Source organism: Calothrix sp. NIES-3974, assembly GCF_002368395.1.
In the GTDB taxonomy this organism is placed as follows: Bacteria; Cyanobacteriota; Cyanobacteriia; order Cyanobacteriales; family Nostocaceae; genus NIES-3974.
This window is the reverse complement of record NZ_AP018254.1, coordinates 5,363,446-5,421,116: the sequence shown is the minus strand read 5'-3', so window position 1 is coordinate 5,421,116 and position 57,671 is coordinate 5,363,446. Positions and strand designations below refer to the sequence as shown.

At 41.1% G+C, this 57,671-nt stretch carries 44 protein-coding genes and 5 pseudogenes (1 of these 49 running past the window's edge); 25 read left to right on the top strand and 24 right to left on the bottom strand.

The genetic code is table 11. The annotated features are described in order from the left end of the window. From CDC37_RS21570 to CDC37_RS21560, 3 genes are all read left to right on the top strand, one after another. A protein-coding gene (locus tag CDC37_RS21570; RefSeq protein WP_096624991.1) for an RNA polymerase sigma factor, RpoD/SigA family crosses the window boundary here: on the top strand, positions 1 to 303 show its 3' end. It extends 681 nt beyond the left edge of the window; 303 of the gene's 984 nt are visible here — the last part of the coding sequence; its start codon lies beyond the left edge, outside the window; its stop codon occupies positions 301 to 303. A gap of 933 nt (positions 304 to 1,236) precedes the next feature. Further along, entirely contained in the window at positions 1,237 to 1,518 is a 282-nt protein-coding gene (locus CDC37_RS21565) for a DUF433 domain-containing protein (RefSeq protein ID WP_096624989.1), read from the top strand. Next, positions 1,515 to 1,862: a DUF5615 family PIN-like protein gene (locus CDC37_RS21560; protein WP_096624987.1), complete on the top strand. Its 348-nt coding sequence runs from the start codon at positions 1,515 to 1,517 to the stop codon at positions 1,860 to 1,862. Before CDC37_RS21565 ends, CDC37_RS21560 begins: the two co-directional genes overlap by 4 nt. Before the next feature lie 557 nt (positions 1,863 to 2,419). Here the strand turns inward: CDC37_RS21560 and CDC37_RS21555 are convergent. Then, complete coding sequence (locus tag CDC37_RS21555) at positions 2,420 to 3,493, bottom strand: metal ABC transporter solute-binding protein, Zn/Mn family (protein ID WP_096624985.1); 1,074 nt, start codon at positions 3,491 to 3,493, stop codon at positions 2,420 to 2,422. Positions 3,494 to 3,566: 73 nt separating this feature from the next. Between CDC37_RS21555 and CDC37_RS21550 the strand changes: the two genes are divergently transcribed. After that, on the top strand, positions 3,567 to 4,289 hold the full coding sequence (locus CDC37_RS21550) for a metal ABC transporter ATP-binding protein (protein ID WP_096624983.1): 723 nt from the start codon (positions 3,567 to 3,569) through the stop codon (positions 4,287 to 4,289). 153 nt (positions 4,290 to 4,442) lie between these two features. On the opposite strand, the gene CDC37_RS21545 is transcribed toward CDC37_RS21550, so the two are convergent. Then, positions 4,443 to 4,832, bottom strand: coding sequence for an SCO5389 family protein (locus tag CDC37_RS21545; protein ID WP_096624981.1), 390 nt, complete (start codon positions 4,830 to 4,832; stop codon positions 4,443 to 4,445). Between the two features lie 855 nt (positions 4,833 to 5,687). On the opposite strand from CDC37_RS21545, the gene CDC37_RS21540 reads away from it, so the two are divergent. The 4 genes from CDC37_RS21540 (at position 5,688) to surE (ending at position 9,321) form a co-directional block, all read left to right on the top strand. Next, the gene (locus tag CDC37_RS21540; protein ID WP_096624979.1) at positions 5,688 to 6,569 is read left to right on the top strand and encodes a metal ABC transporter permease; all 882 of its coding nucleotides are present in this window, start codon (positions 5,688 to 5,690) and stop codon (positions 6,567 to 6,569) included. A gap of 186 nt (positions 6,570 to 6,755) precedes the next feature. After that, the gene (locus CDC37_RS21535) at positions 6,756 to 7,904 is read left to right on the top strand and encodes an alanine--glyoxylate aminotransferase family protein (RefSeq protein WP_096624977.1); all 1,149 of its coding nucleotides are present in this window, start codon (positions 6,756 to 6,758) and stop codon (positions 7,902 to 7,904) included. 45 nt (positions 7,905 to 7,949) lie between these two features. Next, positions 7,950 to 8,561, top strand: a complete 612-nt coding sequence (locus CDC37_RS21530; protein WP_096624975.1) for a class I SAM-dependent methyltransferase — start codon at positions 7,950 to 7,952, stop codon at positions 8,559 to 8,561. Between the two features lie 67 nt (positions 8,562 to 8,628). Continuing rightward, entirely contained in the window at positions 8,629 to 9,321 is a 693-nt protein-coding gene (gene surE, locus CDC37_RS21525) for a 5'/3'-nucleotidase SurE (protein ID WP_096626518.1), read from the top strand. On the opposite strand, the gene CDC37_RS21520 is transcribed toward surE, so the two are convergent. Next, positions 9,318 to 9,614, bottom strand: coding sequence for a hypothetical protein (locus CDC37_RS21520; RefSeq protein ID WP_096624973.1), 297 nt, complete (start codon positions 9,612 to 9,614; stop codon positions 9,318 to 9,320). The genes surE and CDC37_RS21520 overlap by 4 nt on opposite strands. 788 nt (positions 9,615 to 10,402) lie before the next feature. Between CDC37_RS21520 and CDC37_RS21515 the strand changes: the two genes are divergently transcribed. Beyond that, the gene (locus CDC37_RS21515; RefSeq protein WP_096624971.1) at positions 10,403 to 11,080 is read left to right on the top strand and encodes a sugar transferase; all 678 of its coding nucleotides are present in this window, start codon (positions 10,403 to 10,405) and stop codon (positions 11,078 to 11,080) included. A gap of 47 nt (positions 11,081 to 11,127) precedes the next feature. Here the strand turns inward: CDC37_RS21515 and CDC37_RS21510 are convergent, their stop codons facing one another. After that, on the bottom strand, positions 11,128 to 12,882 hold the full coding sequence (locus CDC37_RS21510; protein WP_096624969.1) for an ABC transporter ATP-binding protein: 1,755 nt from the start codon (positions 12,880 to 12,882) through the stop codon (positions 11,128 to 11,130). Positions 12,883 to 13,502: 620 nt separating this feature from the next. Here CDC37_RS21510 and CDC37_RS21505 point away from each other — a divergent pair. Both CDC37_RS21505 and CDC37_RS21500 read left to right on the top strand, forming a co-directional pair. Further along, the gene (locus CDC37_RS21505) at positions 13,503 to 14,489 is read left to right on the top strand and encodes a glutathione S-transferase family protein (protein WP_096624967.1); all 987 of its coding nucleotides are present in this window, start codon (positions 13,503 to 13,505) and stop codon (positions 14,487 to 14,489) included. A 3-nt stretch (positions 14,490 to 14,492) separates the two neighbouring features. Then, positions 14,493 to 15,335, top strand: coding sequence for an alpha/beta fold hydrolase (locus CDC37_RS21500; RefSeq protein WP_096624965.1), 843 nt, complete (start codon positions 14,493 to 14,495; stop codon positions 15,333 to 15,335). A 262-nt stretch (positions 15,336 to 15,597) separates the two neighbouring features. Here the strand turns inward: CDC37_RS21500 and CDC37_RS21495 are convergent, their stop codons facing one another. Then, complete coding sequence (locus CDC37_RS21495; RefSeq protein WP_096624963.1) at positions 15,598 to 16,689, bottom strand: iron ABC transporter permease; 1,092 nt, start codon at positions 16,687 to 16,689, stop codon at positions 15,598 to 15,600. Between the two features lie 387 nt (positions 16,690 to 17,076). Between CDC37_RS21495 and CDC37_RS25870 the strand changes: the two are divergent. Together CDC37_RS25870 and CDC37_RS21485 are read left to right on the top strand one after the other, a co-directional pair. Next, positions 17,077 to 17,396 (top strand): annotated as a pseudogene (locus CDC37_RS25870) (transposase); the annotation flags it as partial. A gap of 734 nt (positions 17,397 to 18,130) precedes the next feature. Then, positions 18,131 to 19,801, top strand: coding sequence for a S8 family peptidase (locus tag CDC37_RS21485; protein ID WP_096624959.1), 1,671 nt, complete (start codon positions 18,131 to 18,133; stop codon positions 19,799 to 19,801). Positions 19,802 to 20,158: 357 nt separating this feature from the next. Here CDC37_RS21485 and CDC37_RS21480 read toward each other — a convergent pair whose 3' ends face one another. Beyond that, entirely contained in the window at positions 20,159 to 20,818 is a 660-nt protein-coding gene (locus CDC37_RS21480) for a DUF938 domain-containing protein (RefSeq protein ID WP_096624957.1), read from the bottom strand. Between the two features lie 266 nt (positions 20,819 to 21,084). Here CDC37_RS21480 and CDC37_RS21475 point away from each other — a divergent pair, with 266 nt between their 5' ends. Together CDC37_RS21475 and CDC37_RS21470 are read left to right on the top strand one after the other, a co-directional pair. Beyond that, positions 21,085 to 22,527 carry a TldD/PmbA family protein gene (locus tag CDC37_RS21475; protein ID WP_096626516.1) on the top strand — a complete coding sequence of 481 codons (1,443 nt, stop codon included), beginning with the start codon at positions 21,085 to 21,087 and terminating at the stop codon, positions 22,525 to 22,527. A 656-nt stretch (positions 22,528 to 23,183) separates the two neighbouring features. Beyond that, positions 23,184 to 24,530 (top strand): metallopeptidase TldD-related protein, encoded by a 1,347-nt coding sequence (locus tag CDC37_RS21470; RefSeq protein ID WP_096624955.1) that lies wholly within the window; start codon positions 23,184 to 23,186, stop codon positions 24,528 to 24,530. Between the two features lie 23 nt (positions 24,531 to 24,553). Here the strand turns inward: CDC37_RS21470 and CDC37_RS21465 are convergent, their stop codons facing one another. From CDC37_RS21465 to psbN, 4 genes and pseudogenes are all read right to left on the bottom strand, one after another. Continuing rightward, entirely contained in the window at positions 24,554 to 25,957 is a 1,404-nt protein-coding gene (locus tag CDC37_RS21465) for a PrsW family glutamic-type intramembrane protease (RefSeq protein WP_096624953.1), read from the bottom strand. Positions 25,958 to 26,009: 52 nt separating this feature from the next. Continuing rightward, positions 26,010 to 26,186: pseudogene (locus tag CDC37_RS21460) on the bottom strand (IS982 family transposase); the annotation flags it as partial. A gap of 314 nt (positions 26,187 to 26,500) precedes the next feature. Next, entirely contained in the window at positions 26,501 to 27,610 is a 1,110-nt protein-coding gene (locus CDC37_RS21455; RefSeq protein WP_157780812.1) for a hypothetical protein, read from the bottom strand. A gap of 703 nt (positions 27,611 to 28,313) precedes the next feature. Then, on the bottom strand, positions 28,314 to 28,445 hold the full coding sequence (gene psbN / locus CDC37_RS21450) for a photosystem II reaction center protein PsbN (RefSeq protein WP_096624947.1): 132 nt from the start codon (positions 28,443 to 28,445) through the stop codon (positions 28,314 to 28,316). A 207-nt stretch (positions 28,446 to 28,652) separates the two neighbouring features. Here psbN and psbH point away from each other — a divergent pair, with 207 nt between their 5' ends. Next, complete coding sequence (psbH, locus tag CDC37_RS21445) at positions 28,653 to 28,856, top strand: photosystem II reaction center phosphoprotein PsbH (RefSeq protein WP_096624945.1); 204 nt, start codon at positions 28,653 to 28,655, stop codon at positions 28,854 to 28,856. Between the two features lie 89 nt (positions 28,857 to 28,945). Here the strand turns inward: psbH and CDC37_RS21440 are convergent, their stop codons facing one another. Beyond that, entirely contained in the window at positions 28,946 to 30,076 is a 1,131-nt protein-coding gene (locus CDC37_RS21440) for an RpoD/SigA family RNA polymerase sigma factor (protein ID WP_096624943.1), read from the bottom strand. Between the two features lie 1,120 nt (positions 30,077 to 31,196). Here CDC37_RS21440 and priA point away from each other — a divergent pair. Both priA and CDC37_RS21430 read left to right on the top strand, forming a co-directional pair. After that, a complete protein-coding gene (gene priA / locus CDC37_RS21435) occupies positions 31,197 to 33,737 on the top strand; it encodes a primosomal protein N' (protein ID WP_096624941.1) in 2,541 nt (846 codons plus the stop codon). A gap of 216 nt (positions 33,738 to 33,953) precedes the next feature. Continuing rightward, complete coding sequence (locus CDC37_RS21430) at positions 33,954 to 34,466, top strand: hypothetical protein (RefSeq protein ID WP_231943144.1); 513 nt, start codon at positions 33,954 to 33,956, stop codon at positions 34,464 to 34,466. 89 nt (positions 34,467 to 34,555) lie between these two features. Here the strand turns inward: CDC37_RS21430 and CDC37_RS21425 are convergent, their stop codons facing one another. From CDC37_RS21425 to CDC37_RS21415, 3 genes are all read right to left on the bottom strand, one after another. After that, positions 34,556 to 34,888, bottom strand: coding sequence for a DUF5615 family PIN-like protein (locus CDC37_RS21425; protein WP_096624939.1), 333 nt, complete (start codon positions 34,886 to 34,888; stop codon positions 34,556 to 34,558). Next, positions 34,885 to 35,115 carry a DUF433 domain-containing protein gene (locus CDC37_RS21420; protein ID WP_096624937.1) on the bottom strand — a complete coding sequence of 77 codons (231 nt, stop codon included), beginning with the start codon at positions 35,113 to 35,115 and terminating at the stop codon, positions 34,885 to 34,887. The genes CDC37_RS21425 and CDC37_RS21420 overlap by 4 nt, the downstream gene beginning before the upstream one ends. A gap of 77 nt (positions 35,116 to 35,192) precedes the next feature. Further along, positions 35,193 to 36,401, bottom strand: a complete 1,209-nt coding sequence (locus CDC37_RS21415; RefSeq protein ID WP_096624935.1) for a NupC/NupG family nucleoside CNT transporter — start codon at positions 36,399 to 36,401, stop codon at positions 35,193 to 35,195. Between the two features lie 236 nt (positions 36,402 to 36,637). Between CDC37_RS21415 and bioU the strand changes: the two genes are divergently transcribed. Further along, positions 36,638 to 37,660 (top strand): (S)-8-amino-7-oxononanoate synthase BioU, encoded by a 1,023-nt coding sequence (gene bioU, locus CDC37_RS21410; RefSeq protein WP_096624933.1) that lies wholly within the window; start codon positions 36,638 to 36,640, stop codon positions 37,658 to 37,660. Positions 37,661 to 37,953: 293 nt separating this feature from the next. Here the strand turns inward: bioU and CDC37_RS21405 are convergent, their stop codons facing one another. Next, on the bottom strand, positions 37,954 to 39,021 hold the full coding sequence (locus CDC37_RS21405) for a serine/threonine-protein kinase (RefSeq protein ID WP_096624931.1): 1,068 nt from the start codon (positions 39,019 to 39,021) through the stop codon (positions 37,954 to 37,956). A 972-nt stretch (positions 39,022 to 39,993) separates the two neighbouring features. Here CDC37_RS21405 and CDC37_RS21400 point away from each other — a divergent pair. Further along, on the top strand, positions 39,994 to 41,760 hold the full coding sequence (locus CDC37_RS21400; RefSeq protein WP_096624929.1) for a hypothetical protein: 1,767 nt from the start codon (positions 39,994 to 39,996) through the stop codon (positions 41,758 to 41,760). Positions 41,761 to 41,855: 95 nt separating this feature from the next. Here CDC37_RS21400 and CDC37_RS25865 read toward each other — a convergent pair. Beyond that, a pseudogene (locus tag CDC37_RS25865) lies at positions 41,856 to 42,086 on the bottom strand (IS982 family transposase); the annotation flags it as partial. A 700-nt stretch (positions 42,087 to 42,786) separates the two neighbouring features. Here CDC37_RS25865 and CDC37_RS25860 point away from each other — a divergent pair. Then, positions 42,787 to 43,218 (top strand): annotated as a pseudogene (locus tag CDC37_RS25860) (transposase); the annotation flags it as partial. A gap of 279 nt (positions 43,219 to 43,497) precedes the next feature. Here the strand turns inward: CDC37_RS25860 and CDC37_RS21385 are convergent. The 3 genes from CDC37_RS21385 to mtnA form a co-directional block, all read right to left on the bottom strand. Further along, positions 43,498 to 45,732, bottom strand: a complete 2,235-nt coding sequence (locus CDC37_RS21385) for a glycoside hydrolase (protein WP_096624927.1) — start codon at positions 45,730 to 45,732, stop codon at positions 43,498 to 43,500. An 806-nt stretch (positions 45,733 to 46,538) separates the two neighbouring features. Beyond that, complete coding sequence (locus CDC37_RS21380; RefSeq protein WP_096624925.1) at positions 46,539 to 46,769, bottom strand: NifU family protein; 231 nt, start codon at positions 46,767 to 46,769, stop codon at positions 46,539 to 46,541. Positions 46,770 to 47,511: 742 nt separating this feature from the next. Further along, positions 47,512 to 48,573 (bottom strand): S-methyl-5-thioribose-1-phosphate isomerase, encoded by a 1,062-nt coding sequence (mtnA, locus tag CDC37_RS21375; protein ID WP_172892810.1) that lies wholly within the window; start codon positions 48,571 to 48,573, stop codon positions 47,512 to 47,514. Positions 48,574 to 48,801: 228 nt separating this feature from the next. Here mtnA and CDC37_RS21370 point away from each other — a divergent pair. Then, positions 48,802 to 49,527: pseudogene (locus tag CDC37_RS21370) on the top strand (RNA-guided endonuclease InsQ/TnpB family protein); the annotation flags it as partial. Position 49,528: 1 nt separating this feature from the next. Here CDC37_RS21370 and CDC37_RS21365 read toward each other — a convergent pair. From CDC37_RS21365 to CDC37_RS21345, 5 genes are all read right to left on the bottom strand, one after another. After that, positions 49,529 to 50,827 (bottom strand): hypothetical protein, encoded by a 1,299-nt coding sequence (locus CDC37_RS21365; RefSeq protein WP_231943143.1) that lies wholly within the window; start codon positions 50,825 to 50,827, stop codon positions 49,529 to 49,531. Between the two features lie 45 nt (positions 50,828 to 50,872). Continuing rightward, positions 50,873 to 51,316, bottom strand: coding sequence for an SRPBCC family protein (locus CDC37_RS21360; RefSeq protein ID WP_096624921.1), 444 nt, complete (start codon positions 51,314 to 51,316; stop codon positions 50,873 to 50,875). Between the two features lie 437 nt (positions 51,317 to 51,753). Next, complete coding sequence (locus CDC37_RS21355; RefSeq protein ID WP_096624919.1) at positions 51,754 to 51,921, bottom strand: CopG family transcriptional regulator; 168 nt, start codon at positions 51,919 to 51,921, stop codon at positions 51,754 to 51,756. Positions 51,922 to 52,184: 263 nt separating this feature from the next. Further along, the gene (locus CDC37_RS21350; RefSeq protein ID WP_231943142.1) at positions 52,185 to 53,339 is read right to left on the bottom strand and encodes a hypothetical protein; all 1,155 of its coding nucleotides are present in this window, start codon (positions 53,337 to 53,339) and stop codon (positions 52,185 to 52,187) included. An 870-nt stretch (positions 53,340 to 54,209) separates the two neighbouring features. Beyond that, positions 54,210 to 55,868: a DUF6930 domain-containing protein gene (locus tag CDC37_RS21345; protein ID WP_096624917.1), complete on the bottom strand. Its 1,659-nt coding sequence runs from the start codon at positions 55,866 to 55,868 to the stop codon at positions 54,210 to 54,212. 394 nt (positions 55,869 to 56,262) lie between these two features. Here CDC37_RS21345 and CDC37_RS21340 point away from each other — a divergent pair, with 394 nt between their 5' ends. From CDC37_RS21340 to CDC37_RS21330, 3 genes are all read left to right on the top strand, one after another. Then, positions 56,263 to 56,619 (top strand): iron-sulfur cluster assembly accessory protein, encoded by a 357-nt coding sequence (locus CDC37_RS21340; RefSeq protein ID WP_096624915.1) that lies wholly within the window; start codon positions 56,263 to 56,265, stop codon positions 56,617 to 56,619. Between the two features lie 106 nt (positions 56,620 to 56,725). Beyond that, a complete protein-coding gene (locus tag CDC37_RS21335; RefSeq protein ID WP_096624913.1) occupies positions 56,726 to 57,148 on the top strand; it encodes a hypothetical protein in 423 nt (140 codons plus the stop codon). 88 nt (positions 57,149 to 57,236) lie between these two features. Next, positions 57,237 to 57,647 (top strand): transposase, encoded by a 411-nt coding sequence (locus CDC37_RS21330; RefSeq protein WP_255408862.1) that lies wholly within the window; start codon positions 57,237 to 57,239, stop codon positions 57,645 to 57,647. Positions 57,648 to 57,671 lie beyond the last annotated feature (24 nt).

Here is a 57,671-nt window from a genome sequence, read left to right as displayed (position 1 = left end):
GTCGGAGATAATCAAGACACCGAATTACAAGAAATGCTGGAAGACCAAGGACCATCACCAGAGTATTACATGACCCAGGATTTTCTCCGTCATGATTTAAACACCTTATTAGCAGAACTAACACCCCAACAAAGGGAAGTATTAGCTTTGCGATTTGGTCTAGAAGATGGCAAAGAACTATCCCTAGCGAAAGTAGGTGAACGGTTGAATCTAAGTCGCGAACGAGTGCGACAATTAGAACATCAAGCCCTAGCCCATTTGCGTCGTCGTCGCGCCAATGTTAAGGAATATATGGCTAGTTAAGTATACAGGACTTACGCAATCACGGGTCATTGCACTTCTTCGCGTAACGGCTCCACAGTAGGGTCATCAGGTAGACGCGCAGAGGCTTCTGGTTTGCGTAGCAATTATAAATTCCTGTTCTATCTAGAATATAGGTAATTTGGCTTTTGTCGGTTATTTGAAGAGGATGGAATTGAATTTCTATCCTCTTTTTGATTACAACATGTCAACAAGCAGTTCTGAATCGGCTTCATCTTATACCATTTCACGAAAAGCCTGATACAAATAACGCCTCTAAAGTAAAATCCCATCCAGCAATAGATTTAATTTTCCGCTCCTTTATTTTGCTTGACGCTGCGTGGACGTGGTGCTTTTAATTTTGCTTTCAATTTATAGCGCACAACTTTATATGATGCTTCGACTCCAAATTCAGCTAAAAGCCATGTACGAACTTCCTCGTAGCTTTTAAATCCTGACGGGTCTTTTAGTTCTTTTTAGATTTGCGATCGCACCCAGGAAAAAAAGCAAGTTCAAGCAGCTTGGAACGGATTCACAATTTCCAACCCATCAATATTTGAGTATCCTAGACCCACAAGTGTTGAATCTTAAGATTTTAGCGGTTGATACCAAGTTGTGTATTGGTGCTGCAAAGGGTTTCAGTATACAAATCCCAACTTTTGCCTTAGCGATCGCGCAGCTATAGAACTTTACGTAGGGTCTGCGGAAAAAGTCTTTTGGCGAGGGTAGGGAATAGGGAACAGGGAGTAGTTTTAACCTAATAATTCCACTTTTCACAAGACTGCTCAAATTAACTACCGCAAATAACCTCTTGAACGCAACAAAAAGACGGAAAAGGGAAAGGCAAAAGCGGATTGTTCCCCGGCTAGCAATATGTTCAGATATCGGCAGAAGCGCTATAATTGCCCGATATAAACACAATATTAAAAATTAGCTATGGTTCAAGTCACAGAGCATCTTTATATAGTTAGAGATGAACGAATTTTAAATGGTGAGCCGATCATTAAAGGAACACGCACACCTGTGAGAGCTGTGGTTGAGAGTTGGAGAATGGGCATTGCTCCAGAAGCAATTCCCCAAGGACTACCCCATCTTACACTAGCGCAGATATTTGATGCCTTGAGTTATTACAGCGATCATCAGGATGAGATCAACACTTATATTGAGCGTAATCGAATTCCTGATGATTTGATTGACCCGTTAGTGAGTGATCTATGAGCAGTTTATTCATCCGTCTGTATTTGGATGAAGATGTTAACGTATTGGTTGCAGACTTGTTAAAAGCTAGGGGGTTTGACGCTTTAACAGTGAGAGATGCGGGACAACTTCAGGCAAGTGACGAAGAACAACTAGCCTATGCAGTTAGCCAGAAAAGAGCCTTAGTCACACATAACCGTGCAGATTTTGAAAAACTAATTCAGACTTATTTTGATACAGAACAAAAGCACTATGGTGTCATCTTGGCTGTCCGTCGTCCGCCTCAAGAAATTGCAAAACGATTGCTGGCAATTTTAAATCAAGTTACAGCAGAGGAAATGGAAAATCAGGTTCGATATATTTGATAGCTGAGTTAGAAGAGCTAGTTTTAAGATGAAGTATTCATTCCAATACTCCATCGTGTTTTGGTACTAAATCAAAACATGGCTCAGTTTCCCCACCGAAAACGAATGGATAACTTTCTGCTAAAGCCATAGATACCCACGTTCTCAATCGCGGGGAAAAAGCGATCGCCTATAGGACTCATATTTGATTTCTGAAAACCCTAATTACTCCATTTCTCAGTATACCCAAAAAGATTTAAGTACGGATTCCTATAGCTGCTTCCATTCCAATCGCTCAAATGTTTGTAACGCAGTATCTTATTACCAGGGAAGTCACTTGAGTATCCCTGTAATAGCAACTTCACCCCTACAATCAAAAAACCAAGTTTAATCCAGATATTTACCACCTCAAACGATCCAGATCAAACTTGATTTATCTCAGCTTTGAATTCAATCAAAAAATTCAGAAAAAGGGTTGATTATTCATGGGGGTTTCTGTTAGTATAGGATTAAGGCTCCAAGGGATTATTATACCATAATATGTGAGAATGATAATCACCTATAGGGTTGCAAATCGCTCACTGTAAGTCTTTGAGACGAAAAGGACTATAGCTTCCACCCAGTCCTTGGACGATATTCCGGGTATTAGCGATTAACATTTTTTGGTAAGTTTCGCCAGGGGAACCCTTAGCACCTAAACCATCAGTATACAAGGGTTGTTCCGAAAGCTTAACATTTGCCTCCTTAGCAACGGTTTCCATCAAGCGGGGATTAATAGTTTTTTCAGCAAAGATAGTGGGAACACCTTCCTTTTTAATTTCCTTCACCAGGGAACCAACCCGTGCAGCAGTAGCTTGTTCTTCGGTACTGATACCTTCCAAGGCGGCAGAAAAGGAAAGACCATAGGCTTGGACATAGTAACCGAGTGCGTCGTGGGTGGTGACTAACTTGCGTTGATTGGGGGGGATAGTGGCGATTTGGGATTTAATCCAGCTATGGATTTGGGAGATTTCCCCAGTTACTTTTGCGGCATTAGTTTTATATAAATCGGCGTGATTCGGTGCAACTTGCTTTAAACTATCCCGAATTACTTCTACCATTTTGATACCGTTTTGCGCATCATGCCAGACATGGGGGTCAGGAACCTTTTCGCTATGGCTGTGTTTTTCCCCTTTTTCATCTTTGTGGTTATGACCATGACTGTGATCATGCGGCTCACCTAATATCGGTTTTGGTACAGCTTTTTCATGGACAGCAACCTTCGGTGCAGGATTACTAGTCGCTTGAACCAACTTAATTAAACTTGGATCAAAATCATAACCAGCATACAAGATTAAATTTGCACTATCGATCGCTTTGCGGTCTTCCGGCTTTGGTTGGTAAACGTGAGGATCATCACCCGGTCCTACCAAACATTTCAAATCAACCGTATCCACCGCAACCTGTTGCGTTAAGTCGCAAATTACACTCGTTGTCGCCACCACTGAAGGTTTATTTGTATTCTCAGAAGCAGTATTATCGCTAGTAGTGACGGTCGTTTTATCCTGGTTTGATTTCGACTGGGTATTAGTTTCCTGGGGAGAATTACAACTAATTAATCCCATTGTTAAAGCGATCGCAGCCCACAACTTTATTTGTGTTTTTTGCAACATGATTTTCTCTATCTATCAGTGATACAATAATAATCATTATCATACATAATCATACAGATTCTTTGGGAGAAAGATGTTAGAAGTAAATAATTTAGAGGTAGATTATCGGGGGGTGAAAGCGTTAGAGGGGATTAGTTTTCGAGCCTATCCAGGGGAGTTATTGGCGGTAATTGGTCCCAATGGAGCGGGGAAGAGTACTTTAATTAAGGCCATATTAGGATTGATTGAGAGCGAGAAAGGGGTAGTGAAATTTCGCGATCGCACTTTGAAAAAGCAATTAAATTCTGTAGCTTACGTACCCCAGCGAACCCAGATAGACTGGGATTATCCCATAACCGTGTGGAATGTGGTGATGATGGCTAGAACCGTGCATACAGGTTGGTTTCATTCTCCCAGTCGCCAATCAAAAGAAATCGTCAAATCCGCCTTAGAAAGGGTGGGAATGGGGGAATTGCGATCGCGACAGATAGGTGAGTTATCGGGGGGACAGCAGCAACGGGTTTTTTTGGCTAGGGCATTAGCACAACAAGCGGACTTATTTTTTTTTGATGAACCGTTTGTCGGGGTGGATAAAAAGACGGAAGCAATTATGTTTGAAGTATTTGAGGAGTTAAAATCGGCGGGGAAAATATTGGTAGTTGTCACCCATGATTTAGGAGTGACGTTGAGAAAATGTGATTCTTTATTATTGATTAATAAGAAATTAATTGCCCAGGGTTCGTTACATGAAGTCATTACCAGTGAAAATTTGAAATTAGCCTATGGTGATAGTGTGTTGTTGTTTAATCCCAAATAGGGTTGGGGAGAGACGACCCGGTGGGTCGTCTGTGCTAGAAAGTAGTTTTGAAGAATCAAGATGCGGCAGTTTTGAGCTTTTTTGGAGGTAGATTGGGGAAATTTTTCCGGCTTACTCAAAACCGGTTTTACACCTATCTCCTACTTCTTCCACCTAACAATCAACCAATTCCGGTGATTGATTGAGAATTTGACTACGAATGGAAATAAAATCCAAATATTCCGGAGAATCTAACTTATCTAAACGAAAAGCACCAACATTATGGCAATTTTGAAACGCCAACCTGATACCAAAATGTCTTTCCACAGCAGTACGAATCGCATCTCCACCCATCATTCTTAACAATTGAGCGCGTGCTTGTTCGCTTGGAGGTGGAACAGCATGATTAGCCCATTCTTCCCCTCTAATAATGCGTTCTGCTAAACCTTCAACCACACCCCAAGCATAGGGTAAGGATTGTCGAATGGTTTCCACAAATTCCTGTTCATCTATATGACCTGATTGAGCTTGTTCTAGCAGTTTATCGCTGACATTTAAGGACATAAGTTTTCCCTGGTTAATTCAGTTTTTATTCGGGTGCTGCACACACCAGTGACAATAGTAATCATTCTAGAAATGAGATCAAGTTGGTTGTAAATAAAAGTAATATAGATACGAAATGTCTGGTTGTATGTACTTTCTTGAACAAATGGTGCAAATTATGAATTGAATAAATCCAACATACGGTAAATAATCAAGTTTGTCTGGTAGATATACTTGATGCACAACAAAGTATTTTGTAGATAGGAGGATTTTGTTTTCACGCGATCGCTGAGAATAAAACTCGTTTTTCGCCTTTGATCAACTTAAATTTGAGTCAGCAAAATGTTTTTAAATATAATGAGTGAGTTGATTGGTGCATGAGAATGATAATCGCCTATAGGGTCTATCTGTTTCTTATCAAAGGTGTTTGAAACAAGTTTGTCCTCCATGAATATTTGTCGATAGGAGGATTTTGTTTTCACGCGATCGCTGAGAATAAAACTCGTTTTTCGCCTTTGACAAGCTTAGACTTAAGTCAGTATATACATTGGATAAGTTTGATGGGTAGGTTTTTCTGTATGAGAATGATAATCGCCTATAGGGTCTATCTGCTTCTTATCAAAGGTGTTTGAAACAAGTTTGTCCTCCATGAATGAATATTTGTAGATGGGAGGATTTTGTTTTCACGCGATCGCTGAGAATAAAACTCGTTTTTTCACCTTTGATAAACTTAAACTTGAGTCAGCGCATACACTAGATAAGTATGATCAGCAAGTTGATTGTGTATGATAATGATAATCGCCTATAGGGTCTATTAACTTCTTGTGAAAAGTGTTGGAAACAGACTAGACAAGAATACATCTTGAGAACAGAAAAATGCTGGAATTAATATTAGAACCCTTGTCATTTGAATTTATGCGCAATGCCTTATTTACAGCCATTCTCTTAGGGGTATTATGTGCAGTCGTTGGTTCCTACTTGATAGTGCAAAGGATGGGATTACTGGGAGATGTGATAGCCCATGCCGTATTACCGGGACTAGCGATCGCATTTTTTTTGGGTGTGGATATTTTTTTAGGTGCATTTATATCTGGGACATTGAGTACCTTCGTCATAGCCTGGATTCAAAGCCAGTCACGGGTGAAGGTGGATGTGGCAATGGCGTTAGTTTTTTCCGGATTTTTGGCATTAGGGATTTTATTAATCACTGTACTTAGGAGTAAATTGGATTTACATCATTTTTTATTTGGGGATATCTTGGGAGTGACAACAGGTGATGTATGGAGAACTTTAGTCATTACCCTAGTGATTTTATTCCTGGTAAAACTGTTCTACAAAGAGCTATTATTTTACACCTTTGACGCATTAGGCGCTCAAGCTTGTGGATTACCGATTAACTTAATTCAACTAGGTTTAACAGCCGCAATTACCCTGACAATAATAGCCAGTATGCAAGCAGTCGGAGTAGTTTTAGTAGTTTCCCTACTAATTGGTCCAGGAATCACAGCTTATTTACTAGTCAAAGAATTACATGAAATGATGATTTTTGGCTCCTTAATTGGGGTAATTAGTAGCGTCAGTGGCATGTATATAAGTTATTATTTCAATGTACCATCCGGAGCAGCAATAGTGTTAGTCGTCACCGGACTATTTTTACTAGCATTACTATTAAGTCCATCCCAAGGAATTTTAACCCGTCCCGGTCAAAATAACCGTGCAGTCAAAATTTGGCGGCAAACTATAAACGGGAAACATTAGATACTAATTTCGCTGGATCGAGTACTAGAGGACACAAGTCTTGGTAAAGTTAATAGAAGCAGATTAATTCGTAATTACCAATTACAAATTACATAGCTTACTTCCCGCGTAGCGGGTATTAAGCACGCGAAGCGTTGCCGCAGGCTATTACGAATTACGAATTAAAATCCAAAAGTTGGGTTCATCATGACACAAACAAATGCAATCAATAATCGGCAAAAATTAGACTTAAACCCCTTGCAAATGCCTCACCGCTTGTTATTAGGTCCAGGTCCATCAAATGCGCATCCAGCGATTTTAGAGGCAATGAATACCCCTCCCGTTGGCCATCTTGATCCTACTTTCCTGAAGTTGATGGACGAGATTCAATCTTTACTGCGTTATGTATGGCAAACCGATAATCCCATGACCATTGCGGTGAGTGGAACAGGAACAGCGGCGATGGAAGCAACGATTGCCAATGCAGTCGAACCTGATGATGTGGTCTTAGTGGGGGTGATGGGGTACTTTGGCAACCGCTTGGTGGATATGGCTGGACGTTATGGTGCTGATGTCCGCACAATTACAAAACAATGGGGTCAAGTATTTAGCTTAGATGAATTACGTGCTGCCATTGAAGAACATGCTCCCCAGATTCTGGCTTTAGTTCATGCGGAAACATCCACTGGTGCATGTCAACCCCTGGATGGGGTTGCAGAGTTATGTCAAAAATATGATACTTTGCTTTTGATTGATACGGTGACAAGTTTAGGGGGAGTACCAATTTACCTAGATGAATGGGGAGTTGATTTAGCCTACAGTTGTAGTCAAAAAGGGTTAGGGTGTCCACCAGGAGCATCTCCCTTTACCATGAGTCCCCGTGCTGTTGCGAAACTGCAAAATCGCCCCACCAAGGTGGAAAATTGGTATCTTGATATGTCCTTACTGGGTAAATATTGGGGAGCAGAGCGGGTTTATCATCACACGGCACCGATTAATATGTATTATGCATTACGGGAAGCGCTGCGATTGATTGCGGAGGAAGGGGTGGAAAATTGTTGGCAGCGTCATCAACAGAATGCTGAGTATCTGTGGGAAAGATTAGGGGAAATTGGGTTGGAGATGCATGTGGAAAAACAGTATCGTCTACCGACCCTGACAACAGTTTGTATTCCAGCAGGAATTGACGGTAAAGCGATCGCGCAGAAATTGCTGAATGAATATAATATTGAAGTTGGTGGTGGTTTGGGTGAGTTAGCCGGTAAGGTTTGGCGTATTGGTTTAATGGGTTACAACAGTCGTCCAGAAAATGTGGATAGACTAATCGCTGCACTCAAGGAAGTTTTGGCGAAGTAATGGGTTGTCTCTGCCTAACTAACGGTAATTTTTACCCTACTGATTATGACGGAAAAAATCTTGGCTCAAAAGCGATTTATCTTTGATCAATGGGCACCCAGCTATGATTTTATTTTGACAACAGTATTTTATCAAGCTGTTCACAAACGGTTGTTGGAGTACGTGGATTTATCGGCAAATGCACAGGTGCTAGATTTAGGATGTGGAACCGGACGTTTACTAGAAAGAATCGTCCAGAAATATCCCCATATTACTGGTACAGGGTTTGACCTTTCACCAAAAATGCTCCAAAAAGCACGGGAAAGAAATAAATATCCGGCTCAATTAAGTTTTGTTGAAGGAAATGTGGAAGCAATGCCATTTGGTGATAGTAGCTTCGACGCAATTGTGAATACGATTAGTTTTCTCCATTATCCCCACCCAGAAACCGTGTTTACCGAAATTAAACGGGTGTTAAAGTCAGGGGGAAAATACTATCTTGCTGATTATACTAATCGCTGGGCAGAGGAACCACAAGAAATCAAAATCTCCGCCGGAGGAATCAGGATTTATAGTCCAATTGCACGGGAAAAACTAGCCAAAACCGTTGGACTCACTTGCATCAAACATCAGTACTTGTTAGGACCAATTATGTTGTCGATATTTACCAAACCCTAGAGACGTAACAATGCTACCTCTCTATGGTAATTGTGGTTCTAATCGGAAATCCAAAATCTCCAATCCCATGACTTTGATTTTGACCAATGATGACGGGATTGATGCTCCAGGAATTCAAGCCTTAGTAGCAGCAATCAAACAAGCAGTCAGCGATCGCAATTTTATCATTGTCGCACCGCAAGACCATCAGTCGGGTTGTGGACATCAAGTTACTACCCACCAACCAATCCCGGTGACAAAACGCGATCGCAATGCCTATGCGGTGGGGGGAACCCCCGCAGATTGTACCCGGATTGCCCTATCCCATCTGTGTGAACAACCTACCTTCGTGCTGTCGGGAATTAATGCTGGTGGTAATTTGGGAGTTGATACCTATATTTCTGGTACAGTTGCCGCAGTCCGAGAAGCCGCAATGCATGGTATTCCAGGCATTGCAATTTCCCATTACCGTCGGGGCAAATTAGCGTATAATTGGGATGCAGCAGTACGATGGACGACTAGTATCTTAACCGATTTACTGAGTCGTCCACTCGAAGCTGGTTGCTTCTGGAATGTGAATTTACCCCATCTGTTACCGGAACAACCGGAACCAAAGGTGGTATTTTGTCCAGCTTGCACCAAACCCTTACCAATTGATTACCGATTAGAGGGGGAAAGTTTTTATTACGCTGGAAACTATCAACAACGCGATCGCACCCCCGGAAGTGATGTCGATATCTGTTTCTCCGGGAATATTGCGATTACTAAACTACATATTTAATCTTCGCTTTCTAAGATTGTCATCATCCGATCCAAAGTTTGGGTCAGATGGGTGAGCTTTTTGAGTGCGTCATCCTGGGATTCTGCTAAGGTTTGCACTGCATCACACAAAGCCAGGATTTGATATCCCTGTTGTTGGATTTGCTTACCTTGCTCTTCCACTTGTCCACTCAAACTATCTAAACGCTCCCCTAGCTTTTCAATGGTTTCGGTTGTGGCTAAAACCGCTTCGCCTATTTGTTCAACAATAGATTCCAAACGACCTACCTTCACTCCATTTCCAACTGCAACCATAATCCCTGCACCTCGTCCTACTTGCTGGCAAATAAATTCACTTAGCGCTCGATCTCAACCCATCATGTATGAATATAACTAAACCAGATGAGCCATTCTAGACCTGATTGATTGAATCTTCACACAAGTCAAAATTTTGACAAACCTTTCAGCACAGTGCAACCAGTTCCATTTCCCAAGTCATAACCTTGAGGAAAACTTGTTTCAGCAGAATATTTCAACTGTACAGGACTTAGACGCGAACTACTGATATTGGTGATTGTACCAATCAGATTTTGGCGTTGCGATCGCCTTCAGTTCTGCTGTAGAAGCAAATTGATTCAACAGTCAAAGGTAGTGCAAAGTTAATATATTTTCAAAATCTTGAACCCCTGCTATTTTCAGGTAATGTTCAGCGATTACAACATATATTTAATTTTGCTTCCCTACTTAAGTAACAGAACTAAGTTCTATCTTAGTACATTTACTGTGATTGATGGCTGTTTCAAATATACCTTATCTACTTACAGTAATATCCATATTCTACCAATTGCAAGCATGTTTGCAACTGTTAATTTAGTAAATATTCATACAACTCCTTCAAATATACACACAAAATCCCGATTTGCATCTTTCATAAGATATATTTAATTGACTTTACGGGATGTTTATAAAAAATCATTATTGAAGGAATCGAGTTAAAGATTCAGTGAATATACGGTTGAAGAGAACAATTTTCATGAAAAGTCCGTCTATAGTCGAAATAGGATTGCGTAGATATACGTTTTAGGGCAAAGTTTAGCTTAACGATGTATCAAATACCATATAGGAATACGGCTCAAGGTGCAACTTCTCAAACTTGGGAATTACGATTAAAACCCCACCCTGCGGTGAATTCTCAATTCAAGCGCTGCGTAGATATTATTGGAAGTCTAGTAGGATTATTAATATTAGGAATTTTGTTGATTCCGATTGCGATCGCAATTAAAATTGATAGTCCCGGGCCGATTTTTTTCTCCCAAGAACGATATGGACTCTACGGCAAAAAATTCCGGATTTGGAAATTTCGTTCAATGGTGAGTGATGCTGAACGCCTCAAATTGCTAGTCAAAAATGAAGCGAACGGATTGTTTTTTAAAAATCAGCATGATTTTCGCATTACCAGAGTTGGACGTTTTTTACGCAGCACCAGTTTAGACGAATTACCGCAGTTTTGGAATATTTTGATGGGGGATATGAGTTTAGTTGGAACCCGTCCACCCACAGGAGATGAAGTTGCTCTCTACAACCAAAGACATTGGCAACGTCTTGATGTTAAACCCGGTTTAACAGGAGAATGGCAAGTTAATGGTCGCTCGCAAATTAAGGATTTTGAGCAGGTAGTGGATTTGGATTTGCAATATCAAAGTAAATGGTATCCACTCTACGACTTATTGATTATTGCCAAGACAGTTTATGTATTACTAAATCGAGTTGGTGCTTTTTAACTAAAGAAATCGGGTTTTGCAGGTTTTTCAAAACCCGACTTCTATAACTAATGCAGCAACTCCTCCACATGATTTTGATTCCACAGACTTTGATATAGTCCAGGTTGTTGAATCAATTCGTTGTGGGTTCCAGTTTGGACAATTTTCCCATTTTCCATCACAAAAATTCGATCAGCAGTTGCAGCAGCAGAAAGTTGATGGGTAATAAATAAAACTGTTTTCCGTTGGGTTCCCTGGGAAAGATTGTTTAGGATTGCGGTTGCAGTTTGGTTATCAACACTTGACAGAGCATCATCCAAAATCAGAATCGGTGCATCAACCACCAATGCACGAGCAAGAGCGGTTCGTTGTCGTTGTCCTCCGGATAGGGTAATTCCCCTTTCTCCCACTATTGTGTCATATTTTTGGGGAAAATTGAGAATTTCTGGATGAATTTGGGCTATTTTTGCCGCATCTTCCACAGTATAGATATCACACAAAGGTTTGCCGAAGCGAATATTATTTTTGATACTGGTACTAAACAAGAAACTATCTTGGGGTACATAGGCGATCGCACTGCGTAGATCGGTAAGGGAAATTTTTGTAATATCAATTCCATCTAGGAATAACTGTCCTGGTTGAATATCAATTAAACGGGTTAAACTGTTGGCAAGGGTGGATTTACCCGAACCAATCGCTCCCACAATGGCGATGGTTTCCCCCGGTTCAATCCGGAAGTTGATATCAGCTAATGCGGGTTCCTTGCTACCAGGGTACTGGTAATTTAGGTGCTTGGCTTCCAGTTTCCCCATGACTTGATTTTGGGGAAGGGGTTGGGTGGGTGCAAAATCGTAAATTTTTGGTTGGGTGCTTAAAATCGCTTCAATGCGATCGATACTAACCTCCCCCCGTTGGAATGCGGTAATCGTAAATCCTAACAAAGCCGTGGGAAAAACTAACCGCTCCACGTACAATAATAAAGCAATAAAATCACCAACAGTCAGACTATTTTCTGCAATCCGTCCAGCACCTAACCAAATCACAATCAATGAACTAATACTTGCTAAACCCCCAATTAGGGGAAATAGGGTATTGCGACTTTTAGCAAGTTGGATATTTGCATTCAATAAGGCTTGGTTTTTGCGGGTGAAAGCTCGACGTTCATTTTCCTCCTGGGCATAGATTTTAATTAAAGCAATTCCGCTCACATCCTCTTGAATTAATTCACTTAACTCAGAAATGCGACCTTGAACTGTAGCTTGTTCATTGCGCAGGCGATCGCTAAATAGATGTACCAGCAAAAACATCACCGGATACACAGCCAAGGAAGCAACGGTAATCGTAGCATTAATTGCCAACATATAGGGTAAAGTTAGGGCATAGGCAAATATGGTATTCGCCAAACTTAAAACCGCAAAACCCAACAAACGGCGAATATTATCCACATCACTAGTCGCACGACTAATCAAATCCCCCGACGTATTCGTAGCAAAATACGCTGGTTCCATCGATAACAAATGCTGAAAGATTTTCTGCTTCAGGTCAAACTCCACCTGTCGTCCCACCCCAAACAACCAAATCCTCGAAGCCATCCGTATTAACCACATTGCTGCCGTCAAGGATATAATCGGCAACACAAACTCCCATAGTTCACCATCAGTAAAATTACTAGAGGAAAGCCGGTCTACACAGTTACGGATTAATTGGGGAATATACACACCCAATCCATTCACCGTGAATAGGGCTACAATACCCAATCCAGCTTCTCGCCAATGCGGACGTAAATAAGCACCCAGTTTACTCAGCCTTCTTGATTGCCCCATGACTACAATAATAGTAAAAATGTTGGTAAGAGAATTATAAAATACAGGATACAGGAGCAGTGGCTAGGGGAAGAAAAATGGCGCAAATATTTAGGAATTACGCATCTTACTAGGTAACTATATTGTTTCAGGTTTTTATCAATCACCTATGGTTGTGCGATCGCGATTCCAAAGGTTTAGCTATCACCCTTGAAAACACTCACCAACAAACAATGATGACGAGAGCGTCAATCATTTCAGGTCTTGGATAATTACAAATTATGAATACCCAATCCGGAACTATTTTGATCTGAATTACTATGGCAATGTAACAGGAATCTTGTATCTTGAGGGAGTTAAAAATAAATTTCACTCAGTATAATATAATCACTCTACTATACTGGCATACACTTGGGACTTTAAGTTCTGGTATTACAAGATAAATCTATGAAAATGGACTGTAAATAACAGATAAATAGTGAGATTTATTAATCACCATGTTTATCTTGATTTACGTATTTACTGGTAAGGCAGAAGATATAAACTCATCATTGAGTAATGGGTCGATTTTCCCACTACTCCCTAATCCCTGTAAGTTTTAGGTAACTGAGAGAAATCTGCAAAATCAATCTTTGATTCCCATGTCAACTAGAAATAAAAAACTGCCATCAGAGCTAGTAATAAAAGCCGGTAAATTTGTCTGGACGAAGATGTGGCAAATGATGATGCAAAATCTCGCACCAAAGGGAGAAAATGGAGCTTATATTCGTCCAGAAAGTCAATTTAGAAATTGGATTAAGCGGCAAGAAAATCATATCTATCAACCGGATGAACAAAGGTATCATTTATATGTGGGGACAGGTTGTCCTTGGGCACATCGCACTTTAGTTGTCCGTGCTATCAAAGGTTTAGAAGCAACCTTACCAATTACCATTGTCAAACCAGCTGGAGATAGGGGTATTTGGGTATTTTCCGAAATTGAAAGAGGTTGCCAAACCTTACCGGAATTATACAATTTAGCCAAACCTGGATATCAAGGACGCTGCACCGTTCCCGTACTTTGGGATAACCAAACCCAAACAATTGTGAATAATGAAAGTGCAGAAATCATCATCATGTTAAATTCGGAATTTAATCAATTTGCCAAACATCCCGAATTAGATTTATATCCAGAAGATTTACGAGCAGAAATTGAGCAATGGAATGAGAAGATATATCATACCGTCAATAATGGAGTCTACCGTTGTGGATTTGCCCAAACCCAATTAGCCTATGAGACCGCAGTGGGGGAATTATTTACAACCCTAGATGAGATAGATAAGTTTTTAAAAACCAATGCCTATACCTATTTATGTGGTGATAAAATTACCCTGGCAGATGTACGCCTATTTACAACTTTATTGAGATTTGATGTCGTTTACTATGGATTATTTAAATGTAATTTACGTCGGATTCAAGACTATGAAAATTTAAGTTTGTATTTGCAAAACATATATGAACTACCGGGTGTAGCGGAAACATGCGACATTGAACAAATCAAACAAGATTATTATGGTAACTTATTTCCATTAAATCCAGGTGGTATCATTCCCATTGGTCCCGAATTAAAATTGGTAAGCGGGAAATAGGGTATGATTCGTAAATGTCTGTTTACAGGAGAGATAGACCTTTCCTATCTCGAATGGGGTGAAAGTGGGAAACCGTTGCTATTGTTGCACGGATTAGCAGATAATGCTTGGGTATGGGCTGGAGTTGGAGAATATTTTGCCACCCAAGGGTACCATGTAATTGCCCCGGATATGCGCGGTCACGGGGATAGTAGTAAACCGGAAATGGACTATACCTTTACAAGTGCGATCGCGGATTTAGAAAAATTACTGATCCACAAGGGTTGGTCATCTGTTCATGTGGTGGGTCATTCCTGGAGTGGTAAACTAGCAGCAATTTGGGGACGAGAAAACCCGCAAATTTTCACATCGATGGTGTTAGTTGATCCAATTTTTATTTGGAAAATTCCCAGTATTTTTAAAATTACTTTTCCGCTTTTATACCGTGTTTTACCCTTTTTACAAGGCATGGGACCCTTTCCCAGTTATGAAGCGGCTGAAACTAAAGCTAAAAGTTTATACCAATATGCTGGATGGAGTCCGATTCAAGCTCAAGCATTCCACCACAGCATTGAACAAAAATCCGACGGTACTTGGGGGAGTAAGTTTACCATTGCAGCTCGTGATGGGGTATTTGAGCAAGTGTTACGAGTACCCGGTTTAATTACGAATATTCAGATTCCGACTTTGTTTATTCAACCAACCAAAGGAGTGAATCGTCAAGAATGGCAATTAAAACCCTATAAAAAGTATTTAACTAATCTACAAATTCGCCAAGTTCCAGGAAATCACTGGGCTTTTTTGAGTAATCCAGATGAATTTAACACAGTTGTAGAGGAGTTTTTGCAAAATATTAAAATAAGTTAAAATTCCTACTCACGAGAAAATAGGGAGTAGGGAGTAGGGAGTGAATTATTTTTACGTCAAACCACCATGAAGAGTTGATTTAAGGCTAGTTATCATCAATTATTAACGTAAGTTGCTAATTACTGCCTCTAAATGTATGGGGATGACACATAATATCCGCTTTCCTGTATTTTTAGACACGAAAATTTTATATTTTGTACTTAAAAATCGACATTCTTTTATAACTAGCAACTTGGGTTACTACTCCCAACTCCCCATTCCCTTACTGATAATACCGTCGCAAAATCACCCCAGCAACAACAGGAGTACCAATCAAAGCCGTCACCGAATTCAGGGGTAAAACCAGTTGATTTCCAGGTAATCCTGACAATAAATCTGCCATCAAAGCCAAAATCGCTCCCATTAACGTTACTCCAGGTACTAACACCCGATGGTCATGGGTATGGAACAGACTGCGACACAAATGGGGGACAGCAACACCTAAAAATGCGATCGCGCCACAAAATGCCGTGACAACTCCTGCTAAAATAGAAGCACTGGTAATAATCCAAAATCGTGTCCGTTGCAGGTTTAAGCCGAGGGTAAAAGCGTAGGATTCACCTACCAGTAATACATTTAAGGGTTTAGATAGCAAACTGGCAACTAGTAATCCGCAGGTAACTGTAATAGCAAGAATCGGCATTTGTTGCCATGTCACCCCAGCAAAACTACCAAATGTCCAGCGTAGATAAGCTTGGCTTTGTTGTGCATCACTAAAATGCAATAAAATACTGACCAAAGCATTGGTGGCATAACCAAATAATAAACCTAAAATTAACAAAGTCATCGTATCTGCAACCCGACGAGACACAAATAAAACTAAACTTAGAACCAAACCAGCACCCAAACTCGCTGCAACTACCAAACCTAAATCCGCAAACATTCCCCAACTAGCTAAAAATCCCCCCACACCAGCTAAATTTGCACCCAGTAACACCAAAGCGACCCCCAAAGAAGCACCGGAACTAATTCCCAAAACAAAAGGACCGGCCAAAGGGTTTTTAAAAAGCGTTTGCATCTGGAGACCACTTACACCTAAAGCAGCACCAGCAAACGTAGCAGTCAAAGCTTTAGGTAAACGAAATTTCCAAACAATACTTGTCCAAGTTGATTTACTAGCTGTTTTTCCCAGCAATATATTGACGACTTCTGTTAGGGGTATGTGAACGGAACCCAAAGCTATATCTAGTAAAAATGTCAGTATCAGAAATATCAATAAACAGGCAAATAATAAAAGTAACTTTTGATGACTTTTGAAAGCTAACTTATCACTTACCTTAGTTGGATGATGTTCTTTTTTTTGTAGTAATGACATAATTATTTTTTGGGGATAAATAAATAACGTAAATTCTTCTCAATTTACCTATAAACTTAAACTTTTATTCAACTGCTGATACCAAAAATTTTGAATGTTAATAAAAACTCAATAAAAATGGCTCAAAACTACCATGTTTTGAGATAGAAAACCAAAAAATAATATTTGGTCATGATTGTATACTCCTTTCCCAAAATAGTCAATAAGATCCAGAGGATTTGCGGGATTAAAATTTATTCAACAATTAAGCGATGATAATAATTTTTTGTTTTGAGTATAAGTAATAGTTATAAACTGGAGTTTGACGAGCAAACAGGATTAGTTAAAGTTGGTAGTGGTCAAAATTCAGGGCTTTATAGAGTTGTCAGTTTCTGTGATTTGAAAACACAAATAGAGTATCGTTTAGTCACTAATTTACCCTTTGATGGTGAAGCTCAAGTATCAAATGAAGAAGTGATGGAAATTTATCGATGCCGTTGGGGTGTTGAATTATTATGAAAATTTTTAAAAATGCATCTCAAACTGGATCGACTTATCACGAAAAATGTCAATGGTATTACAATACAGATTTATGCATTTCTCATTACTTATTTAATTGCTAAATTCATAGATAGCCCTCAATAATGGGGCAATAAATTAATAGATAAATCCGCTATTTACAAGCTTGTATGAATAGAGAAATAAGCTCTGGAGGGGTGACAATCTAGCTTGAAATGTTTATGCAGCAAGGATTATAGAATAGCGATCGCGAAGCGACTCCTACGGAGTATCGCCCTAATTATAAAACTAAATTCAGAGCCAAGTTCAACGGAAAAATAAGGCTTTTGCCCAAAGCTTATTAATAATAGAATCAATAAAGCCGGAAAATGTAGTTTATCTTTTGATGGCAAACAGGCTTAAAACTATTGCTGAATCATAGTTTCAGAAGTTTTCGTCACCTCTTCAGAAATAAGCTATATCCATTAGATACAAAATGTTATGCAATGTTGATGTAATCACGCCATTATAGTATTAATATATCTCCCTATGTAAAGTTTTGCATCATAATTCAACGTTTCTATTGTAAAACATCCTCTTACATTTTTGAGATACTCCACCGTTATTCTACTAGTAAAAAATCAAAAATCTTTATAGTGATATTTTTCACAGACACTGAAAAATGACCATTGATTGAGTTTAAAGAAATATACAGCAATCCGATTTAAGTCGTGAAAAATAGCGTGCTATTGACTAAAAACTGGTGACTGTTAACCATTAACAACCCGACATCGAAGATTTCACAAATCCCCTTCGGACTGCTGTAGTCAACTTCTATTAGATATTTTCTCGATGGTACAGAGTAAGCAGTTTTATTTCTGGGAATAATGGAGAATTTACAATCTAAAATCTCATAATTTCTGCATCCGATGAAGAATTTATCATGTACTGAGGGAAATACAGTATGTCTCTAGAATTATCAAATAATTACTATACTTTGTCCCACCAATCTTTAAATACTAGTTATCTTTCTACTACCGATAATTTTTCTGGGTTGATTAATCATAATTTGTACCAAGGAAATCGCAGCTACTCCAGTTATATCCATCAAGACCTCAATTCCGACATAGAAACCCCAACAGACCAACTATCTACTCAAGTATGGGATTTTGGTTGGGACTTTTTTCGTCCCGATACTCCCAATAATTCCGGCTATAGTTCTACGGATGGTTATGGTCTGATTGATGCATCGGCTGCGGTTGCAAGAGCTATTAATCAAGAGCGGTTTGCGGATGTTCCTAATCTAGGTGGTAATAATTGGGGTGCGGATTTGGTGAATGCACCGTCTGTTTGGGCTAGGGGTTATACCGGACAAGGAATTGTTGTGGCGGTTTTGGATACGGGAGTAGACCGTAATCATGAGGATTTGAGTCGCAATATTTGGAGCAACTCCGGTGAAATTCCTGATAACGGTATTGATGATGATGGCAATGGCTTTATTGATGATGTGTTCGGTTGGAATTTTGACGCGAATAATAACAATAGTTTGGATATTGATGGTCATGGAACCCATGTTGCGGGGACTATCGCTGGGGGAAATAATGGTTTTGGAGTGACGGGTATTGCCTATGATGCCCAGATTATGCCAGTTAAGGTTTTGGACGATAACGGTTCGGGGACAAATTCCGCGATCGCCAAAGGAATTTATTATGCTGTGGATAATGGGGCTGATGTGATTAATTTGAGTTTGGGGGGAGGAAGCTATAGTCAGGAAATGGAAAATGCAGTGCGGTATGCTAGCAGTCGTAATGTGATTGTGGTGATGGCTGCGGGGAATAGTGGGGGTTCTCAACCGATATATCCAGCTCGTTATGCGGAAAATTACGGGATTGCGGTGGGTGCGGTGAATCGGAATGGAAATATGGCGGATTTTTCTAATCGTGCTGGAAGCAAGGAACTTACCTATGTGACTGCACCAGGGGTGAATATTTACTCAACTCTACCGAATAATCAATATGCCGCCTATAGTGGTACATCAATGGCAACTCCCCATGTGGCTGGGGTGGTCGCTTTAATGTTGAGTGCAAATCCCAGTCTGACTGATGGGGATGTGCGCAGAATTTTGACGGATACATCGAAAAATTCTGTTTCTTCTCGATTTGATTGGTCTGTAAATACGTCTGGTGAATCGTTTGGATATGAAGGGTTGACGTTTAATCGTTCCTTAGCTCTGACTCCTGGTTACGATTTTGGGTACGATTTTAATAATGGTGATTCCCGGTTTATTTCTGTCCCCAGATTCGATGACAATGGCTTGACGGATCGGATTAATGATTTGTACGATTCCCCGTCGGCGGAGATGGATGTTGCCGTAATTGTTAGCAATTCACTCCCGACTTCATTTGTCATGGATAGCTATGAAAATAGTACTGAAGTGAAAACTGTTAATTTTAATTCAGCGAATGCTGTCAACCAATTAGAATTACCATCGGCAATCCTTCCGCAAACAACTGGTAATGGTACAGCAAATAACGGTGGAGAAAACGATTTAATCGATCCAGATTTATTTAACCGCGAACGCGATCGCATTTTATTAGAGTACCGCGATTGGTTCCGTTTACTACCAGTCACCTAATATTCGCACTGGTCAAAAATTATGGGTGGGAAGTCGGGTGTAGTGGTCTATCCCATTAATTATTCTCACCCATCACTGTCAACACAGTAGCTTTGATCCCGGAAATCAAGTTTGTTGCCAAATCCCTATACGCCCCCCTTGGGATTATAATTAATTTTAGCAAAAAAGATATTCAAAATTTCATCCATTTCTGAAACCCTATATTTTTCGTACTTTTAATAGAAATTATTCTCAAAAATATTGAGAATAGGTCAATTTATTGGCAAAAACGACCCCCGAAATTACCCAGTACAAATTTTGCGGATTTTTTAAGTATATTTGCACTATTAAATTAACGAAAATACTGACGAGCAAGACTTAGAGACGACGATAAACCACCGATAGATTATTTGCAGGCATATCATAGACTTGCATCAATTCTAGATTATGGTTTTGAGCGATTTGAACTACATCTTGTAAATTACGTACACCCCAATCAGGATTTTGCGATCGCAAAGACAGATCGAAGGCTTCATTGCTGGGTGCGGTGTGTTGATGGTTGTATTTATAGGGGCCATACATATACAAAATACCTCCTGGGGGGAGAATTCGCTCGGCACCAGCCATCAAACCGAAACAGGATTCCATTGGGGAGATATGGATCATATTGATATTGACGATTGCCGTAATTGGGAAATCCTGGAGGTGGGAAAAATATTCCCATTGGGGAGTTGCCAATGGTTCAGTAGCCCAGACTGGACTTTGGGCATCGATATCCAGAGGTGGATATAAATTATCGCTAGGTGCGTATTGAGACCAAGCTGCAATACTTGCTCTTGCCGTGGGATTGGGGTCAGAGGGAATCCATTTACGGGGTTTGAGTTGGGGAGCAAAATAAACCGCATGTTCTCCCGTACCGCTAGAAATTTCTAGAACAGTGCCCGTAGGAGGTAGAACTTGGGATAGTAGCTGCAAAATCGGTTGGCGATTGCGCTGGGTTGCGGGAGCAAATTGACGAGCATCAAAGAGATTATCCATAAAAGCAATATTTAGCCTTGAGAAAAAAAAACAAATAGCTTTAGAATGGGAATTTACTCCCAAAAGCAGCGAGAGTGAATCTCGATAAAATCTCGGAAGCAGGGATTATTAGCTCATAAAAATATACTGACTTCAACCCGATCCACTTTGAGAACCGTAATTCTGAGTCGCAATGGCAAAAACTGCGGTTTTGATGATGGACGAGGTATGACTTTCATACTTTCAGCAGTCTATTACTTTTTCTCCAAACACACGTCATGGGTTCTATGTGGTCTGAACTAAAACAAGCGATCGCAAATGTAGAATTGCTACCACTTGATTGGGTTGGCATTCGAGCGGTGAAAGAATCAACAACAACTCGATTTGTCCGTGATGGGATTCCCCAAATCAACGGTAAAAGCTCCACAATGGGGGCAATGGTTGAGGTAATTGTCGATGGCAGCATCGGCTATGCTGCGACTAATTCCTGTACACCACAAGCCCTAGAAACAGCAATTAAAAAAGCCTATCAACAGGCAATCAGTGTTAAAAATTTATACATCCATAAATTTTTTCCCCAACAGACCCGTCCCCAGGTGGTGGGAGAATACATTTCCCCCTATCGAGATAACTTTGATAGTCTCAGTGCCGGGGAAATCAATGACCATCTCATCAAAATCTGTCAACACCTGAAAGTTAGTGATAAAATAGTCCAAACAGCAGCCGAATTAGTCACCAGCGATCGCGAAACCTGGTTTATTAGTTCCAACGGTTCCCAAGTATATCAAAAATTCCTCCTGATTAGCTCCTATTACGGTGCGACAGCCCAAGATGGATTAATTACCCAACAACGAACCAGTAACGGTTGGCAAGCCCATTCCTATCAAGGGGGGATGGAACTGTTTCCAGATGTGAATCAATGGCAACGAGTCGAGCAAATCGGTCAACAGGCAGTGGAATTATTAACTGCGGATGAATGTCCCCATACCCGCACTAATTTGGTATTAGCCCCAGACCAAATGATGTTACAAATCCATGAAAGTGTGGGTCATCCCTTGGAAATTGACCGGATTTTAGGGGATGAACGTAATTATGCTGGAGGAAGTTTTGTCAAGTTGGAGGATTTTGGCAACCTAGTTTATGGTTCACCCTTAATGAATATTACCTTTGACCCCACCGTGACCGGGGAGATTGCTAGCTATGGATTTGATGATACAGGAGCAACAGCCAAGCGGGAATATTTGATTCAAGAAGGTGTATTAAAAAGGGGTTTGGGAAGTTTAGAAAGTCAAGCTCGTTCGGGTGTTCCTGGTGTCGCTTGTGCGCGAGCATGTTCTTGGAATCGTCCCCCCATCGACCGGATGGCGAATCTGAATTTGGAACCGGGTCAAGGAAGTTTTGAAGACATAATTGCCGATATTGAGTATGGGGTGTATATGGAATCGAATCGCTCCTGGTCAATTGATGACCGTCGTTATAAATTCCAATTTGGTTGTGAATACGGTAAATTCATCGAAAATGGTAAATTAACGAAAACCCTGCGTAATCCCAATTATCGCGCAACGACACCGGAATTTTGGCAAAATTTACTTAAGGTCGGTGGTCAGTCAACTTGGCAAATGTATGGTACTCCCTTTTGTGGTAAAGGTGAACCAAATCAAGCTATTTGGGTCGGTCATGGTTCCCCGACTTGTGTGATTGGGAATGTGGAAGTTTTTGGAGGTGGTTGATTGGTTTTGAGGAAGACAGAATCCGGGATTTTCAGCAAAATCCTTTGGTTTCTCCATTCCCCTTCTGTATTCGGTCTCCCCGAAGGATTTAGGTTCTTCAACCCAGCCTAGGAATTTCCAAATTTTCGGCTCTAACTGAACCGTATTGCCTTATATTCCCCATCCAAAATCCAATACCGATTGCAAAAATGTTGGCGATATATCCAGGATATGAGACGTAGCGTTGCTACGTCTCTACAAACAAAATTTATCTGTTCCATTGTGTTAACAAATTTGTATCAAATCCCCAATCCTCCAATTTCCCCATTCCTTATATTCCCCATCCAAAATCCAATACCGATTGCAAAAATGTTGGCGATATATCCAGGATATGAGACGTAGCGTTGCTACGTCTCTACAAACAAAATTTATCTGTTCCATTGTGTTAACAAATTTGTATCAAATCCCCAATCCTCCAATTTCCCCATTCCTTATATTCCCCATCCAAAATCCAATACCGATTGCAAAAATGTTGGCGATATATCCAGGATATGAGACGTAGCGTTGCTACGTCTCTACAAACAAAATTTATCTGTTCCATTCTGTTGACAAATTTGTATCAAATCCCTAATCCTCCTGTTTTCCTTATATTCCCAATCCAAAATCCAAAATCCAAAATGAACCCCAACGATTTATCGAATTTAGAAACCAGTTTCAATCAGCTAGCTGAGAAACTACAAACCCACAAACCATCCCTAGCAGAATTTACACTGAAATTAAATGGGGAACGTAGTCAATTTACCCGATTTAACCATGCTCAAGTTCGACAAACTGGGTCGGTAGCAGATGGATGGGTACAATTAACCTTAATAAATGATTCCCGTAGCGCTTATCGTCAATTTCCCTTTACAGGTGATTTTCACCAGGATTGGCAACAAGCAGAAATTGCCTTGCAGGAATTACAGCAAGAATTACCCACCCTACCTGCTGATCCCTATGTGGTTTTACCAACTGGAAATAATCAGAGTCGGGAAGTGAATCAAGGTAACTTGCTCACCAGCGATGATTTAGCAGCAACCATACTCACACCTGTCTCCGGCTTAGATTTTACTGGTATTTATGCTGGAGGTGCAGTTATTAAAGCCTATGGGGATTCCTGTGGTCAACGACACTGGTTTGCCACCGACACTTTTACCTTAGATTATTCCCTGTTTAATTCGGATGGGAAAGCCGTCAAGGGTTTTGTTGCTGGAAGTAATTGGGATCTAGAGCAATTTACTAATCAAATTCAAGCTGCAAAACAACAACTACAACTTCTCTCCCGTCCAGTGAAATCAATCCCCAAAGGACAATACCGCACCTACTTTGCACCAGCTGCGATCGCGGATTTAGCAGCGATGTTATCCTGGGGAGGAATTAGCGAAGCGGATATCCAACAGGGTAATAGTTCCCTCACTCCCCTAGCTCGTCACGAAAAAACCCTTTCTCCAAAATTTACTTTAATGGAGAATTTTCAACGGGGACTTGTTCCTCGCTTCAATGAATTTGGTGAAATGACTGATGTCCAGTTACCAGTATTTGCCAATGGTGTATTAGTAAATACTTTAATCAATTCTCGCACCGCTAAGGAATATGACAAAGTCGCCAATGGTGCTAATAGTTCTGAGTCCCTCAGAGCTTTGGAAATAGCTCCAGGAAGTTTATCGTCATCGGAAATATTATCTCGGCTAGATACGGGTTTATACGTATCCAACCTGCATTATTTAAACTGGAGTGACCTCCATGCGGGACGGATTACGGGAATGACCCGGTATGCTTGTTTTTGGGTGTCTGGGGGAGAAATAGTTGCACCAATTGAGGATTTGCGCTTTGATGATACCCTTTATCGCTTTTGGGGGGAGAATTTGCTGGATTTAACTGATTTTCAAGAATTTATCCCGGAAGTGGGAACCTATGAGGGAAGACATCTGGGAGGAAGTGTGGTTCCAGGGATGTTAATCGAGGATTTTACCTACACTTTGTAGTTAGGGTCTGTGGAAAAAGTCTTTTACCTTTCTAAAAACCTGGTGGCAAAATTTTGAGCACGATTAGGTGAAAGAGCGCGCGCTTTCAGAATTGCGGCCATAAAAAATGCATAGGTAATCACCCCAACAAAGATTAATAACAAGGCATTGTAATATCCCGTAACATTCCATAGGGCATGGAGGGCAGAGGCGGTAAAATAGCCAATTAGGAGAATAAAGGGACCATAACTCGGCTTCAGTACAGCTAAACCAATAAAATAACCCAGATACCCACTATAGGCCATATGTCCAGCCACTAAACCCAGAATACGGGGAATCAGCAATTGTAAGCCAACTAACTGTCCCGCATCGCTACCGGCTTGTTGCGCAACTGTTTGAGTGATTTGGGGTACATATTGTCCTAGGGTTTCCAACAAGGCAAAACCCACAGCAGAGGCAGTACCGAGTAAAATTCCATCCAGGGGTTCCCACACCCCAATACGTTCTCGCCAAGGGGAGGGGAGAATACGAGCAATAAAGTATACAGCGATGATGGGTATAGCCTTGAGTAATTCTTCCATCAACCCAGCCCCAAAAAACATCCGTACTAGTAGTTCTGTGAGGGTAATACGTTGACTATCGCTGGGTAAATTACCGGGGAGGATGTCGCGGAAGACAAAAATAAACAGGTTGAGAATGGGACTTTTGAGGATGATAATTGTTGAAAGGGCAACAGCGACAATTACCCACCAAGGTTTATGTTTACCACATAATCGATAGATAAAATAGTAGGCAGCCGAAGCAATATAGGTTCCGACAATATTATTGGTGTTAAAAATTGGGTGGGGTCTGGCTTGACCAACAGTTGCAAACATGAACACCACAAAAATCACCGTGAATATACCGGGGATTAAATAGGCTTTACTAGTTAAATCCTTACCTGTGGAGATAATGGGAAATAGTTGGGTCAGACTAATGGGGTCAGACTGGGGAAGGGGGGTAGAATTGCTGGCAAAGGCTGATGGGGGAATAGAGTTAGCTGGTGCGAGTTGAGTTTCCACTCCCCCTAAAGTATTGGGTTTGGCGGTTGAATACTCAAACAAAAATTGTGGTCCATCATGGGCTAGGGAAATGCGATCGCCGGATTGTAATTCTTGGCAACCTTCCAATTTGATTCCATTGAGATATGTACCGTTAGCACTATTAGCATCGCATAGTAGCCAAGTATACCGACCGTCGGGTGAAGTTCCTTGAGGACGAATGACAGCATGACGACGCGATACCATTCGATATTTAATTGCATCCAAGACGACTTGACAGTTAGGGTCTCGTCCAAGCACTACCTCTTGGGTTGGGGGTAGCTGATAATCATTGGCCGAACCAACAACTGTTCCATCACCGGATACTAGGCGAAGAAAAGCATTCGGTTGCGCGTGTTTGCCAGTCATTGGATTCCAGAGAGGATGAATGGATTTATTATTAACCCAAGTTGCTAGTATTATGCTCTTTCATGTAGCAACAAGCCTTGCTATGATTACCATAGAAAAACATTGCTGCAATTAGTGCCGTTGTCATAATTTCTGCATCACTCATATTTCTACGGCAATCATCATGATGACCAATTGCTTTAAGTAAGTCATCAGTGATAGCATAAACAGTAATTATTTCGTTTAACATATTCCCCTCCGTTTTTTTCTTCTTGGAGGGGATTTTATTATAAATTGTGACGCGACACGCCAGCGCTTCGCGCTGGCGAAGAGTAACTAGCAACTTGGGTTATTAGTGGTCAGTTGTTCAGTGGTAAGTCAACTGTATTACTGGTTAATTTTAATCTTGTAGCACAATTCCCGTGCAGTAATATGTCACCCTTGCCACTTGAAGTCAATACTTTTGCTAAATCCACTATAACTTTACTATTGCCTGGTTCACTAAATTTGATAATTAGATTTCAGATTTGTGATATGCATCAGCCAGACTTCACGCAGGTTGTTTTACTCCTGTATTCTGTCTCCTGTATTCTTTGATGCTACTGTATGTAGCAGGGTTAATATTTCCCATGCGGAACGCAGATAGGCAATCGCAATTTGTAGATTATCGGTTTTATCCCCATGAATCCGATTTTCGTAAACATTGCTTAATAAACTATGAATTTGGGCACATTCCTGGGGATAGGTATCGGCTTCGTATATTTCCAAGGATGCACGATAGCATTCAATCGCCACCTCTAGATTAATCCCTCGCTCACCCAATAACCTTTGTTGGTAAGCATCCCCAATATGAACCTGAACTTCTGCCCATTTTTCCGGGTTGCGATCGCGTCTAAATGCACGTAAAGCGGATTCAAATCCAGCAATCGCAATTTCCACATTGCACTTGCGATCGCCTTCGGGAAAATCGAGAACTAATAAGCTAAAATTCACGATATCTTCGGCAATCAGATAGGCTATATGGGGTTTAGAGCTAAAAATTGTTGCTGTTGCCCAATCATCTAAAGCCTGGACAAAACCCATATCCAAATATGCTAGATGCTGTTTCAGGATATCATAAACAGCCTTTTTATCCCCTTGGGTATTGGCTGTCACCCGTAGTAGTTCCCCCAACAAATCTAAATATGCAGGTGCGATCGCGTCCGATGAAGCGTTTTCCAAGGCTTCTGCTAAGGGGTCGGCAATACTATGTAAATACACTGATGCATTCCCTTCTCCGATTTCTGCCAAAATCCCGGCTACCTGCCGCAATGTCATCACTAACCGTGTATCAATTAAATCTTTATGCTCACGTAATATCTCTGGCTCTAAACCACTCTCACAGTGCAATAAAGTCTCAACTAAACGCAGATAATCGGAGGGTGACTCCGAATCCTCATCCTGATTATTCTGATTGATTGTTGCAGCCAATCTTTTACCTAAATCCCGTAAAAAAGCAACAGTCCCCTCGGCTCCCTTTTCTTCCGCTCGTATCGCCACCTTTTCCATCAACTCAATTAGTTGTGCGTCTACTAATTCCCCATTTGCTCGCAAAATCTCCCACTCCTCCCCACTCGGACACAATAATAATTCGCGAATCAAATTCATATAAGCTTGTAGGCGCGATTTTTCCATTGGCGAAAACCAAATAGTGATTTTTTATACCTTATTTTACTGAAGTATTGTCCCAGAAAGCGAGGTGAGGAGGTTACATAATGAAAATTTTGGCAATGCCAGTATTTTCGGTCTATTACAAACAAAAATCAGCTATCCAGATGACAATTGCTTGGGGGGTCTGGTTGACTAAATAGGGTCTGGGGAAAAATTCTTTTCGTGGGGGTAGGGAATAGGTCCGTGACGGGATTTTAACCCCATGTCTTCCACTTTCCACAGGCTATAAAAACGACAAAAACACTCCCTACTTAAAAAAGGCGTTGGTAAATTCACTGATGAATTAAGCTGGAAACCCCGATGAAACCATCTTGATTCATCTTGCAGATTAACGTGAGTTCGATGAACCTCACCCCAACCCCTCTGTGACTTCCTAGAGGGACAGAAAATCCGTAGTTTTCAATCAAAAATCAATTTTTTCAAAACCTCTGTTCCCAAGAAAGAGAGCTTTGGAGAGGAATTCTTTGTATCTGTCGAATTCACGTCAGATTACCAACACCCAAAAAAAAGATATCCTCACTGGAGGATATCCCCATATTTTCCTTTTGGAACCAAAAAAATGATTCGATAACGGTCTACATGGAACTGTTGACATCAAAACCAATGTAAGTTAGCTCTTCGACTCCCTAGTCACTTTCAAGGGAGAAAATTCCCCCGCGATGTTCAACTAATCATCATGATCATCAAAGGGGTCATCTAACTGCTTGCTCGGAGGTCCAAAGGAAGTATACAAAGACATAGCAGTGATAGCAACTACCACCGCACCAACAGAAATTGTCAAAACTACTGCGGGTTCCATAGGGATACAATTTTTTTATGAGTATTATGAATACAATATTACAAAATTTTAAGGCTTGGCGAAAACCCGATGGCAAATTTGTTGAGTAGGAGTTGCTTTCGGGAAAATGTATATCCAGGAACTAAAGATACAACTGTGTGATAAAATCCTTAAGGAAGGAGATTAAATAATGCTTTGGCAAATAATCTTAGAATCGAATGGTGAACTATGGCACAACGGACGCGCTTGGGAGATATCCTCAGACCTCTAAATTCGGAATACGGTAAAGTCGCTCCAGGTTGGGGAACTACTCCCCTGATGGCGGTTTTTATGGGTTTATTTTTTGTATTCCTGTTAATTATCCTGCAACTTTACAATAAGTCGATCATCATTCAAGACGTAATGGTGGATTGGCGCAGTTTAGGAAATTAATTTTGGCAAAAGCTAACACTTGCACAAACAAATTGATCTAAACCCGGGTTTACCGGGTTTTTTGTTTTGCATCACCGATATTTGCCGAACTAAATCAACCAACCTTTGAGACGCTTGGCTATATGGGGACGACGCAATTTCCGCATTGCTTTGCTTTGAATTTGTCGCACTCGCTCCCGCGATAAGTTAAACATATTTCCCACTTCTTCCAGGGTGCAAGGTTCACTGGTGGTTAATCCATAGCGGAGAGTGATGACATCTTTTTCCCTGGGTGTCAGCACATCTCCTAGGACTTCCCATATCTCCTGACGCATCATATGCTCGTTCATACGTGCTTCGGGGGATTGATTGTCCTCGTCTTCTAGTAAGTCCATCAATTCGGTGTCTTCTTCTTTACCCACTCGATGGTTTAAAGACAGGGCTTGACGACGCAATTGTTGCAATTGCCGCAACTGGGAAGCAGGTATTTCCAAAACATCTGCCAATTCTTGCTCATTGGGATTTCTTCCCAATTGCTGTTTGAGTTCCCGTTGGGCTTTTTTCAGTTTGTTAAGTTTTTCTACTATATGTATCGGTAAACGAATTGTTCTGGCATCGTTAGCGATCGCCCGGGTAATTGCCTGTCGTATCCACCAATAGGCATAGGTGGAAAATTTGTATCCTTTGTCTGGATCAAATTTCTCCGTGGCTCGATTTAATCCCATTGCTCCTTCCTGGATTAAATCTAGAAACGGTACACCACGGTTTAAATACCGCTTGGCAATGGACACCACCAAACGCAAATTCGAGCGAATCATTTTTCGCTTGGCTACCCGTCCCTGGTATAGACGATTTTCCAGTTGTTTTTCACTTATACCCAAATGGTGAGCGATATCTGCTTTGGTTGGTAAACGATCGAGTTTTTTGGCTAAAACCTGTTGTAATTCCCGATATTCTTCTAAAAATCTGACCCTGCGGGCTAATTCCACTTCTTCTTCCGGTTGTAGCAATGGGTAACGGGCCATCTCTTTAAAAAATGCACCCACTGCATCATCATGCTCAGTCTTGTTATATCCCGATGGCCGCGCAGCTGCCATATCATCAATGTTCGGTTCCTCACTATCAACCGATAGCATTTGGTTCTCATCAATGACCAATTCTTCTAAACCGTCGAGGGATTGCTCGTTGGCAATTGTCACATCGGGCATATTGTCAATTGTTCCTAATTCAGCAATGTTCATAGGCTCACTCGGGAATCGTTGCGTGTTTCCGTTAACTTTAAATATTGGCGTTTTCCTCGTCGAACATTTCTTGGGAACAAATATCCCCTAAACTACATCTTTCACACCCTGTTAACCCATCAGAACCACCTATCTTGGCTATCGCCCAACCATTTTTTCTTCTGACTTGCTATTGCTGCACCTTTGCATTCATTCGATTCACTTTGGGTTCTTGGGTTCTAATTTAACAGTGCCGAGTCCTAAAATCTAAGAGCAGTTCCAAAATTAACTTCCCACCATTCCATCAAGATGATTGGGCTATCTTGCACCGGTGAACTCCAATTAGGGGATAGGAGAATAACTGATTAAATTCAAGTTACAATACGGGAAATGTTACTCCGATAGAAAATTGGCGATCGCACTCAGTAATTTCTTGCTTTTTATTTTAATGGTGATATCATCCGATTACATTTAGACTTCATATATTCACTATTGTTTTTCCCTTTAGTAAAAAATGTCAAACCCTCCTCAATCAAACTTGGTTAAACTTAACAAATTTCAAGATAAACTATCCCTATACCTAAATCCTTAAATTTTTCTATATTTATAGTCTTACTGGTATTTTGTATGCGTGTAATTTCGCTTTAGTTAATTTCAACTCCAGTTCAGCTATAAACAAGTAAAAGGCATAATTACACAGTTTATTAATCAAATTAAATCATCCCATAGAGTCAAAAAGTTTAATATCTACCATTAGGTGGAAAAAATGTCAAATTTATTTACTCACGAAAAAAGCCAGCCGATTAGAGATTGCTTTCGCAACTGAAGCCCATAGCTGATACACCATGAGGGGTTGGTATGGCATTATCATTGCAAACACGGCGAAATTGCAGTATGGACGACCGTTGGCTCGTCTCCCATGGATTGAACAAATCGCATGTATAGGAAATCTATCAAGACCAATTCCAGGTGAAAGTATTACGAATTACAATTAATCTGAATAAAATCTAATGGCAAAAATTTTGGAGCAAAATAAGAATGATTAAAGACTATTCCTGGCCACCTGTTCCTTAATCCTTAATCCAGTTAAAATAAAACCCTACTCCCTGACCACAAGATAATTTTTCCCACCCATCTGCCTATGTTAATCAAAGACGTGAATGAATCTGGCTTGATTGTGGCTGAACCGGAGCAAGGTTATCACAGCCAGAATAGAAAATCTGCTTGGGTGGAAGTATTGGTGGATTGTCCAGGGGTGGTTGGTTTATTTGCCTATCAAGTTCCAGAGCATTTAAAGATTGAACCGGGGGATATTCTTAGTGTTCCCTTTGGTGCGCAAATAGTTGGTGGGGTGGCGATTCGATTATTAGAGACCCCACCAACGGATATATCCCCCGATAAAATTCGGCAGGTAGAGGACATTGCCAGTAAAGGATTTTTTCCCCCTACCTACTGGCAACTATTAAACCAGGTGGCCAATTACTACTATACACCCCTAATGCAAGTAATTCGCTGTGCCTTACCACCGGGATTATTAGGGCGATCGCAAAGACGAATTCGTTTGTGTCGTGCGATCGCACCCCAGGAATCCCAGTATTTATCACCAACTGCGCAACAAATCCTGAATTTACTGGTCAACTCCCCCAACCAAGAATACAGTTTTAACTATTTACAACGCCAAATCAAAGCAGCCTATCGGGGAGTGCGGGAACTAACTCGATGGGGATTGGTGGAGAGCTATGTTCAACCACCCCGTCTATCTCGACCAAAACTCCAAAAAGCCGTCATCCTCACCGGTTCACCCCATGATATCGAACTCACATCCCGACAACGGGAAATCATCGAAATATTGCGACGACGGGGGGGAGAAATGTGGCAAAGCGAATTACTACAAGCTTGTAGTGCTAGTAGTTCCAGTTTGAAAAGTTTGGCAGATAAAGGCTATATTGTGATTGAGGAACGGGAAGTACTCCGCTACGAAGCCGCTACCATTTCCCCCCATTTCCGAGGAGAACCAGCCAAACAATTAACTCCAGCCCAAATCCAAGCTCTGGAAACGATTAACAGCGTCAGTGGTGCAGCTACCATGTTATTGCATGGGGTGACAGGCTCCGGGAAAACCGAAGTATACTTACAAGCCATATCCCCAGTGCTACAGCAAGGTAAATCAGCCCTGGTGTTAGTACCCGAAATCGGACTAACACCCCAACTCACCGACCGATTTCGGACTCGCTTTGGTCATAAAGTCCGTGTTTACCACAGTGCCCTTTCCGAGGGTGAACGATATGATACCTGGCGAGAAATGTTAGCGGGGGAAGCTTTGGTGGTCATTGGTACTCGCAGCGCCATTTTTGCACCCCTACCCCACCTCGACCTGATTATCCTGGATGAGGAACACGATAGTAGCTTTAAACAGGATTCACCCCCACCCACCTACCATACCCGTACCGTAGCCCAATGGCGAGCCGAACTGGAAAATTGTCGTTTGATTCTGGGGTCAGCAACTCCAGCCTTGGAAACCTGGATGCAAGTCCACAATGGTCAAAATTCGCCCGGTACGAATCAAAAATATTATTACCTTTCCCTACCCGAACGGGTCAATGCCCGTCCCCTCCCCCCGGTAGAAGTGGTGGATATGCGGTTGGAACTGCAACAGGGAAATAAATCAATTTTCAGTCGTTCCCTCCTGCGGGGATTACGGGAATTACAAGCCAATGGACAACAGGGGATATTATTTATCCATCGCCGTGGTTACAGTACCTTTGTCTCCTGTCGCAGTTGCGGTCATGTGATGGAATGTCCCCACTGTGATGTCTCCTTAGCCTACCACCATACGGATGCAGATGCGACGAAATTATTACGTTGCCACTACTGTAATTTTACCCAGTTACATCCCCCCCACTGTCCGGAATGCGGCTCTCCCTACTTCAAATTTTTTGGGAGTGGAACCCAACGGGTAGCTCAAGAACTGGCTAAAGTTTTACCAGAGTTACGGGTAATTCGCTTTGACAGTGACACCACCCGTACCAAGGGTTCTCACCGAACCTTATTAACCCAATTTGCCAATGGGGAAGCAGATATCCTCCTGGGAACCCAAATGTTAACCAAGGGTTTGGATTTACCGCAGGTAACTTTGGTGGGAATCATTGCCGCAGATGGGTTACTCCACCTTTGTGATTATCGTGCGAGCGAAAGGGCATTTCAAACCCTGACCCAAGTTGCAGGTAGGGCTGGAAGGAGCGAAACACCGGGTAAAGTCATATTGCAAACCTATACAACGGAACATCCCGTGATTGCTGCGGTATCGGAAATGCCACAAGCTGCTAACTCCGGTTATCACAACTATCAGGCATTCATTGACACCGAACTCGAACAGCGTCGCGACCTGAATTATCCTCCCTATGGCAGATTGATTTTATTACGTTTAAGTAGTTTAGACCCAATTCAAGTCCAAAATACTGCCAATATGATTGCCACAGCTTTAGCTGGTCATCCAGGCTATGAAATACTTGGACCTGCACCTGCAAGTATTATGAGAGTGGCGAATCGTTACCGTTGGCAAATTTTGCTCAAATTTAACTCCCATGAACTACCCCAGATTCCTGACTGGGAAGGCATACGTAGCCTTTGTCCACCAAGTGTTAGTCTGACAATTGATGTTGATCCGTTAAATATTATGTAGGTTGCGTCCCTAGAAGTCGGGTTTTTCAGAATATTCATTGTCGTCAGAAAAATATCAGTGGAAATAAAGAAAACTATTTTCACAAATAGCATTGGTTAAAATCGGATGAATAAATAGTTAATTAGTTACCAGCCTTGGAACATTCGCCTGATCCAAAAACGTCCGGAAATAGAAGTATCTGCATGTAGTTGATATTAATTCGTCTGATTTGTGGGAATGGTTCGGAATAGTAACGTGATTTTACGGAAAATACTCAACGAATTAGGAAAACCCTTCAAGCGCAAAAGATTAATTTTTGTAATTTTATGTTTGATCGCCTTCCTGACTGTGGTGGGATTTCATTATGTGAATCGGCGATCGCCAATTACCCGGTGTGCTTCCTGGGGGTTTACCCCTGCAAATGCGCAAGTTAGCTATACCCATCCAGAGCGAGTCGTGGTGAAACCCTGGAGAGGACAACATCACATTTACGGGATATTCCAAATACCGGGAGGTCATTTAAATGAAAGAATGTTTACTGTCACCGTTCCTGGGGAAAGGATGTTTTGCGGTACTTTATCGTTTCAAGGAACCGATGCTTTTGAAGGGGTGAAAGCCCAACCGGGTAATTACTTGATGAAGGGAATGTTAAATACGCGGATTGCCTTGTATTTGATTTCCCAGGGTCGGTTGGAGGAATTAAGACAACCTCGGTATTGGAGAGTGGGGTATGTGAAGAAGAATGAATAGGGCGTAGTCAACGTGCGATCGCAAATCTAGTGGATACTGTCACACTAACACCAAGGGCGATCGCGGTGGTGGCATTTTTAAAGTATCGGTTAGTGTAGTTCTAAGCAATGAAAGTCAGGCTTTTCTAAAAGTTCTTGAATTGCGTACTGTCCAGCACGGATGAGAGCTTCAACTTGATAGGTCGGTGCATTTCCACACCTTAGCCAGACAACTTTTGGTGGAGAACCATACAATCGGCTCCTTTCTGCAAAGTCAGCATCTTGAGTCACAATGCAGAAATTGTTTGACTTGGCGAACTCCCAAATATCCGTATCCGTTTTCTCTGCTAAATTATGAAATTGAACATTGCTGGCATTAGGGAAGATATCAGCCAAGCGAGTCACCAATTTTCGGCTCAGATTTTGATCAAATAGTAGTTTCAAGTAGCACCCACCGAAGCAACTAAACGATGATCGCGATCAGCTGCAAACTCTAGACAAGCTCTAATATCCGTTTCTGTCAGTTCTGGAAAGTCATCAATAATCTCAGTAATAGACATTCCAGCTGCTAGCCAACCAAGAACGTCATAAACTGTAATTCGCATCCGACGGATACAAGGTTTACCTCCACGCTTATCAGGTTCAATGGTAATGATGTCGCGATAACTCATAATTGAAAAATAGGTAAATCTTTGCTTTGAACTTTAGTCTATAGCAGGCTAACACTGCGCTGCAATGGTGGATACTGTCACACTAACACCCCAGCGATCGCGGCGGTGACAAATCCAGCTAGTAAACCGCCAATCATCGACCGCAAACCCATTCTAGCTAAATCATGTTGGCGTTCGGGTGCCATTCCGGTAATACCACCAATGGTGATGCCAATGGAGCCGATATTCGCAAAATTACATAGGGCGTAGGTAGCGATAATTACGCCTCGTTGGGAAATTTGATTTTGGGCAATTAATTCTTTTAAATCTAAGTAGGCTAAAAGTTCATTCAAAATCGTTTTTTTACCTAACAAGGCTCCGACAGCTTGACAATCAGCTAAGGGTATACCCATTAACCAAGCAACGGGAGCCATTAAACGTCCCAAAATCGCTTCTAAGGATAAATCCGGAATACCCACCAGTGTCCCCACATAGCCAAACAAGGCATTCACTACCGCCAATAGTCCTAAAAAAGCGATAATCATTACTCCCACATTCACCGCTAATCGCACCCCATCCAAAGCTCCGGTCGTCGCTGCATCAATCACATTGACGTAGGTGGTTTTGACCTGCATGTTGACATTACCAGCCGTATCGGGAACTTCGGTTTCCGGGTACAATAATTTGGCAATCACCAAAGATGTGGGTGCGGTCATGAAAAAGGCGGCAATCAGGTGTTCTCTGGGAACACCCGTACTTAAGTATAAACCTAATACCCCTCCAGCAACGGTGGCAAATCCCCCGGTCATGACGGCAAATAGTTCCGATTGGGTCATTCTCACCACATAGGGTTTGACCAATAAGGGAGATTCGGTTGGACCAAGAAAAATATTTCCTGCGGTGGAGAGGGATTCTGCACCGGAGGTTTGCATGGTTTTCATCATTACCCAAGCTAAACCATTGACGATAAATTGTAAAATCCGGTAATGGTACAAAACGCTGATGAAGGCGGAGAAAAAAATAATCGTTGGTAAAACTTGAAAGGCAAAAAAATGGTCTTGAAAACTATCCCCAAATACAAATTTAGCCCCAACTTCCGCAAATCCTAAAAATCGACTGACCCCATCCCCCAGGGATTTAAATATCCCTAATCCCCAGGGAGTTTTCAGTACAAATAGGGCAATGAGAAATTCTAATCCCAAACCCCAAGCGATCGTTCGCCAACGAATCGCCTGTCGATTCACGGAAAGTGCGTAGGATATGGTAATAAAGACAACAATACCCAGTAGCGAAATTGCCCGTTCCATGTTCACTCCCCCTGATACACCAGTTGACAGGTTCAAAAGAATACATAATAACTTGTGCTGGGATTGTATCTGGTTTTACTTGAATTGCAAATAGATTTAGGTCAGGGAAGGAATTTGGGATAATTTGTTAAAGAATCGATCGGAATGGGATGATGTTCAATACAGTAATAATCTAGTCAGAGATTTGGGGTAAGTACAAACTGCTGATTGGAATATCGATACATGATGAGTGATTTATGAACACAGAAGTAGTCAGTGATTTAAACGTTAGCAGACCAATCCGGGTGGGTATATTAGGATTTGGTGGACTGGGACAAGCAGCAGCGCGTTTGCTAATGCCGAAGCGAGAAATGGTTTTAGTGGCGATCGCGGATAAGGGTGGATATGTCTATACTGATGAAGGTTTGGATGGGACTAGTTGTATTACGGCATACCAAACTCATGGCTCCGTGGGATATGTAGAGTCGGTGGGAAAGCTTTGTGACAATAGTATTGTCGAACTAATCACCAAAACAAATTCCCTCGTTGATGGGTATTTTTTCGCACTTCCCAATTTACCGAATGACTTTATTGCCAGTGTAACCAAGCAATTTATGGCTGCGGGTTGGCAAGGGGTGTTGGTAGATGCCATCAAACGCACCAGTGCAGTTGAGCAGCTACTAGGACTCCAATCTGAACTTCAGGATAGGGGAATTACCTATCTGACAGGTTGTGGTGCGACACCAGGACTACTGACAGCAGCAGCAGCGATCGCAGCTCAAAGTTTTGCCGAAATTCACCGTGTGGCAATTCGCTTTGGGGTGGGAATTGCCAATTGGGAAGCCTATCGAGCTACCATTCGCGAAGATATTGCCCACATGCCAGGGTATAATGTTGCCACAGCCCAAGCCATGAGTGATGCGGAAGTTGCAGCTTTGCTGGACAAGACTAACGGCATTTTAACCCTAGAAAATATGGAACATGCCGATGATATTATGCTGGAACTCGCAGGAATTTGTCCCCGCGATCGCGTTACCGTTGGTGGTGTGGTTGATACTCGCAACCCGAAAAAACCCCTCAGCACTAATGTCCAAGTCACCGGACGCACCTTTGAAGGCAAAATATCCACCCATACTTTTACTTTAGGGGATGAAACCAGTATGGCTGCCAATGTCTGTGGACCTGCTTTTGGTTATCTCAAAGCCGGTGTCAACCTCCATCGCCGCGGAATGAATGGTATTTATACCGCAGCTGAGGTTATGCCCCAATTTGTCCACTAGGACGAAGAGTTACGGGAGCAGAGGATGGAAGAAGAAAGTAGTTAAAAGTTATATATTTACTACTTTTGATAGATGACAGTTAACTGTTGACTGTCATACCCCTGCTCCCAATTCCCCACTCCCCCTAATTAGGGCTTGCGGAAAAATACTAAAACTCTTATCTTATAAACCTTAGATGGTATTTTAGTTCCAGAAAGTGCATATAAACTCAAAAGCCTGACATCTTTCGTTTTTTGAAGTCAAGCAAAAGTGGAATTTGTAGGGTTAAAACTGCTCCCTACTCCCAACTCCCCTTAATTAGGAACTTGACGTTTCATTTTCGCCTTACGTTGTTTTAGTTTAGCCCGCCATTCACGAATTGCGATCGCAGTCCGAGTGACGGGGGAAATATAACCATCGGGAATATCTTCACTAGCTTCCACACCCAGGGGTTGGGTTGTCATACAGTTAGTTAGGGTAGGTAAATAGGATTCCATTCCTAAATCCCACATCACATCTTCGGCGGATTTATATCGTTCTTCCAGGGGAATGCGTACCATCTTACCGATAATTTTGGCAAAGTGATCGCTAATATCAACGTGGTTTTGCCAAATTATTTCCCCTGTAATGGCATCGTAATCAAATTCTAAGGGAGCTTTTCCGGTTAGCAAAAATAAACAGGTAACACCGACAGCATAAATATCACTAGCATATACAGGACACAAAGAAAACTGCTCAGGAGGTGCAAATCCCATCGTTCCCACAAAGTGAGTAGATGCTGACTTATTAGGACTTTCGTGAGTCCTTGCAACTTCTTCTTTGACCGCACCAAAGTCAATAAGTACTAATCTACCATCATCTTCACAGCGCAGGAGATTATGGGGTTTTATATCCCGATGAATCACATGGTGTTTGTGAATATATTGGAGGACAGGCAAAATTTCCTGCAAAAACATTTTCACAGTTCCTTCACTTTTTGGTCCTGTGCGACGAATTTCCCGCGCCAAGGTGGAACCGCGTATATATTCTTGCACCAGATAAAACTCACCATTGGTTTCAAAAAAATCCAGCAGCATGGGAATTTGGGAATGATTTCCCAACTGTCCCAGGGTTTTGGCTTCCTTTTCAAAGCGATTTTTTGCTCGCTGCCAACTTCTGGGGTTACTTGTTTTAGGACATAACTGCTTAATTACACACAAAGGATATCCCGGTAAAGCCATATTCTTGGCCAAAAAGGTGACACCAAATCCTCCTCTGCCCAAAATCCGGAGAATTTCATAGCGATCGCGAAATAGCTTTTGGGAACCACACAATTGCCCCAATTGGGTCTGCTGCAATATATCTGCATGAAAATTGGATACTTTTTTTGAATAGGGATTCATCTGGCTACAAGGCAGGTTAATTTCAGAAGGTGTTCTTTAGTCTTTTCTAGGAGAAGTCACACGTGGTACGTCTACAGGACTTATATTACATATGGACTACCTAATCAGATTTATCTAGGTAGCTTACTTCCCCCATAGCGGTCTCAAACTAGCCACCCGATACATGTCTGATTTTGGAGCAAATAGGGATTTTCCCTGGATTTCTCACAAGCAAGTTGTAAGCCTTGAGTAACGGATTGATTTTCCTTCTACACCCTACGGGTACGCGCAGCGTTGTCGTAGACTAGACGCTACGCGTCTACACTGCTCCCTACTCCCTGTGATTTTTCGGATTTTGTGATAGATGCGGGTTTCCAGTCAGGAATTTATGGGGTTGAACTCCCGCTTTCAACAGGGTTGCTTGTTTTCAGTTGAAGTCGCAAGGAGCGATAAACAACACTCCGTCCACACCCACCTCCTTTTCTCAAGTCTCCACATACAAATAAACATAATTACGTAGCTTGCTTCCCGCGTAGCGGGTATTAAGAATTACGAATTACGAATTACCCTAATGTCTCTAATTTACCCATATTTCCCAACCGTTACCAGTCCCATCACTGTATCTTTGCAAAACCCTAATGTTTTGTCTAATTCTCCGGAAGCTCTATCCTGGGAGGTGTAATTGTTACCAATTATGCAGCGTATTATCACTTGTTGACATATTGCAAGTATTCCCATAATTGCTTGACAAGTGAATCCAGCATGTAGTGTTGATACAACTAGACAGGAAACATAAGTAAGTCGCCGTTAAAAAATCAAGGTATGTCCGAAGCGAGTGGAACACAGTGAAAGGAAGCAATCTCAAGGCTGTGAATATTAGGTTTATTTGTGACGACTTACTTAGATATTAATCTTCCCCACTCCCTATTTACATGCAAGATGCTTAGATGTAGGATTTACCTCATTTACTTTTGTGAATTTTATTACTTGATAATGATTGCCAAACAGTTACATCGGTTGATTACGGATACAAATTCCAGGTCGTTCACAATCCAACGACGTATCTGTTTAATTTTAAGTTTGATTTTTGGCTTATTTTATAGCTACCTAGAACTTCAGGAAGCCTTTAGTGGTAATTATGTAGTCCAAGATGATGCGAGGGTATATACGTTTTGGTTACAAAAATTTATTGAGCCAGATATCTTACCCAATGATGTAATTGCGGAATATTTTGCTTCTGTTACACCCTGGGGATTTACAACTTTTTTTGCATTTTTTGCCAAGTTGGGAATTGAACCTTTATTCTTTAGTAAAATCCTGCCTATTTTCTTAAAAATCATTAGTATTTATTACTGGTTCTTTCTCTCAATGGAAATATTTCCTGTTCCCATAGCGGGATTTCTGAGCAGTTTGTTATATGCTCAAAATCTTTCCCTTCGAGATGATTTAGTTTCTGCCACACCCCGCTCATTTATTTTTGTTTTTTTTATCGCTTTTTTATACTATTTATCCCGTCGTTCTTTAGTTCCCTGCCTAATTTCCATTGTCCTCTTGGGTTTATTTTATCCTCCTTTTATATTTATTGTTTCTGGAATCCTGATTTTGAGATTATTTCGCTGGCAATCAGGAAAAATTAATATTACGCAGCAGCGAGATGATTATATATTGAGTCTGGGAGGATTGGTATTAGCATTTGTGATTATGTTACCCTATGCATTCACTTCTTCAGAGTTTGGTCCAACCATATCTGGAGAAGCTGCAAGGTTGTCACCGGGATTAGCGCAGACGGGTCGGATAAGATTTTTTCGAGATGATTTGGCGATGTTTTGGTTTTTTGACCAACATAGTGGTTTAATTCCCAATGTTTTGGAACATGCTTTTAATTTATTTGGGTTATTTTTACCCTTACTTTTTTACTATCCCCATCAATTTAAACTTCGGCAACGTCTCACTCAAAATGTCCAGATTTTGCCTCAAATTATCTTTTCATCATTGGGTATGTTCCTTCTAGCCCATCTATTTTTATATAAACTTTTTGCTCCCGCAAGATATAGTCGATATACCCTCAAGTTTGTCGCCATCATTGCGGCATCAATTTTCATTGTATCGATGATGGAATCAATTTTAGATTGGATAATTCAGAATCAAAAAAATCAAATTTATCCACAAAGACTTTCGACTCTATTTATCACCTTACCTGTCCTAATTCTCATTATTTACCCCTCTTTTTTAGCTAACTTTACCTGTACCGTCTATCTGCGAGATAACTATGGGCAAATGTACGCTTTCTTACAAAAACAACCCCAGGATACTCTGATTGCTTCCATCAACCCCAGCACAGATAATATTCCAGTATTTGCGAAACGCTCAATTTTAATTGGTTGGGAATATGCTGTACCCTACCATGTAGGTTATGACCAAATTATCACAGCCAGGGGAAAGGATTTAATTCGCGCTCAATACAGTCCAGATACTCACCAAGTCAAAGGTTTTATTGATAAATATGGCGTGGATTATTTTGTCATCGATCAAGATGCTTTCAGTCGGGAATATATTCTCAAAAATCGCTGGCTGCAACAGTGGCAAGATTTGACCAAGGAAATGTCTACCCAATTCCAACTCATGACACAGCAAGGTCAACAGCCTGTTATTCTCCAACATTTACAGCGTTGCACTTCTCTTCAGGTTGAACAATTGCTGGTAGTTAAGGCTGAATGTGTTGTGGAAGCAGAATTAAAGAATCCAGAATACAGGAGTTAGTTGATTAGGAGGGGTTCTATTTGTCTGTCAATTTAATTTTGTGTTTTTTAGATTATGAATATTATGTCCGTTCATCCACCCATAAAAAACTCACACGGTAAAACGTGCAATGTATAGAACTCCTTGAAAGTACGATATCCACTACCGTGAAAGGCTATCACTATTGTCATTACTTCTGATAAACACATTCTCGACTTGCTGCGGCGTTCTCCAGTCATAGATGGTAATTGCGGTACTTGCTGCCACAAGTTGTTCCACTGATTGCAAAAATCGTCAATATCGCAAAATATTTGCGTCACATCAAGCCGAGATACAATGGTAGACATCGCCGAGACCCCTGATTTTTGAAATTTATTTTTCAGTCTCGGTGTTTTTTAGGCTTTTTCTTCCATTCTCAATAATTCTTTGCTGTTTGAGGATGTGAGATTCTTCTCAACTTCTTGCCCAATAGGCTTTTTGCAGGCTGCGATCACCGTCGAACTTACGTTAAATTAAGGCACAAAGGTTTTAATTCTTCTATTGATATGGTATGTTCATCATGCTTATCTTGACAGAGTAGTATCTCCGAAAAACCCCAATCCGCTCAAAAATCAAGCCTGGATTATAGTGCAAAGGTTTTTAAAAACCTGACTCACATGAGAGCGCCTAATACTACCAACGGTGATAATCTCTGTTGCAGTTGCATCTCTGACTACCTGACACATCTCCTTAAAGCCTTGATTGTACGTCCCAGCTTCGACTGCGTTGATCAGGTAATATCAGGGTTCTAGGCAATAAATTTAGTCTAGATGACCAGACTAAGCTTAGAGATAAAATCCTTGCTAAACAAGCATTTCAAGAGTTATGTCAGGCAGCCAGGTTGCATCTAATTAAAGCTTGCTGAATTACTGTCAATTATCGGTTGATTAATGCTTTGAGAACCTATTTCCAGAAAAAGCCGAGTAGACTCTACGCCTTATATTCAAATCGTGGTGAAAATTCGGGTTTTGAAGCTGATTATTTAATTGAATCAAGATTTACCTCAAAAAACTACATCTGGTAGTCAACGAACTAGGTGAAATTCTACTAGGTGATTCTTACCCTGGTAACATTGATGACTGAAAGCCCATTCCTGATTTACTCAAAGATTTGTTTGGCAAAATCTTTGCAGATAGGGGTTATGTATCGAAAGACCTTGCTGACAAGCTTTTCAAAGAATTCGGAATAGAATTTTTCACCAAACCGCGCCGCAATACAAAAAATAAGTTGATGTGCCTTCATGACAAACTGTTGTCACGTCAGCGTTCCATCATTGAGTCAATTAACGATTAACTCCAGAACATTTCTCAGATAGAACATTCTAGACATCGAAGTCCTGTTAATTTCTGTGTTAATGTACTGTGCGGATTAATTGCTTATTCTCACCAACCTCAGAACCCTAGCCTTCAAATGTATTGGGTTTTATCTCAATTTGCTTAACCCGAACTTAGGTTACTTACAGGAGACTTCTGATTAGATGAGATTTGTACTGTTCTTCATAGCCCCGGCGGCAATATACTCTATGTTATCGGTGATTTGTCAAGATGTCAATTATCAGTCCCAAAAACATTGTAATTACGTAATTTATTGACAATAAAATCATTAATATTGAGATTTATCTGGATTTATTGACAATAAAAATCGCGAAATGGAGCAAATGCAGTATTTTGGGATTTTCCGGATTAAAATAACTAATCAATCCCAGGGGTAATCTGAAAATTACGGTACTGCGATCGCCACGAAGTTGTTTTCTGGTACAAAGGAATGGAAGCAACCGTCATCAGCTAAAACTAAAACCATATTGAGCTGATAATCGGGGGGGACTTGCAAGTCTGTCCAGGGTACGGCAATTTCCAAGCAGCGATTGAAGGCAACCTGTGCCCGACTTGTGCGAAATTCCCACAGAAAGTTTTCTTTAGCTTCTTGAAATTGGGCTGACTCGCTAATTAAATCAATTTCCAGGTGGTGATGGAACAGGTAATTCAAGGGTGGGATGTCGGGAACTTCGGCGATGGGCATGGGACTGTTATGCATGGTTCGCCCTGGATAGAACCAAAGGAGATGTAGTTCTGCTGGTAAATCTGTGCCCGGTTGAACTCCGGTTTTAAAATCGACACGAATATAAAAATTCAAGTGGTCGTAACCGTACCAAATTTTTTGCACCAAACTATTATTATGCATAGTTCCCCTAGCACCACCAACGGCGATTCTACCGGCTTTATCCCAATCCTGTTCATCTCCTTTACCATCAATGACTGGATGGATAAAACTTTGGGGTAGACGGTCTCCCCCGGTTTCATGGCTTTCGAGGGGATAGTGTAAATAGGGGGGAACCGGTTCATTTAAAGCTTGGTATAACCCGATGAGATGTTCCCGAAAGAGTTGGTCAAAGATGGCATCATGGTTAGAGGAGTGACCTTCCCCAAACCACCAAAACCAATCGGAACCTTCAGCCGCATACAAAGCCTCCCAAGCTGCGGGATTGTTCTCTTCCGTAGCTTCGGGGTGATTAGCTAAAACTTGACGCGCTCTGGCGAGGTAATCCCAAGCGCGATTTTTTACCGGGTCGCCAATCCAAGTGGTGAAACTACCATCCACCCAGGAACCACTATGAAGTTGGTTTGTGGGAATGGTCGCTGTTGCGGGATATTTATCTAAAAATTCGGAAACCGTAACTAGTTGTATATGGGGTTCCTGGGTCAGGGTTTGATAAAGTTGTTCCAGGAAAGGTTTGCCATCTTGCTCATAAAATTCCCAACAATTTTCCCCATCCAAGGCAATCGTCACTAACCACGGTTGCTCTGGTTGTCTTTGTCGATGCATTCGATGGATAGATTGGAGGTGTCCCACCAGATCCCGTACTGCTTGTTTGGGAGTCATGGCACTGTAGGTAAAACCGATTAAATCCGAGAGACGGTGATCACGGAAGATGATGGCTAATTCTCCCTGATCTGTTTGTAGACGATAGGGACGATACAATAATTCTGGTTCTAGTAAATTCCCCGCTCCATCCCGGTGGAAAAAGTGTTGCAGTGACCAACCCAATACGGCTTCATCAGAGCAAATCCACTTAAATCCGGCATCACAAATATACGGTATGATTTCCGGACTAACGGATTGTTCGGAAGGCCATAGACCACGGGGTGGACAGCCAAATCTATCTATATATATTTCCTTCGCTTTACGTAGATGACGGGGAATATCCTCTGACCACTGGAAGCGGGACTCCGGTAAATTCATATTTGGGACAGCCACCCGTCCAGCATTCGTATCTGCCAACAAAGGTAAAATGGGATGGGTGTAGGGTGTAGTTGTCACCTCCAACTGACCGCTATCTTGCATTTTTCGGTGTTGGGGGATAATTCTGGCTAAAATTTCCTTTTGTTTGGAGTAGATACGTTGGCGATCGCTTAAACTAAAATTCCTCCCTTTTTGCAACCAAGCGGCAATTTCCGGGTCATCCCAAAACAACGGATCAATCCAAGCTAAATTATGCCAAGCTTGTAAATCCCCAAAATCATGCAATTGCCAATTTTCTAAACACCAGGCTGTTCCTTTTTCTTGCCTTTGGGTGTACAACTCGGCATAACGGGGATGGGTGTCAATCAAGGTATGGTGATTAGCATCAAAAAAGTTGTTGATGACAAACTCTTTTTGAATGGTGCTTAAATTTTCCGTTGGCGTTAAACTTACTTGTAAATAGGGGTCAAAGGCTGTCCCTGCAACATAATCTTCTAATTGTAAGATTAAAGAAGGAACCAAATTTACCGTTTGATGTAACTTCGGGTATTGTTCCAGTAATAAAATTAAGTCTAAATAATCCTTGGTACCGTGTAACCTCACCCACGGCAATAAATACTTTTGGAAACTTGATGACGAACTGCCATTGTCAGGAACTCGATACAAAGGTTGGTGTTGATGCCAAATAAATGCGACGTAGAGGGGATAGGACATAACGTAAAGAAATAAACTGGTGTGCGGTGGAGGTTGTGGATTGGTAGGACTATCAACTACATATATTTAAACTACCATCTCCCGTCATCAACTGGTTTGTTGGCAAATACCCATCTTCGTTTCTCTGTTGTTCAAAAGTTTTCCAAATATATTTAGGGTTCGCGGAATCAAGGTGTAACGCAATTTATGCAAGGGATTCAAGTATTTTTCCCCAAACAAGTACGCTTGTTGATAATCTGGAGTATCAAAACTTTGTAAAGCTCGTTATGCGATCGCTGGATAAATTTGCAACCAGAGCAACGAAATCATCATTTTACGACCTATAGTAGGTTCTAGATTTGCTTGCGAGACTTTTTCTGCAAGTCCTATTTATGCAATCAATGGGAAGTTTCAATAGTCGGGTTTCTCTCCACTTAAACCAATCACAAGGAGGAAGCGAGCAGTTGAATCAACTGTTCGCGTTTTGAAGCAAGGCTGAAAACCGGATTCCAGAAACCCGACTTCGCGAAACAAAGGATAATTTACACCGTGAGGGGTTAGCCATGTAACCCAATCCAAGGCAATTTTGGCATTTTGTGATACTTCCCACGGTGATATATTTCCTTTTTGGTTTGTTGACGGTTGACAATCAACAGTTAACTACTTGCCTAAGTCAAAGCTTAGTTTACTGCCGTGTAAACCTGGATTTCTCACAAGTAAGTAATAAGCCTTGAGTAACGGATTGATTTTCCTTCTACTGACTACTCACTACTCCCTATGAGTTTTAGGGTTTTGTGAGAAATGCGGATAAAGTATAGTTCTCTTCCCTAGGCGACCTGTTCCACTTCCGCAATTTCGGGAATCATTTCCCGCAAACGGCGTTCAATTCCCATCCGCAAGGTCATCTGGGAACTGGGACAAGAGCCACAAGCACCTTGTAAGCGCAATTTAACGATCGGCCCATCCAATTCTACCAATTCAACGTTACCACCATCGGACATCAGATAGGGACGCATTTCATCCAAAACTTTTTCTACGTTCTCTGTGGTTAATTCCATCGTGTTATACCTCTTCTCTTGCTTCGGATTTGACGGTTGATTTTTACTTATTTAAAAGTCTAGCTTGAAAATGGGGAGCAGGGGAGGGTAGGAGAGGTTAAGTGTAGCTGTTCCGTAGGCGATCGCAATGCAATATTCAAGGTGTGCATCAGTGCATCAACCTTGATTCGGAAGTTGGTGGGTTTGAGGAAATAGAAAATAGGCTGTTGAATATAACCTTTACGATACAATACTTGGAAGCTCTTTGATTGCTGTAGAACATTTGACAAATAATTACGCCTTCCGATTTCAACTTTGAAGCGATCGCATCATGGATACATTCATAGTCAAAACGAGGACTCCGCCAAAGAGAGCTAGCGACGATGAACCTTACAGCCTGAAAATCCTGTCCAGCAATATTTGTGGGTAATAAAAGTTTTTAAAAACCACCTATCATACACTTTTTTGAGAATAAAATCGGTAAACCGCAAATCAGCTAGTTATTGACTTTGTTATCAACTAGTGGAACTACTTTGAACTTTAACTGACAAAATCATTGATTCACGAGGATTTTCGCGTTTTTAATCCGTCCAATTCACCTTCAATTCAGCAATACCGCAAGATTTAAGCGCTGAAGCAGCACACTTTTCGATGATGGCTCAAAGCATTGGTATATAGGACTGATAAAGTATCCTAGTTGGGAGGTAAGCAATACATGCAGGTTAATCTCCACTCCCTACTTACTGCTCACTCCTCCCTAACTTCAAACAGTTTGTGCTTCCTTAAGAGTAATTAACTCACTAGGAGAAAATACACCGCGCTCGGTAATAATTCCTGTAATTAAATTGGCGGTTGTGACATCAAAGGCGGGATTATAATAGTCTACCCCATTAGGAGTTAATTGAGTTGTTCCCACTTGATAAATTTCCGTTGGGTCTCGTTCTTCGATGGGAATTTGACTACCATTGGTCAAGTCAAAATCAATGGTGGAAATAGGTGCAGCTACATAAAAGGGTATATGATGGGCTTGGGCGACAATCGCTAAACTGTAAGTTCCGATCTTATTGGCAGCATCGCCATTCGCTGCAATCCGGTCTGCACCAACTACCACCGCATCGATTAACCCTTGCTGCATACAATGGGCTGCCATATTATCAGTAATCACAGTCACAGGTATTCCCTCCTGTACACATTCCCAAGCGGTTAATTTTGCACCTTGTAAGCGGGGACGGGTTTCGTCGGCAAATAGGCGATTTAAACGTCCTTCTCGCCATGCAGACCGCACCACACCCAAAGCTGTACCATAACCTGCGGTGGCTAAGGCTCCAGCGTTACAGTGGGTCAATAATGTTAATTTTTCTGGATTGCTTGGTAACACTTTTAACCCATTATCACCGATTGCCTGACAGGTTTGTAAATCCTCTATTTGTAAATCTTGGGCAGTTTTAAAGAGAGCTTGACGAATATCTTCTACAGAGCCTAATGTTTCATAGGCAACTTTCATCATGCGAGAAATTGCCCAAAACAAGTTGACAGCCGTGGGACGAGTGGCTTTTAACATGGCAGCCACTGCTTCCAAACGTTCTAAAAATAATTCGCGATCGCTAGTATTAATTTCCCTTGCACCGAGATAAATCCCGTAGGCTGCTGCGATACCAATTGCTGGCGCTCCCCGGACTATCATGGTTTTAATGGCTCTAGCCATGTCTTCACTGCGGTGAATTTCGACGAGGGCATATTCGTGGGGTAAACGGGTTTGGTCAATCAGGGAAACTGCATCATTATGCCAGATCACCGAGTAAACTTGGTTGTTGAGAGGTATCATAGTTGGGTTGGGATGGAGTCAGAAGCGTTCAAAGGGTACTAGGCTTTTTCTCTGTCAGATATTGCCATAGTTAAGTATCTATAAAAATACTCGTTGAAAACCCTTCGTATTTAGGCAAGGGATGAAAACGGTCTCAATCCTTTAGGACTCTCTGATTTCATCTCTTTGATATCCAAAACATTATTGTACAATCACCATAACCCATAAACAACAGGGGGTGATTCCGCGGTGTTGGTATTAGAGTACAAAGTTAAAGGTAGACGAGAACAATACAAAGCTATTGATGAAGCTATCAGGACAACTCAGTTCATCAGAAATAAAGCTATTAGATATTGGATAGACGCACCTCAAGGTAGAAAAATCAACCGCATAACTTTGAATAATTACTCGACAACACTGCGAACAGAATTCAAGTTTGTCGAAGAATTAAACTCAATGGCTTGTCAAGCTGCAACAGAAAGAGCTTGGTCTGCTATTGATAGATTCTACGCAAATTGCAAGGCCAAGAAACTTGGAAGGAAAGGTTTTCCCAGATTTCAAAAAGATAATCGCTCGGTTGAGTACAAGACTAGTGGGTGGTCACTACATCCAACAAAACGACGCATCACTTTTACTGATAACAAAGGTATAGGTGAATTCAAATTGTTAGGTAAATGGGATATTCACACATACTCAACTAAACTAATTAAACGTGTACGATTAATTAGAAAAGCAGATGGATATTACTGTCAATTTTGTATTGATGTTGAGATTCAACCAGAATCTAGGGATGCTAATGGCGAGATAGGTTTAGACGTAGGATTGGAGTATTTCTACACTGATTCCAATGGACATCATCAGGAAAATCCCAAGTTTTTGAAGAAAGCAGAAAAAGCGATTAAACGCGCTCAAAGACAAATATACAAAAAGGAGAAAGGTAAAAACCAACGTCAAAAAGCAAGACAAAGATATGCAATCAATTAAACCAGACAGCAAACCCAAAAAACTGACCACCAAAGGTTTCCTGCAACTGTTGCCAAAATCTGGTATTTGTCATTTTTCCTACTTGTAAATAGGGTGCTGCACCTGTTCCCTGTAACCAAGCAATCACATCCAGAGTTCCTGGTTGGGTAAATGCTTTGTTAATATTTACACCCCTAACTTCTCGAATTCGCCAAAAGGGAATTAAAACTTTTCCTGTGAGAATACTATCAGTTTCATCCAAAAAGGCTAACCAAGTTTTTACCATCTGTGAGGTGACACGAACATTGGGAATGACACCTGTTTGTTTCGGATTTGGCAACCACTCCCGGTCATTATCTGTTTCTGCCATAATTAATTGCCAGGATTGACGGCTTAATTTGGTGGTTGTTTGTAAATGTTGCAGGGCTTTGGTCATCCTTGTTGGTTCTTGGAGAGGGAAGCGTAGTAGGTGGAAAAAGGCGATAATATCGACAAATTCAATCCCTCCAAAGGAATTGGTACTTGTAGGTGCATTAACTAGGAATTTATAGGGTGTGTCGGGTTTAGTGAATAAAACATGGGCTAAGGAATTAAAAAACTCCCTACCATCGTGGGCTAATCCAAATTCACCAATTGCCGACAACAAATGACAATACCCCCTCAACCATACCGCATCCCCAGCATCAAAGGCGATCGCAAATTGACTGGCTTGAGTTGGGGTGATATTAATTCGGTTAATGGTGGCAAAAATTTTCCACAGGGATTCACTTTCTTCCACCTTACCATCACCATTGATATCCAAACGAATCAGACCAAAACGTAAAGGTAATTTGACATTTTTGTCCTGCATCGGTGCTAGGGTCGCTTCCACTTTCCCTAAATCATCAATGAACCCCTGTAAAATCTGTCGTGTATTTTCATAGGTAATCATTTGGGGATTGGGATTAGTTGGTGTTGGTAGTCGTAATATGGGTAAAAAACCCGTTAAGGCATTGGAACGCACCCCATAACGATACAGAGATTGCATTACCCTTTCCACGGCTTTTGCTAACTGCACCATACCCAAACTAAACCTCGCTTGGTCGTCCTGGGGGTGCTTTTGCAACTGGGCTAACATTGCTGCTTCCCCTGCTGCTAGTTGACCAGTCTGTAAATACTTCTCAATCGCTGGAGGGGTGGTATTTTTGGCAACTGCACCCGGTAGGGAAAATCCCAATAATAGGAAGACAAGGCAAAGGCAAGAGCAAATACAAATCCGTAGGTAACGCCACATAATACCATCCAGTTGATATTCCCTGATGAAAAATATCAAACCTGTTTACCTATGTGCCGTCAATCATAAAGTAGCAAAAGTTAACTAAGCTTGATTTTTGGCATTTAGAGCGTAAACACGAAACCGTTCTAAATCAGCCATCAACGTTGATTCCACAATCCTTCCTAAAAATAGGTTATCCATAATTGCGAGAATTCCCGGAACCCCATAGGCTACTGTCATTTTCACAATACTACTGGTTTTGCGGTCATAAAAGCGGATAGCACCACGATTGGGTAATCCATCCACCGATTCCCACTCAATAATCTGATTGGGTATTTGTTTGAGGATGCGCGATCGCCAAGAAAATTCAAAGCCACCGCTAGCCAATTTCCAAATCGAAATGTCTGGCTGTTCGGGTGGAATTTTCACCGATTCAATCCATTTCATCCAGCGTGGCATCTGTTCTAAATCTGACCATAAACCCCACACCAAATCTATTGGTACTTCCACTTCTATCTGAACCGTATGTTCTAACCACTCTGACATAGTATATATGCTGCCTGCTATACAAAAGTTTTAGACAAAGCCAGACATTCACTTGACATTTCTACGGGAGCATGGGAGCAGTTATTTTTTTGTCCAGACAAACTCACGCCCAATCCTAACATTTCCATTCTAGACCATCAAAGCCGCTTTCTCGTCATCTCCTGAAAACAATTAGTACCTCAAGGCAAAAGTAAAAATGTCAAAATGTCAAAGAAAGAAAACCTACTTTTGAACATTTTTAGCTCTTTCAAGTTATGGTCTTATTTCCACTATGTTGTACTACTACTCCACCACGGGAATTTTGATGGGTAAAGAAAGGCACGTAGTGGCGCTAGTCTAAGAAACCCTGCGGGTATAGCGCCTTCTAATCAAGCTTTTCTATAATCACCCATCAAGGGAAATTGTCCTCTGACAACAAGATATCCAGTTATTTCTTCCTAGCTTATCTTTCCACTGTCTTCAACTATTGGTAATCCCCGAATTAATTCACGAATTACATCCGTCGCGGGTCTACCTGTTTGTTGACAATACAGTTCCAGTTTTTCCGCCTCCTGTGCTGCTAAATTTACTGTTATTCTCTTAACCGCCCATTTTTTATTAGTCATTTTTGTGTGTATCTAATTTATTTCGATATCCTCGTAATGTTTGTGGGAGCAAAATATCGTATATCTACATGATTAATCAATCACGAAAGCCTCTATTAAGCTGATATTATCCATCGATATATAGTTATTATTAAATAGAATAAATATCCGAAAATACTTTGATTTGTGACAGGAAAAAAACTGCACACTTTTAATTATTTACCCATAAAATAATTAAATTGTAAAATCAATAATTAAATGAATAAGATAGTTTAAATTTTTGACTAAATTGATGAATATTCTCGAAAATCAATATTGGTTAATTGACTAATATTTGAATTAAACTCTATCTTTTCAAAAACATTGGGTGAAAATAAAGCCCATAAAAAATGATAGTAAGGCATAACTATTTCCATCTGTTGAGGATTGAGATAATAATTAATTTCCTTGATTAGTAAATGGAGCATTTGACGAATTAGTTCCCACTGCACATTTAAAGTGGGATAAAGCATGATACAAAGAGGGAAAAGTTCTTGCTGGATGGCGGATACATTCTGTTCGAGAACCGATAACCATAAATAAACTTGGAACATTTCCACATCACGAATGCTAGATACTTGTATTTCGGTACTACTTAATAAACCATTACGTGAACGATAATGTGGATAAAGTTCAATAATGCGCTGGCTAATATTTTTGGCGATGCGAGTACTATGGGGTAATAATTGTTTGACTACAGTTAAAGGGTGGGAATTAAAATCATACTTAGCAGCAGCTTCATATACACGTTGCAAGGGCATATAAAGGTGGTCGTCAATGGCTTTAAAATAGGCACTCAGAATCGAACCCTCTAACGGTGACAATTTTTGTAGTAAGATTTTACTTGTATAATGAAATTGCATACTCACAAACCCAATGACGCGGGGGTCATTTTGAGTATATTTGCGACGTAATGCACCGACACTAACACCAATTTTTGTTGCTAACTGACTGGGTGCAACTTGTTCCCTATAAATATCCATTACCTTTTGGTGAAGTGGTTCTCCGACTTTGGCAAGTTGAATAATAGTGGTCAGTTGTCGTAATGGTGCTTGTTGGATATATACTTCTAAGGTTTTTTCATATATGGAGTAAGCATCGCCACTAATTTGCCAAGGATCAATGTAGATAGTATCGATTTGGTGACGACTGATTTCTGGTGATAATAAGGCTTCGACTTGATGCCAAGCTTGTAAACTGCTGGAACGTAGTTCTTTCATGATTTTTTGAGCAGTTTGTTCCCGTCCAGCTTGGGAAACTATGTATTGGAGATTTTGAGTATAGTCACCAGTATTTTCCGGGTCATCTTTACCAAGATTTTGTAGATATTTCTTGGCCCATTCCCAAGCGAGTGACTCTAATTTAGTTTGATTGTCTATATTTACATTATTTACATTCATTATCTTCTCACCACTCTTTTCACCCTCATCTATGGTTCTGTATCATTTTGATTTAATTTTGCTGGGATCATCTCCATAAACGGATGTTCTTATTGTATATCTTTTGTTTTTTAATCTCTGATTCTTCAACCAATCTTTAACTAGATTGGGTGTAATTATTCCGCTATTTTTTGATGAATACTATGTAAACAATTCATAAATATAGGGATAATTATCTCGGAACCTCTCTGGTAAATAGGGTGGGTAGGGAGTAGGAAGTAGGTAGTAAGGAAAGAACCAATTTCATTGATTGGTTGCAGTGTAGTCAGCAGAATGTAGGCTACTCGCTATTTTCAAATAAGTCGGTACAGGGAAAGGTCATGGTGTAAAGGATTGTAAATGATGTTCCCAACCGGAGATAAGTTTGCTCTTAACTCCTCGGCTATTTGTGCAAAATCCAATAATAATCCGAATACTTGGAAAAATTTTGCCTGAATGGCAGAAGTTTCTAGTGGGGAATTACCTAATCTGGAGCTAGACAGGAGTAATTTATTACTCTGAATATAATTATTTACGTATTTATCGGTAAGGTACTAGGTTTAGACTAACTCGATATGGGTAAGCAACTATACTTTGACAACAATTAACGAGTAGTTAAGCGTTAACTGTTAACTGTTAACAAAGCAAAAGGGAAACATATTGCTGTGGAAGTATATACGGGTTTGATTAAGTAATGTTTTGTAGTCAGAATCAAATAATAACACCAGTAAATATTCTGGTGTTTGTTGAATCTACTGATTTTTTCTGTCGGTAATATTATTCTTTTTATACTGCTAAACAGGAGATATCAGAAAAATCCCGCAAACAGAGAGTTTTTTCTCACCGACTTACTTACTCAAAATCAACCTGTGGCATTAGCTGGAGAGTACCGATACCCAGTTCCTGAGGAGAGAGCGATCGCGCTTCAAATAATGCCATCATATCCCGTAATTGCGGTTTTCCACCGGATGCACCGGTTAATCCTTTGGCGATAATTAATCCACAATAGCCTTGGGTGTGTTTGCAGCGTTTATTCCAGTTGCGACGAGCTTCCACGTGGGTGGGATCATCATCATCAAATTCACCAAATAGGAATAAATCGCCATTGTGGGTTTGTAATAGACCTAAATCGTAGTGTTCACCTCCAAAGGGGTCAGCACCGGGATTAAAACAGATGGCTTTGAGTCCTCCAGCTTGTTCAATTTTTTCGATGATTTGTTTTGCTTTGGGTCGGGAGGTTTGAATTAACACTACAGGTAATCCGTCACCCCGTTGATTAATTGTTGCCAGATGTTGGGATTTTACCTCAGTCCGCAAATATTTCAACATATCCCAGGATACGACACCCAGACTCAAAAAAGAGTCCTTGGGAATTAAATCATCACGGAGGGAACGAAACAGGGAACTGTTAAACATTTCCTCCCCATCCTCTTGATCATCGAGGAATGAATCTGCCATTTCTAGCAATTCCTGGGCTAAATCTGGCATTGTGGCAACATTAACTTGAATTGATTTAGGTAAATTGTTGCTATTATCGGTAGTTTCTGGTAGATGAATACGATAGCGGCGTTGAATGGCAGGAAAATCTTCTTCGTATAATTGGCGACGGTAATCATGTAAAAACCGACAGATACTTTCCAAAGCCACATAAACCACTAGGGCTTCTTCATCGTAAATAACTGAACGTAAACCCTCCAGAGGATGGATATTGCCAAAACTGGCTTCTAGTTCCCCGTCCGAATTATCATCGAAGTCGGGGAATTCGTCAAAATCTTCCTCCTCCTCATCCCTATCACCCTCAAAGGTCAGGAATAGGCAATCTTGTTTGAGGAAAGCTTCCTCTAGGTTGTGGTCAATCTCATCATTTCTGAGGACATTAGCGCGGAAAGTCTTCAGGGATTCGACGGAGCGGTAAAGTAAAACTCCATACTCCATCCCCAGCATTCCCATTACAGAAACGTAGAGAGTACCGATATCCCAGCGATTAATTTCGATGGAGAGAATTTGTTGCTCTTCCAGAACTTCCCAGGGAGCGGTTTCCCAGATATCATGGGCTTTTTGGTAAAGATGTTGCGCATATAGGGGGGGGAGTTCGGGAACTTGATTATCGATAATTTCGGCAAAACCTCGGAACAGTTCATCGATCAGGGGTAATTCGGGAGCATAATCAATGGCGATATCCAAATCTTGGAGGACACCCCGGAGATAAAACTGGATTTCGCGATCGCAAACAACAATGCGTTGCGGACGAGCGGGTTTAGCTGGACTGTGGGGATTTTCCATTGCTCGCATCAAAGTGCGGACAATGGCTTCTGGTCCGGTATCGGGTGCAACAACATCCATTCCTCGAACAATGCCTTGGGAAGCGTCCACCCAGAGAATACATTCCCCTTGACCTTCCTCTGGGGTAGAAGGGTGGGATGACAATGGACGGCGATCGCCCTCCCAGATGGAAGGAACTTGGGCCAATTTTTGCAGCCGACGACTGGTAGAGCGATTAAAACTTGTCATAAAACTACATTATTTATCAAAACAAGCAGTGGTCAATTTCTGGTATTGGTCGTGGGGAAGGAAATAATCTGTAATTGTATATGTAAGCGTACACTCTAGGGAAAACAAGCGAGTTGGCTTTCGCGATCGCCTGTGACTGGGGTCAAAATCCCTAGAAAAACCAGTGTATCTGTAAATCTCTAACTAAAATCAAAACTATCGATTATTTTGGGAATTTTAGAGAATACAGGAGAAAGGAGATGGGGGTGGCTATTTCTAATTTGCCATCCTGGAACAGCAATCTCGCTAGAATAGATACAAAAATCTAAACAAATTATCAAATCCCCAGCGTTGTCTGGAAGCACCTCGAACAGAAGAAAACGAGTTATACCCAATTTAAGGAGCTAAAAAGTCAATGACACAAGCAACACAGTCACCACAAAAAGGCATCCAACTGACCGAATCTGCATTGCAGCAGGTGAAATTATTGCGGGAAAAACAAGGGAAAGACTTGTGTTTACGGGTAGGAGTACGACAAGGAGGATGTTCCGGGATGTCCTATACAATGGATTTCCAAGACCCCAGTCAGATTCAACCTCAAGACGAAGTGTTTGATTACGATGGCTTCCAGATTGTTTGTGACCCCAAAAGTTTGTTGTATCTTTATGGGTTACTCCTAGATTATAGCGATGCCATGATTGGTGGTGGTTTCCAATTTACTAACCCCAATGCCAATCAAACCTGTGGTTGTGGTAAATCCTTCGGAGTTTAATTAAGATTCCCCCATAAATTTTGGTGGGATTTGAGATTTTGGATTGTTAGTTTAAGATTTATCAAAAGATGAACATGCAATCCAAAATCTGAAAACTGAAAATTCCATGACCGAAACTGTAGAAGCTCTATTTGACTCAGGGTTAGAACGTTATAAAGCTGGAGAACCAATTGCTGAACTAATTCCTGTATTTAAAGAAATTTGCGATCGCGCTCCTAAAAGTAGTGCTGCGTGGACTTGTTTGGCTTGGTTGTACATGCTGGAAAATAAGAGTAATCTCGCTGTGAAGGCGGCTCAAAAAGCTGTTAAACTAAATCCTCAAGACCCCCAAGCTCGCATTAACCTAGCTGCGGCTTTACTGGATACCAATCAAAAAGGTGTACGGGAACACGTCGATTTTGCTCAACAATTAATTTTCGTCAACGAAGAATGGTTGGAGGAAATTAAAAGCAGTATCGAGGATGGTTTAACCCGCAGACCGGATTGGAAAAGTTTGGCCAAAATTAAAGCTTGGTTATTTGAATCTTAATGAAAATCGGGAGTGGGGGTGTGGAAGGGAAAAGGGAATGATTCATCAGACTAAAAAATAATAAGGGTCTGCGTACAAAGTCTGAAGCGTGAGGGTAGGGAGTAGGGAATTTGTCCAAATACCTTTTCACAGTTTGCGCTCTAAGTTGAAGGCAATGTGTGAAAGATACGGCTTGAATTACATTGAACAGGAAGAGTCTTACACCAGCAAAGCAAATGCGATTGATGGTGATGAGATACCTGTTTACAATGCCGACAATCCTAAAGAATATGAGTTTTCTGGTAAACGGATTAAACGCGGATTGTATAGGACAAAAGATGGACATTTGGTTAATAGTGATTTGAATGGCGCGCTGAATATTGGTAGAAAAAGTAAACACAATGGTTTTACCGGAGTGTCTAGGGCTGCATTGACCCAGCCAAGAAGGATTAATCTTCTGAAATTGGAAAGGAAAACGTTACAAAAAACAACTAAAACTGTCGTTGTTGCGTCCTTTTAGAATCCCCTCGGCTTTAGCTAGGGG

Coding starts and splice junctions, on each gene's coding strand:
- CDC37_RS21385 (WP_096624927.1), bottom strand. CDS start 45,732: ATGTCCTATCCCCTCTACGTCGCATTTATTTGGCATCAACACCAACCT.
- CDC37_RS21430 (WP_231943144.1), top strand. CDS start 33,954: ATGGTTCGGAATAGTAACGTGATTTTACGGAAAATACTCAACGAATTA.
- CDC37_RS21420 (WP_096624937.1), bottom strand. CDS start 35,115: ATGAGTTATCGCGACATCATTACCATTGAACCTGATAAGCGTGGAGGT.
- CDC37_RS21505 (WP_096624967.1), top strand. CDS start 13,503: ATGTCAACTAGAAATAAAAAACTGCCATCAGAGCTAGTAATAAAAGCC.
- CDC37_RS21475 (WP_096626516.1), top strand. CDS start 21,085: ATGTGGTCTGAACTAAAACAAGCGATCGCAAATGTAGAATTGCTACCA.
- CDC37_RS21495 (WP_096624963.1), bottom strand. CDS start 16,689: ATGTCATTACTACAAAAAAAAGAACATCATCCAACTAAGGTAAGTGAT.
- CDC37_RS21440 (WP_096624943.1), bottom strand. CDS start 30,076: ATGAACATTGCTGAATTAGGAACAATTGACAATATGCCCGATGTGACA.
- CDC37_RS21405 (WP_096624931.1), bottom strand. CDS start 39,021: ATGAATCCCTATTCAAAAAAAGTATCCAATTTTCATGCAGATATATTG.
- CDC37_RS21470 (WP_096624955.1), top strand. CDS start 23,184: ATGAACCCCAACGATTTATCGAATTTAGAAACCAGTTTCAATCAGCTA.
- psbN (WP_096624947.1), bottom strand. CDS start 28,445: ATGGAACCCGCAGTAGTTTTGACAATTTCTGTTGGTGCGGTGGTAGTT.
- CDC37_RS21550 (WP_096624983.1), top strand. CDS start 3,567: ATGTTAGAAGTAAATAATTTAGAGGTAGATTATCGGGGGGTGAAAGCG.
- CDC37_RS21565 (WP_096624989.1), top strand. CDS start 1,237: ATGGTTCAAGTCACAGAGCATCTTTATATAGTTAGAGATGAACGAATT.
- surE (WP_096626518.1), top strand. CDS start 8,629: ATGACTTTGATTTTGACCAATGATGACGGGATTGATGCTCCAGGAATT.
- CDC37_RS21400 (WP_096624929.1), top strand. CDS start 39,994: ATGATTGCCAAACAGTTACATCGGTTGATTACGGATACAAATTCCAGG.
- CDC37_RS21335 (WP_096624913.1), top strand. CDS start 56,726: ATGACCGAAACTGTAGAAGCTCTATTTGACTCAGGGTTAGAACGTTAT.
- CDC37_RS21345 (WP_096624917.1), bottom strand. CDS start 55,868: ATGACAAGTTTTAATCGCTCTACCAGTCGTCGGCTGCAAAAATTGGCC.
- CDC37_RS21540 (WP_096624979.1), top strand. CDS start 5,688: ATGCTGGAATTAATATTAGAACCCTTGTCATTTGAATTTATGCGCAAT.
- CDC37_RS21360 (WP_096624921.1), bottom strand. CDS start 51,316: ATGTCAGAGTGGTTAGAACATACGGTTCAGATAGAAGTGGAAGTACCA.
- priA (WP_096624941.1), top strand. CDS start 31,197: ATGTTAATCAAAGACGTGAATGAATCTGGCTTGATTGTGGCTGAACCG.
- CDC37_RS21510 (WP_096624969.1), bottom strand. CDS start 12,882: ATGGGGCAATCAAGAAGGCTGAGTAAACTGGGTGCTTATTTACGTCCG.
- CDC37_RS21340 (WP_096624915.1), top strand. CDS start 56,263: ATGACACAAGCAACACAGTCACCACAAAAAGGCATCCAACTGACCGAA.
- CDC37_RS21515 (WP_096624971.1), top strand. CDS start 10,403: ATGTATCAAATACCATATAGGAATACGGCTCAAGGTGCAACTTCTCAA.
- CDC37_RS21455 (WP_157780812.1), bottom strand. CDS start 27,610: ATGGAAAAATCGCGCCTACAAGCTTATATGAATTTGATTCGCGAATTA.
- CDC37_RS21535 (WP_096624977.1), top strand. CDS start 6,756: ATGACACAAACAAATGCAATCAATAATCGGCAAAAATTAGACTTAAAC.
- CDC37_RS21355 (WP_096624919.1), bottom strand. CDS start 51,921: ATGACTAATAAAAAATGGGCGGTTAAGAGAATAACAGTAAATTTAGCA.
- CDC37_RS21485 (WP_096624959.1), top strand. CDS start 18,131: ATGTCTCTAGAATTATCAAATAATTACTATACTTTGTCCCACCAATCT.
- CDC37_RS21500 (WP_096624965.1), top strand. CDS start 14,493: ATGATTCGTAAATGTCTGTTTACAGGAGAGATAGACCTTTCCTATCTC.
- CDC37_RS21555 (WP_096624985.1), bottom strand. CDS start 3,493: ATGTTGCAAAAAACACAAATAAAGTTGTGGGCTGCGATCGCTTTAACA.
- CDC37_RS21350 (WP_231943142.1), bottom strand. CDS start 53,339: ATGAATGTAAATAATGTAAATATAGACAATCAAACTAAATTAGAGTCA.
- CDC37_RS21520 (WP_096624973.1), bottom strand. CDS start 9,614: ATGGTTGCAGTTGGAAATGGAGTGAAGGTAGGTCGTTTGGAATCTATT.
- mtnA (WP_172892810.1), bottom strand. CDS start 48,573: ATGATACCTCTCAACAACCAAGTTTACTCGGTGATCTGGCATAATGAT.
- CDC37_RS21465 (WP_096624953.1), bottom strand. CDS start 25,957: ATGACTGGCAAACACGCGCAACCGAATGCTTTTCTTCGCCTAGTATCC.
- CDC37_RS21480 (WP_096624957.1), bottom strand. CDS start 20,818: ATGGATAATCTCTTTGATGCTCGTCAATTTGCTCCCGCAACCCAGCGC.
- CDC37_RS21530 (WP_096624975.1), top strand. CDS start 7,950: ATGACGGAAAAAATCTTGGCTCAAAAGCGATTTATCTTTGATCAATGG.
- CDC37_RS21545 (WP_096624981.1), bottom strand. CDS start 4,832: ATGTCCTTAAATGTCAGCGATAAACTGCTAGAACAAGCTCAATCAGGT.
- CDC37_RS21380 (WP_096624925.1), bottom strand. CDS start 46,769: ATGGAATTAACCACAGAGAACGTAGAAAAAGTTTTGGATGAAATGCGT.
- CDC37_RS21560 (WP_096624987.1), top strand. CDS start 1,515: ATGAGCAGTTTATTCATCCGTCTGTATTTGGATGAAGATGTTAACGTA.
- psbH (WP_096624945.1), top strand. CDS start 28,653: ATGGCACAACGGACGCGCTTGGGAGATATCCTCAGACCTCTAAATTCG.
- CDC37_RS21415 (WP_096624935.1), bottom strand. CDS start 36,401: ATGGAACGGGCAATTTCGCTACTGGGTATTGTTGTCTTTATTACCATA.
- bioU (WP_096624933.1), top strand. CDS start 36,638: ATGAACACAGAAGTAGTCAGTGATTTAAACGTTAGCAGACCAATCCGG.